The sequence below is a fragment of the Gilliamella sp. genome (assembly GCF_024104075.1).
Classification (GTDB): Bacteria; Pseudomonadota; Gammaproteobacteria; order Enterobacterales; family Orbaceae; genus Gilliamella; species Gilliamella bombi.
Window position 1 is genome coordinate 1 of record NZ_JAGGHR010000007.1, and the last position, 57,671, is coordinate 57,671.

49 protein-coding genes, 1 tRNA gene, 1 other RNA gene, 1 pseudogene and 1 riboswitch (1 of these 53 running past the window's edge) are annotated in these 57,671 nt (G+C 34.1%); of the genes and pseudogenes, 22 read left to right on the top strand and 30 right to left on the bottom strand.

All coding sequences use genetic code 11. The features are described from left to right. Nucleotides 1-75: 75 nt before the first annotated feature. Together J6569_RS03380 and J6569_RS03385 are read left to right on the top strand one after the other, a co-directional pair. Nucleotides 76-1,119, top strand: a pseudogene (locus J6569_RS03380) (alpha-galactosidase); the annotation flags it as partial. 335 nt (nucleotides 1,120-1,454) lie between these two features. Then, complete coding sequence (locus J6569_RS03385; protein ID WP_296302760.1) at nucleotides 1,455-2,462, top strand: substrate-binding domain-containing protein; 1,008 nt, start codon at nucleotides 1,455-1,457, stop codon at nucleotides 2,460-2,462. 101 nt (nucleotides 2,463-2,563) lie between these two features. On the opposite strand, the gene J6569_RS03390 is transcribed toward J6569_RS03385, so the two are convergent. Beyond that, complete coding sequence (locus J6569_RS03390; RefSeq protein ID WP_296317605.1) at nucleotides 2,564-4,282, bottom strand: carbohydrate porin; 1,719 nt, start codon at nucleotides 4,280-4,282, stop codon at nucleotides 2,564-2,566. 196 nt (nucleotides 4,283-4,478) lie between these two features. Between J6569_RS03390 and J6569_RS03395 the strand changes: the two genes are divergently transcribed. Next, nucleotides 4,479-4,952 (top strand): hypothetical protein, encoded by a 474-nt coding sequence (locus J6569_RS03395; RefSeq protein WP_296317607.1) that lies wholly within the window; start codon nucleotides 4,479-4,481, stop codon nucleotides 4,950-4,952. Nucleotides 4,953-5,038: 86 nt separating this feature from the next. Here J6569_RS03395 and recB read toward each other — a convergent pair whose 3' ends face one another. From recB to proQ, 15 genes are all read right to left on the bottom strand, one after another. Next, the gene (gene recB / locus J6569_RS03400; protein WP_296317609.1) at nucleotides 5,039-8,515 is read right to left on the bottom strand and encodes an exodeoxyribonuclease V subunit beta; all 3,477 of its coding nucleotides are present in this window, start codon (nucleotides 8,513-8,515) and stop codon (nucleotides 5,039-5,041) included. Next, the gene (gene sixA / locus J6569_RS03405) at nucleotides 8,494-8,952 is read right to left on the bottom strand and encodes a phosphohistidine phosphatase SixA (protein WP_296317611.1); all 459 of its coding nucleotides are present in this window, start codon (nucleotides 8,950-8,952) and stop codon (nucleotides 8,494-8,496) included. The genes recB and sixA overlap by 22 nt, the downstream gene beginning before the upstream one ends. 10 nt (nucleotides 8,953-8,962) lie before the next feature. After that, a complete protein-coding gene (locus tag J6569_RS03410; RefSeq protein ID WP_065560648.1) occupies nucleotides 8,963-9,259 on the bottom strand; it encodes a YfcZ/YiiS family protein in 297 nt (98 codons plus the stop codon). A 185-nt stretch (nucleotides 9,260-9,444) separates the two neighbouring features. Further along, nucleotides 9,445-11,211 (bottom strand): DEAD/DEAH family ATP-dependent RNA helicase, encoded by a 1,767-nt coding sequence (locus tag J6569_RS03415; RefSeq protein WP_296317614.1) that lies wholly within the window; start codon nucleotides 11,209-11,211, stop codon nucleotides 9,445-9,447. A gap of 345 nt (nucleotides 11,212-11,556) precedes the next feature. Then, nucleotides 11,557-12,417 carry a lipoprotein NlpI gene (nlpI, locus tag J6569_RS03420; protein ID WP_065589550.1) on the bottom strand — a complete coding sequence of 287 codons (861 nt, stop codon included), beginning with the start codon at nucleotides 12,415-12,417 and terminating at the stop codon, nucleotides 11,557-11,559. A 25-nt stretch (nucleotides 12,418-12,442) separates the two neighbouring features. After that, complete coding sequence (gene pnp / locus J6569_RS03425; protein ID WP_296317616.1) at nucleotides 12,443-14,557, bottom strand: polyribonucleotide nucleotidyltransferase; 2,115 nt, start codon at nucleotides 14,555-14,557, stop codon at nucleotides 12,443-12,445. Nucleotides 14,558-14,864: 307 nt separating this feature from the next. Next, nucleotides 14,865-15,134: a 30S ribosomal protein S15 gene (gene rpsO / locus J6569_RS03430; protein WP_085164450.1), complete on the bottom strand. Its 270-nt coding sequence runs from the start codon at nucleotides 15,132-15,134 to the stop codon at nucleotides 14,865-14,867. Between the two features lie 149 nt (nucleotides 15,135-15,283). Then, nucleotides 15,284-16,207 carry a LysR family transcriptional regulator gene (locus tag J6569_RS03435; RefSeq protein ID WP_065589548.1) on the bottom strand — a complete coding sequence of 308 codons (924 nt, stop codon included), beginning with the start codon at nucleotides 16,205-16,207 and terminating at the stop codon, nucleotides 15,284-15,286. A 242-nt stretch (nucleotides 16,208-16,449) separates the two neighbouring features. Then, entirely contained in the window at nucleotides 16,450-17,202 is a 753-nt protein-coding gene (locus tag J6569_RS03440; protein WP_085164448.1) for a TSUP family transporter, read from the bottom strand. Continuing rightward, nucleotides 17,199-18,272, bottom strand: a complete 1,074-nt coding sequence (aroC, locus tag J6569_RS03445) for a chorismate synthase (RefSeq protein ID WP_296317618.1) — start codon at nucleotides 18,270-18,272, stop codon at nucleotides 17,199-17,201. Before aroC ends, J6569_RS03440 begins: the two co-directional genes overlap by 4 nt. A gap of 30 nt (nucleotides 18,273-18,302) precedes the next feature. Beyond that, a complete protein-coding gene (prmB, locus tag J6569_RS03450; RefSeq protein WP_085164446.1) occupies nucleotides 18,303-19,196 on the bottom strand; it encodes a 50S ribosomal protein L3 N(5)-glutamine methyltransferase in 894 nt (297 codons plus the stop codon). Nucleotides 19,197-19,337: 141 nt separating this feature from the next. Next, a tRNA-Ser gene (locus tag J6569_RS03455) sits at nucleotides 19,338-19,425 on the bottom strand. Nucleotides 19,426-19,493: 68 nt separating this feature from the next. After that, nucleotides 19,494-19,583, bottom strand: a complete 90-nt coding sequence (locus tag J6569_RS03460) for a YnhF family membrane protein (protein WP_141672672.1) — start codon at nucleotides 19,581-19,583, stop codon at nucleotides 19,494-19,496. 14 nt (nucleotides 19,584-19,597) lie between these two features. Further along, nucleotides 19,598-21,682, bottom strand: a complete 2,085-nt coding sequence (gene prc / locus J6569_RS03465) for a carboxy terminal-processing peptidase (protein WP_296317620.1) — start codon at nucleotides 21,680-21,682, stop codon at nucleotides 19,598-19,600. 9 nt (nucleotides 21,683-21,691) lie between these two features. Continuing rightward, nucleotides 21,692-22,240, bottom strand: a complete 549-nt coding sequence (gene proQ / locus J6569_RS03470; RefSeq protein WP_296317622.1) for an RNA chaperone ProQ — start codon at nucleotides 22,238-22,240, stop codon at nucleotides 21,692-21,694. A gap of 479 nt (nucleotides 22,241-22,719) precedes the next feature. Here proQ and bamE point away from each other — a divergent pair, with 479 nt between their 5' ends. Both bamE and rnpB read left to right on the top strand, forming a co-directional pair. After that, nucleotides 22,720-23,082, top strand: coding sequence for an outer membrane protein assembly factor BamE (gene bamE, locus J6569_RS03475; protein ID WP_296317624.1), 363 nt, complete (start codon nucleotides 22,720-22,722; stop codon nucleotides 23,080-23,082). A gap of 162 nt (nucleotides 23,083-23,244) precedes the next feature. Continuing rightward, nucleotides 23,245-23,627, top strand: an RNA gene (gene rnpB / locus J6569_RS03480) — RNase P RNA component class A. 1 nt (nucleotide 23,628) lies between these two features. On the opposite strand, the gene J6569_RS03485 is transcribed toward rnpB, so the two are convergent. The 6 genes from J6569_RS03485 to J6569_RS03510 all read right to left on the bottom strand — a co-directional run bounded on the left by J6569_RS03485 (nucleotide 23,629) and on the right by J6569_RS03510 (nucleotide 29,938). Further along, nucleotides 23,629-24,324 (bottom strand): DedA family protein, encoded by a 696-nt coding sequence (locus J6569_RS03485; RefSeq protein WP_034909688.1) that lies wholly within the window; start codon nucleotides 24,322-24,324, stop codon nucleotides 23,629-23,631. Nucleotides 24,325-24,351: 27 nt separating this feature from the next. Then, nucleotides 24,352-25,809: a metalloprotease TldD gene (gene tldD, locus J6569_RS03490; RefSeq protein ID WP_085164440.1), complete on the bottom strand. Its 1,458-nt coding sequence runs from the start codon at nucleotides 25,807-25,809 to the stop codon at nucleotides 24,352-24,354. A 138-nt stretch (nucleotides 25,810-25,947) separates the two neighbouring features. Further along, the gene (gene rng / locus J6569_RS03495; RefSeq protein ID WP_034909694.1) at nucleotides 25,948-27,423 is read right to left on the bottom strand and encodes a ribonuclease G; all 1,476 of its coding nucleotides are present in this window, start codon (nucleotides 27,421-27,423) and stop codon (nucleotides 25,948-25,950) included. A 10-nt stretch (nucleotides 27,424-27,433) separates the two neighbouring features. After that, the gene (gene mreD, locus J6569_RS03500) at nucleotides 27,434-27,919 is read right to left on the bottom strand and encodes a rod shape-determining protein MreD (RefSeq protein WP_034909696.1); all 486 of its coding nucleotides are present in this window, start codon (nucleotides 27,917-27,919) and stop codon (nucleotides 27,434-27,436) included. Beyond that, a complete protein-coding gene (gene mreC / locus J6569_RS03505; protein ID WP_296302718.1) occupies nucleotides 27,906-28,748 on the bottom strand; it encodes a rod shape-determining protein MreC in 843 nt (280 codons plus the stop codon). The genes mreD and mreC overlap by 14 nt, the downstream gene beginning before the upstream one ends. A gap of 143 nt (nucleotides 28,749-28,891) precedes the next feature. Next, entirely contained in the window at nucleotides 28,892-29,938 is a 1,047-nt protein-coding gene (locus J6569_RS03510) for a rod shape-determining protein (RefSeq protein ID WP_034909698.1), read from the bottom strand. A gap of 368 nt (nucleotides 29,939-30,306) precedes the next feature. Between J6569_RS03510 and accB the strand changes: the two genes are divergently transcribed. The 3 genes from accB (at nucleotide 30,307) to J6569_RS03525 (ending at nucleotide 32,852) form a co-directional block, all read left to right on the top strand. Beyond that, entirely contained in the window at nucleotides 30,307-30,762 is a 456-nt protein-coding gene (accB, locus tag J6569_RS03515; protein ID WP_296317627.1) for an acetyl-CoA carboxylase biotin carboxyl carrier protein, read from the top strand. Nucleotides 30,763-30,801: 39 nt separating this feature from the next. Beyond that, nucleotides 30,802-32,148, top strand: coding sequence for an acetyl-CoA carboxylase biotin carboxylase subunit (gene accC / locus J6569_RS03520; RefSeq protein ID WP_174799493.1), 1,347 nt, complete (start codon nucleotides 30,802-30,804; stop codon nucleotides 32,146-32,148). A gap of 65 nt (nucleotides 32,149-32,213) precedes the next feature. Further along, on the top strand, nucleotides 32,214-32,852 hold the full coding sequence (locus tag J6569_RS03525) for a bifunctional 4-hydroxy-2-oxoglutarate aldolase/2-dehydro-3-deoxy-phosphogluconate aldolase (RefSeq protein WP_085164431.1): 639 nt from the start codon (nucleotides 32,214-32,216) through the stop codon (nucleotides 32,850-32,852). A gap of 60 nt (nucleotides 32,853-32,912) precedes the next feature. Here J6569_RS03525 and J6569_RS03530 read toward each other — a convergent pair whose 3' ends face one another. Beyond that, nucleotides 32,913-33,683 carry an ABC transporter permease gene (locus J6569_RS03530; protein ID WP_085164429.1) on the bottom strand — a complete coding sequence of 257 codons (771 nt, stop codon included), beginning with the start codon at nucleotides 33,681-33,683 and terminating at the stop codon, nucleotides 32,913-32,915. After that, the gene (locus J6569_RS03535) at nucleotides 33,676-34,620 is read right to left on the bottom strand and encodes an ABC transporter ATP-binding protein (protein WP_065589535.1); all 945 of its coding nucleotides are present in this window, start codon (nucleotides 34,618-34,620) and stop codon (nucleotides 33,676-33,678) included. Before J6569_RS03535 ends, J6569_RS03530 begins: the two co-directional genes overlap by 8 nt. Nucleotides 34,621-34,840: 220 nt before the next feature. Here J6569_RS03535 and mog point away from each other — a divergent pair, with 220 nt between their 5' ends. From mog to cysS, 5 genes are all read left to right on the top strand, one after another. Further along, a complete protein-coding gene (gene mog / locus J6569_RS03540) occupies nucleotides 34,841-35,419 on the top strand; it encodes a molybdopterin adenylyltransferase (RefSeq protein ID WP_065589534.1) in 579 nt (192 codons plus the stop codon). A gap of 163 nt (nucleotides 35,420-35,582) precedes the next feature. Then, on the top strand, nucleotides 35,583-36,041 hold the full coding sequence (gene argR / locus J6569_RS03545) for a transcriptional regulator ArgR (protein ID WP_065560627.1): 459 nt from the start codon (nucleotides 35,583-35,585) through the stop codon (nucleotides 36,039-36,041). A 108-nt stretch (nucleotides 36,042-36,149) separates the two neighbouring features. Then, nucleotides 36,150-36,323: riboswitch (Lysine riboswitch) on the top strand. Nucleotides 36,324-36,397: 74 nt separating this feature from the next. Further along, entirely contained in the window at nucleotides 36,398-37,762 is a 1,365-nt protein-coding gene (gene lysC, locus J6569_RS03550; RefSeq protein ID WP_296317628.1) for a lysine-sensitive aspartokinase 3, read from the top strand. Between the two features lie 305 nt (nucleotides 37,763-38,067). Then, nucleotides 38,068-38,313 carry a GlsB/YeaQ/YmgE family stress response membrane protein gene (locus J6569_RS03555; protein ID WP_065560625.1) on the top strand — a complete coding sequence of 82 codons (246 nt, stop codon included), beginning with the start codon at nucleotides 38,068-38,070 and terminating at the stop codon, nucleotides 38,311-38,313. Nucleotides 38,314-38,562: 249 nt separating this feature from the next. After that, nucleotides 38,563-39,960 (top strand): cysteine--tRNA ligase, encoded by a 1,398-nt coding sequence (gene cysS / locus J6569_RS03560; RefSeq protein ID WP_296300741.1) that lies wholly within the window; start codon nucleotides 38,563-38,565, stop codon nucleotides 39,958-39,960. 108 nt (nucleotides 39,961-40,068) lie between these two features. On the opposite strand, the gene trmJ is transcribed toward cysS, so the two are convergent. Continuing rightward, nucleotides 40,069-40,815, bottom strand: a complete 747-nt coding sequence (gene trmJ, locus J6569_RS03565; RefSeq protein WP_085164421.1) for a tRNA (cytosine(32)/uridine(32)-2'-O)-methyltransferase TrmJ — start codon at nucleotides 40,813-40,815, stop codon at nucleotides 40,069-40,071. 259 nt (nucleotides 40,816-41,074) lie between these two features. On the opposite strand from trmJ, the gene raiA reads away from it, so the two are divergent. The 3 genes from raiA (at nucleotide 41,075) to mutY (ending at nucleotide 43,705) form a co-directional block, all read left to right on the top strand. Next, nucleotides 41,075-41,407 (top strand): ribosome-associated translation inhibitor RaiA, encoded by a 333-nt coding sequence (gene raiA / locus J6569_RS03570; protein WP_065636277.1) that lies wholly within the window; start codon nucleotides 41,075-41,077, stop codon nucleotides 41,405-41,407. 100 nt (nucleotides 41,408-41,507) lie between these two features. Continuing rightward, nucleotides 41,508-42,659, top strand: a complete 1,152-nt coding sequence (gene pheA / locus J6569_RS03575) for a bifunctional chorismate mutase/prephenate dehydratase (protein ID WP_296317629.1) — start codon at nucleotides 41,508-41,510, stop codon at nucleotides 42,657-42,659. Between the two features lie 5 nt (nucleotides 42,660-42,664). After that, the gene (gene mutY, locus J6569_RS03580; protein ID WP_296317630.1) at nucleotides 42,665-43,705 is read left to right on the top strand and encodes an A/G-specific adenine glycosylase; all 1,041 of its coding nucleotides are present in this window, start codon (nucleotides 42,665-42,667) and stop codon (nucleotides 43,703-43,705) included. Between the two features lie 241 nt (nucleotides 43,706-43,946). Here mutY and J6569_RS03585 read toward each other — a convergent pair whose 3' ends face one another. Together J6569_RS03585 and J6569_RS03590 are read right to left on the bottom strand one after the other, a co-directional pair. Further along, nucleotides 43,947-45,131, bottom strand: a complete 1,185-nt coding sequence (locus J6569_RS03585; protein WP_296317631.1) for an FAD-dependent monooxygenase — start codon at nucleotides 45,129-45,131, stop codon at nucleotides 43,947-43,949. 15 nt (nucleotides 45,132-45,146) lie between these two features. Continuing rightward, entirely contained in the window at nucleotides 45,147-45,326 is a 180-nt protein-coding gene (locus J6569_RS03590) for a Sec-independent protein translocase subunit TatA (protein WP_034909727.1), read from the bottom strand. A gap of 619 nt (nucleotides 45,327-45,945) precedes the next feature. On the opposite strand from J6569_RS03590, the gene J6569_RS03595 reads away from it, so the two are divergent. Further along, nucleotides 45,946-46,635, top strand: a complete 690-nt coding sequence (locus J6569_RS03595) for a S24 family peptidase (RefSeq protein WP_034909729.1) — start codon at nucleotides 45,946-45,948, stop codon at nucleotides 46,633-46,635. Between the two features lie 235 nt (nucleotides 46,636-46,870). Next, nucleotides 46,871-48,706 (top strand): ABC transporter ATP-binding protein, encoded by a 1,836-nt coding sequence (locus J6569_RS03600; protein WP_296317632.1) that lies wholly within the window; start codon nucleotides 46,871-46,873, stop codon nucleotides 48,704-48,706. A gap of 54 nt (nucleotides 48,707-48,760) precedes the next feature. On the opposite strand, the gene dacB is transcribed toward J6569_RS03600, so the two are convergent. Continuing rightward, complete coding sequence (gene dacB / locus J6569_RS03605; RefSeq protein WP_296317634.1) at nucleotides 48,761-50,197, bottom strand: serine-type D-Ala-D-Ala carboxypeptidase; 1,437 nt, start codon at nucleotides 50,195-50,197, stop codon at nucleotides 48,761-48,763. Between the two features lie 178 nt (nucleotides 50,198-50,375). On the opposite strand from dacB, the gene J6569_RS03610 reads away from it, so the two are divergent. Next, the gene (locus J6569_RS03610; protein ID WP_296300735.1) at nucleotides 50,376-51,389 is read left to right on the top strand and encodes a TerC/Alx family metal homeostasis membrane protein; all 1,014 of its coding nucleotides are present in this window, start codon (nucleotides 50,376-50,378) and stop codon (nucleotides 51,387-51,389) included. A gap of 57 nt (nucleotides 51,390-51,446) precedes the next feature. On the opposite strand, the gene cycA is transcribed toward J6569_RS03610, so the two are convergent. Beyond that, complete coding sequence (gene cycA / locus J6569_RS03615; RefSeq protein WP_065589524.1) at nucleotides 51,447-52,820, bottom strand: D-serine/D-alanine/glycine transporter; 1,374 nt, start codon at nucleotides 52,818-52,820, stop codon at nucleotides 51,447-51,449. A 197-nt stretch (nucleotides 52,821-53,017) separates the two neighbouring features. Here cycA and mltA point away from each other — a divergent pair, with 197 nt between their 5' ends. The 3 genes from mltA to asmA all read left to right on the top strand — a co-directional run bounded on the left by mltA (nucleotide 53,018) and on the right by asmA (nucleotide 56,680). Next, nucleotides 53,018-54,109 (top strand): murein transglycosylase A, encoded by a 1,092-nt coding sequence (mltA, locus tag J6569_RS03620; RefSeq protein WP_296317636.1) that lies wholly within the window; start codon nucleotides 53,018-53,020, stop codon nucleotides 54,107-54,109. A 70-nt stretch (nucleotides 54,110-54,179) separates the two neighbouring features. Further along, nucleotides 54,180-54,761 carry a dCTP deaminase gene (gene dcd, locus J6569_RS03625; RefSeq protein WP_296317638.1) on the top strand — a complete coding sequence of 194 codons (582 nt, stop codon included), beginning with the start codon at nucleotides 54,180-54,182 and terminating at the stop codon, nucleotides 54,759-54,761. A 32-nt stretch (nucleotides 54,762-54,793) separates the two neighbouring features. Next, nucleotides 54,794-56,680: an outer membrane assembly protein AsmA gene (asmA, locus tag J6569_RS03630; protein ID WP_296317640.1), complete on the top strand. Its 1,887-nt coding sequence runs from the start codon at nucleotides 54,794-54,796 to the stop codon at nucleotides 56,678-56,680. A gap of 63 nt (nucleotides 56,681-56,743) precedes the next feature. On the opposite strand, the gene hslU is transcribed toward asmA, so the two are convergent. After that, nucleotides 56,744-57,671 carry the 3' portion of an HslU--HslV peptidase ATPase subunit gene (gene hslU / locus J6569_RS03635; protein ID WP_065589521.1) on the bottom strand. It continues 398 nt past the right edge of the window, so only the last 928 of its 1,326 coding nucleotides appear in the window; the start codon falls outside the window, past its right edge; the stop codon is at nucleotides 56,744-56,746.

Here is a 57,671-nt window from a genome sequence, read left to right on the forward strand (position 1 = left end):
TCACTGGCATTTATGTTAATGTGGCTGCCAATGTATTGTTGAGTAATTTATGTACAGCAAAGATCAACAGCCCCTAAACATGTTAAAGATCTTGGTATGGAGTTTGGTATTTGGGTTGAACCAGAAATGATTAATAAAAACTCAGATCTTTATCGTGCCCATCCAGATTGGTTACTTGAACTACCAGGTTATCAACAACCAGAAGGTCGTCATCAGTATTTACTTGATTTACAAAATCCAGCTGTTTTTGAATATCTACTTGAAAGACTAACTTGGTTACTCAGTAGTTATGACGTTGATTATATAAAATGGGATATGAATCGTGAAATTGTTCAACCTGGTCATGAAGGTAATCCTGCTATTGTTGGTCAAACTAAAGCGCTTTACCGATTACTTGATATTTTGCAAGAAAAATTCCCTACCGTTGAAATAGAATCTTGTTCATCAGGTGGAGGGCGAATTGATTATGAGATTTTAAAGCGTACACAACGTTTTTGGACTTCAGATTCTAACGATGCATTAGATAGACAAATAATTCAACGCGGAATGAGTTATTTCTTCCCTCCTGAAGTGATGGGTGCTCATATTGGCGGTGAATTATGTCATACTACATTCCGTGAGCTACATATGAATTTACGCGGTCTAACTGCTTTATTTGGTCATATGGGAGTTGAACTCGATCCAGTAAAAGTATCTGAGCAAGAACAAAAAGGTTTCGCTTATTATATTAATTTACATAAACAGCTGCGTCCTATGTTACATAGCGGTAATTCTGTAAGATTGGATGTTGATGATAACCCTGCTATGCAAAGTTATGGTGTTGTTAGCCAAGACCAAAAAGAAGCTGTGTTTATTATTGCTCAACTAACATTACCAACCTACGCGTTAAGCGGTAATTTACGATTGACAGGTTTGTTGGCCGATAAACAATACCAAATTGAAGTGCTAGATATGCCTGATAATATCGAGCCTAAAATAAATGGTCATGTTATGAAAGCATTACCTCAATGGATGAAGGACACAACAACGTTATCTGGTGATTGGTTAATGAATGTCGGTTTACCTTTACCAGTACTTGATCCAGCAACAGCTATATTAATAAAAGTAACTACTAAATAATGTTATTAATACTTTTAAATTAATTAGTTAGCCACTATCAGGGGATTTGCTAATCGATGTCCCCTTAATATTTAATTTTTAATGAACAATTCTAGTTTTTAATTCGCCAATGATTTCATTGGCAAAGTTTTTATTTTACCTTATTATGATAAGTTAATTCAGTCATATATCAAGAGTATTGCTAAATGAATTAACTTCAAGACAGTAAAAAAGATAACCCTTTCACTTTCAGTACTTTTTGTCTTATATTATTGTTAATCTACAGAACTCTATATTGATAAGCATTAAATATTATAATTATCGATATTTTATGGATAGTAATTAAAAGGTTTTTTATGGCGACAATAAAAGATGTTGCGCGTTTAGCTAAAGTTTCAGTTGCAACTGTATCTCGCGTAATTAATAACGCAAATAACGTTCGAGATAATACAAGAGATACAGTAAAAGAAGCTATGCAAAAATTAAACTACTATCCTGATGCTAATGCACGCGCTTTGTCACAACAAAATTCGAATACTATTGGTATTGTTGTAGCTGATGTATCGGATCCATTTTTTGGTGCCATGGTTAGTACCGTTGAAAAAGTTGCCTCACGAACAGGTCATTTTTTGTTGATCGGTAATGGCTATCATAATGAGCAACAAGAATATAATGCAATTACTCAATTAATTGAACATCGCTGTTCGTCGTTAGTTGTACATGCCAAAATGCTCTCTGATAGCGATCTAGAAAAATTGATGCAACAAGTACCCGGTATGGTTCTAATTAATCGTATCGTAAAAGGATTTGAAAAACGCTGTATTGCTCTTGATGACCGTTACGGCTCTTATCTTGCAGTCAAACATTTAATTCAACATGGGCATACTAGAATTGGTTATTTATGTTCAAATCATAATATTTCTGACTCATCTGATCGTTTACAAGGCTATAAAGACGCATTGTTAGAACATGGTATTGATGTTAATGAGAATCTGATTGCAATTGGTTTACCAAATGAAATAGGTGGCGAACAAGCAATGATGTCATTACTTGAACGTAACTGTCATATCTCTGCAATTGCTTGTTATAACGATTCAATGGCCGCCGGTGCAATGTCTGTGCTTTACGATAATGATATTAAAATTCCAAACGATATTTCGATCATTGGTTTTGATGATCTTATTTTATCACGTTATTTACATCCAAAATTAACTACCATTCGTTATCCTTTACAGACAATGGCTGAACAAGCTGCTGAATTAGCACTAAAACTTGCAAAAGGAGAAAGTATTCCAACAAATTTGATTAACGTCTATATACCAACCTTAACTAAACGTTATTCAGTAGCTTTTATCAATAGTTAAAAATAAAGTAGCTATACATCAAAAAAGTATCCATTTTTCATCTGAACCATATATTTTACATCTATAATATAGTTCAGATGATAAGTCTTATTTTATATCACTTAAAACCAAACTTCTGTTTGTACACCAAAACTAATTTGATGATCTTTACCATTAAAATCAAATTTACTAATATCATTTTGTAGTGCTTCTATATAAGAAACATAAAAACGAATATCAGGTCGTGAAGATAAAATACTTTTTCCGACTTTAAATGAATGGTAAAGTGTTGTTTTATATCCTTCTTCGACATAAGTTTTACTTTTAACTTTGTCTTTCTGACGAAAGTAACCTAGTTCAACACCGCTTTGATTATAAGTATCCCAGATATAAGCTGGTCTTATTGCTGATTTAAAACTTGTAAAATCGGTATGTGGAAGATTAAGATCATAAGAATAAACATCATTTCCTGAAGTTAAAGCCAAAGCATGGGCAACAATGATATTATCGCTTAAATAAGCTTCACCTTCCGATACAAAACGATAAGCTTTACCACCAGTATGTGTACCTATATAGTCATTATCCGAATTACTGGCAAACTCTGGGTTATTAGTATTAATGTTAGCCAGCTGTGATGCAACAGAATTGGTTGCTGTCTGTAATGTAAACTGATTAAATCCGCCAAAAAATTCATTTTGACGCAAAACAAAGCTACCAAGCCAAGCATTTTTAACAGATATACTATTTTGAATTTTAGATTTATTTGGTGCTGAATAACGAACATTCAAACCAAGCGTTGCATTTTGCCATAATGGGATATCACGATAGCGAATTTCTAGTTCGTTTAAATCAACTTCTTCCTTTTTATATTGTTCAATTTTATTTACTTTACTATCATCAGTACTAATTATTTCTTTTTTATTTTTCACATTTACATCTGCTCTAACTAATGATAAATCAAGAGCACCAACACCGACTTTAAGATTTTCAATACCAATACCTCCACCTGCTGGCGTTTTTTGTGTTTTCCAATCAAGCATTTGTATTTCATTATAAGGCAAAGAATGTTTACCCACCCATAATTTCGCATCAGGAAAACGTGGCACAAATCCTTTTGTTTCTAAATATATATCTGAAAATTGCATAATATTGTCATCTTGCGTATTAAATAAACCCGCAGCTTTATTTGTTGCCACGTTTCCATCAATCATAACAATTGCATCAACTCGCCTTCCATCTTGATCATAGACTTTTTGCTTAAAGATAAGATCATACCAACCACCATATTCATTACCAAATCGACCTAATGCACCTTCAGCATAATTTTTAGGTTTACCATTGCTTGAAGTTGACCAACCACCACGGAAGTAACCATTATAAGAAAATCCTATTTCTTCTTTAATATAATCTTTAAATTCAGCTAAAGTAAATGAAGTCTTTTCTGGATGATTGCTGTCTTGCATAGTATCGGTTTTTGGTGTACTAACTAGTAAAATTTGATTATTATTTGCTTGTACAGGATTAACTGGAGGCTGTTGCTTTGTAATTGCTACATTTTGACTATTTTTAAGCGCTTTTTTCTGATTATTTATAATAATTTGTTGTTTTTGAAGATTATTATTTAATTTAGCAAGTTGCTTATTAGAATCAATCACTTGCTTTTTCAAATCATTAGACTCTTGACTAAGAACTAATAACTTTTGCTCTAATAACGCAATTCTTGCTTCTAGCTCATCTTGAGTTGCTGCCATCGCATTGGGTAAATAACACAAACCTAGCATAGTCATTAAAACAACTCGTTTTGGTTTGATTTTATATACTATTTTTTTTGAAAATTTCATTTCTCCCCTCCCCTAAACTTATTATTAAAAAATATTTAAAAATCTTTTAAATTTGAGACAAAAAAAAACCTAAAAAATAGTCATAACTATTCTTTAGGTTTTGCCCGCTATAAATCGGTAACAATCCAATACCTTTTATTAGGTAGTTTAAATATAACCAATAAGAGCGACTATTCAAAAACTAAACACTAATATTGTGATAGATATCACATTAAAAATTATCATTTTATATACAGTATTAATCGGTTTATGTTATCAAATGAAACAGATTCCTAAAAAAGTAAAATGGCTTGGCTTAGGACCTCATGAAAATTATCCTGATCGAAAAACATCAGCTATTTTTGGTGATTGGTCGTTACCTTTTGCAGAACTTTATACACCTTATATTTATCCATGTGAAAATGGATTGCGTTGCGAGGTTAAAAGATTGCAACTTAATGAGATGATCATAACTGGACATCAGTTTAAATTTAACGTTAATCAATATGGGACAGAGCAATTAATAGAAAAAACTCATCGTCATTTATTGGAACCTAGGTCATGCGCTTATATAAGTATTGATGCTTATCATATGGGAATTGGTGGAGATGATTCTTGGACACCAAATGTACATCATAAATTTTTACTGACAGATAAACACTATAGCTATCAGCTTATGTTTAAATGTTAAATAAGCCATCTAAAAATAAGGCACCGTTTTGGGTGCCTTATTTTTATTCAATTGTATTTTTCGATATGGTTATTTCTTAATAATTGTTATATTCCATTTAACATTTCACCATCAAACAGCTTATCAAGTTCTTCGATAAATTCTTGCTGAGGTAGGTGATAAAAGATGCCTTGCTCGGGCATTCCTCGTAAAAAGAGATAGTATACCCCTCCAAAATGCGTTTGGTATTGGTAATTAGACAAACGTCCTTTTAAAAAACGATGCAATGCTAAACAGTAAAGTTGATATTGTAGGTCATAGCGATGATCGCACATCACTTTTTCAAGTGCTTCTTGGCTATAAGCATCAACACATTCACCTAACCAATTAGATTTATAATCAACCACATAATATTTCCCTTCAAATTTGAAGACTAAATCGATAAAGCCTCTTAGCATACCTTGTACCGACTCAAAATCTAATTCGGGACATAATCTTGATAAATGATCATATTGTTTACACAAACTATCTAATTGCTGACTAGTGACTGTTTTGCGTATAGGGAGATAGAATTGCAATTCGTTAATATGTTGCCCCATTAACGCTTGCGATAATATTAAATTTGGATCATGCAGTTTTGTAGTCAATATCTGTTGCATCCAATTTGTTACTACGCTATTCCACTCTGTTTCTAAATTGAGCTTTTTTACCATCTGATTACATAATTCAACAAGATTATCTGATGTGATATCTTCCATAATGCTGTGCATTAATGTACCGACATATGCTCCTTTAGGAAAATGGTGGATATCATATAGTGTGTCGTTTGATTGTACTCTATCGGATTCGTATGGGGATTCGTCCCAGTCATTAATAAGATCAGGCTTATAAGCCAATACATTATGATTATGCCTTTGTAATTCAGTATAACTTGTAACCCGCCAACTGTTTGAAATATTACGCGAAAATACGTTAGCCGATAATGATTGGTCTGGCAAAATTGCCGGAATATACTGTTCGCTCTCTATTGGTAATTGGACATCAATTAAATTAGCTATATTGGCAATTGATCTTAATTCACTTTTTAATAAATGATTAATAGCCGATTGGCTTTTTTTCAATGAAGCAAGTCCAATACTACAATGATAAACCGAGCGAGTCATTGCAACATATAATAGCCGCAAATCTTCAGCAAGTCGCTCTTTTTCTATCTGCTCTTTAATCTCATCAGACAGTAACCATGCATAAGTTGGCTGATACTCATTATCTTTATCATGATAAAATTGGCTATCGGATGCACGATATATTGAAATAAATGGTAACCAAACAATTGGAAACTCTAATCCCTTTGATTTATGAATAGTAATAATCTTGACAAGGTTTTCATCACTTTCAAGGCGTTGCTGATGATTTTCTAAATTTGGATCTGGGTTAACAATTTGTTTTGTCAACCACCGAATTAAGGCGTGTGGACCATCTAACTCATTTGATGTTTCTTGAAGTAATTCACCTAAATGCATTAAGTTAGTTAATGTTCGTTCGCCATCTTGGCGAGCTAAGATGTTTTCAGCTAGATGCCGTTTTTTCATCATTCGGCGTAACATAACCAATACACCATAATATTGCCAAATTGCTTGATATTGTTTGAATTCTTCGACCAAACTTTCCCATTTATCTTGATCGTCAGTGATTTGTTCAAGGTCTGTCATGGTTTGACCTAATAGCGATGTCATTAATGCTAGCTTGAGCATTGTTTCGTTTTCTGGCATTAAAACAGCTTGCAATAGGCTCAATACATCTTTTGCTTCATTTGAAGAAAACACACTACTATTGTTTGACAAGTAGACACTCTTAACACCGCAATGAGTCAATTTTTGTTGGATAACTTTTGCCTCACGTCCATTACGCACTAAGATTGCAATGTCAGCTGTAGTCACTGGACGTTGTTCGTTTTCGCTATCAATTAACATTGACGAATTAGACAGTAAAGTCACTATTTGGGTAGCACAACAACTAGCCATGTGTTCTTGATAATCTGAATTGGTTGCAATATCATCAGGCAGTAAGTAAGCAGCTAATGCCGATACTTCTTGGTTGTTAACTTGCAAAGACTTTTGCTGATTCCGTTTTGCCGCTTCCATGGGTAAAAAAGGAATATCATTAAATATAAATGGATTATCGCAATTAGAAAATAATTGGTTAACAGCTTTGACCATCGAAGCAGATGAACGATGGTTTACATCCATGGTAAAAGAATTTTCCCCTGTCGATTGTTTAGCTTTTAAGTAAGTGAATATATCTGCACCTCGAAAGCTGTAAATTGCTTGTTTTGGATCACCAATAAATAATAGACCTCGATCTAACTTGTTCCTGTCATAAATACGATCAAAAATTTGATACTGAGCAGGATCGGTATCCTGGAACTCATCAATTAAAGCAACACAATATTTTGAGGCTATACTTTGCGCCAATCGATCACCTGCTTTTGCTTTTAATGCACGATTTAGTTGCCAAATAAGATCGTCAAAGCTCATCTCGCCATTTTTGAGTTTCTCGTTATAGATCCCTTTCTGAATTACACTGACAATATCCATTAAGATTTGGCTTCGTAGATCAAAAGGTTGTTTATATAGATCGTCAATTTGTTCAAAAAACGAATGACATGGAACACTTTTTCCTTCTTTCGTCTTTTCGATTAAAACTGATTGCTTAAATTTTTCAAGTTCGTTGGGTAATTCAAATGTTCGAGTTTTGCTGTTAGCCCATGCCGATACTTTAATTACCCAATTGGGTAGATTTCGACTACTATATGATTGTTTGCTGACACCTGATTGTATAATGATTTCAACTAATTTTTCAGACAAAGCTAACCAAGATTTTTTAATATTTTCAATTTTTTCATAACTTTGTTGGTGAAACAACTTTATTGTTGTACTTATATCTAGGTTTACCTTGCCAGCATTGTTGAAATCTAACCCTAAATAAGGGGTGATGTCTTTTAGCAATGCCGTTGGATCTTGCCATGTAGCAAGCACTAAATAAGCAAGTGGTTTATCAAGCGGTGTAAAATAGTGACGCCAAAAATCTTGAGTTACTCTTAATTTTAACTCATATTCATCAGAGATTAGCTTTTGCTCAAATAAAACACCCGATTCAAATGCATGGCTAGTTAGTATTCGTTGGCAAAAACTATGTATAGTATAAATAGCCGCATCATCCATTGACTGTTGAGCAATAGTAAGTTGCTGTACTGCAAATTTTCTATCATCAATTAATTCAATGAGTTGTTGATAAATAGGATCTTTATGATGTCCTTGTAATAGCCCTATTCGCAGTTCTTGAATATTTTGCCTTATCCGCGATCGAAGTTCTTGAGTTGCCGCTTTGGTAAAAGTCACAACCAGAATTTCGTTAACATTTAAAGGCCTTGGGTAACTATTTTGACCAATGCCCAATAACAATCTTAAGTAAATAAAGGCAAGAGAATAAGTTTTACCCGTTCCAGCCGATGCTTCAATTAAAGTTCGACCAGTTAGAGGTAAATCAAAAAGATTAAGTTTTTTTACTCCGCTTGATGAAACCATTCAAGATTTCCTGCAGAGTTTGGTAATAAACTAATACAAGCAATTGCGGCAGTAGAAAACATAGGAGGAGCAACTTGCGGACATAGTTCATTAACTAAATATCCCACCAATGGCAAATGAGATACAATAATCACATTTTCAACCCCATCATTTAACAATATTGCTAATATGTCAGCAATATGAGATGGGCTACCACCAGGCACTAAAAATTGATTAGTTTCAACTTTTGCAACACTAACGTGTGATGATAATTCTGTTAGTGTTTGTTGAGCTCGCAAATAAGGGCTAACCAAACCAATTTCAAATTGAAAATTTTGCTGTTCAAGCCATTTACCAGCTTGATTTGACTGATTAATGCCATAATTTGTTAATGTTCTACTGGAATCCGATGAAGCAGAAAACCCTGCTTCACCATGTCTCATAATACAAACTTTCATCAATATTCAATTAACGTAATTTTAATTGGAAAATCATGCATTCTGCACCACAACAAAAGGTGAATTTTGTTGATAGTTTAAAGCCATTACTTATTTTATCAATATTGCTATTAATTTCACACGGCTCTGTTGCGACATCATTTGCAGCTTGAGTTAAAGATGCTAACTTAGCTTGAGCTTCTGATTCTGTCGCAAAGATGTGTTCATACTCAGCGCTACAGTCTTCGTTATCAATTATTGTACCAACATCCACACAACAACATGCTGGAGTTTCGTTTGCTTTGCATTTGTTTAAAGAATCTGCCATGCTTACCTCTAATTAACTGTTAATATTTTTAATAGTATACTCTCAATCATAACTTAGGGCAAAGCGCTAACTCTGTTTTGTTTTTTATCTGAATATAATGCAGTATTATGTGGCTACTAAACTATGTTGTTAGTTGAGATAAAAAGAATTAAAGATACCTCTGCCAAATGGCAGAGGTCAATACATTAGAATTTAGGTGCTGTTGGGCGACCACGCTTTTTTGCAAACGGTTTATCAGATGTATCTGATTTACTGTTTTTACGAGCTCGTTTAGTATCAGACGTTGCTCCACTGATTAAGTTCATTTTCATTGGTTGATTAAGTACTCTTACTTTTTCAAAATGTTTTAGTATGTCTTTTGGCATACCTTTTGGTAATTCAACTGTCGAATAAGTGTCATGAAGCTTGATATTACCAATGTAACGACTGCTAATATCAGCTTCGTTAGCAATTGCCCCCACAATATGACGAACTTCAATACCGTTCTCTTTACCAACTTCAATACGATACATATCCATATCACCAACATCGCGTCGTTCTCGACGTTTTGGGGATTCACGATTATCACCACGTAAACGGCGTTCACCGCCACGATTATCCCGATCTCGCATTTCACGCGATGGTTTAAACACTGGGTCTGGTGGTAAAATTAAAGGGCGTTCCCCTTGTGCTAATTTTAATAAAGCGGTTGCAATCGTTTCAAGATCGGCTCCACTATCCGCTTGTATTTTTGCTAATAACTTTTGGTACTCATCTAAATCACTACTCTCAAGTTGTTTCTGAACTTGCGCAGTAAATTTAGCTAAACGGCGCTGTTCAAGTAGCTCTTTTGATGGCAACCCAACTTCTGGAATTGTTTTTTTGATAGTTTGCTCGATATTCTTAAGTAAACGACGTTCACGGCTATCAACAAATAAAATAGCACGGCCAGCACGACCAGCGCGACCTGTTCGTCCAATACGATGAACATAAGATTCAGAATCTAGCGTTATATCATAATTGATAACTAAGCTAATACGCTCAACATCTAAACCACGAGCAGCAACATCGGTTGCAATTAATATATCTAAACGACCATTACGTAAACGATCTAATGTTTGTTCACGCAATTGTTGTGTCATATCACCATTTAATGCAGCACAACTATAACCGTGCTTTTCAAGCACTTCCGCCACATCTAAAGTAGCTGATTTTGTTCGAACAAAAATAATAGCCGCATCAAAATCTTCTGCTTCTAGAAAGCGAACGATAGCTTCGTTTTTACGCATACCTCTAACAAGCCAATAACTTTGGTCAATATCAGGGGCAGTTTGATTGGTACCTTTGATCTGAACTTCTTTAGGATTTTGCATAAATCGTTTAGTAATACGACGAATTGGTGCTGGCATTGTTGCCGAAAATAAAGCTGTTTGATGATCATCTGGAATCGTTGTCATAATGCTTTCAACATCATCAATAAAGCCCATTCTTAACATTTCATCTGCTTCATCAAGTACTAATCCCTTAAGATTAGAGAGATCTAAGGTTTTACGATTTAAGTGATCAAGCAAACGTCCTGGTGTACCAACTACAATTTGAGGACCTTGTTTTAAGGCTCGTAATTGAACGTCATAACGCTGTCCACCATATAAAGCGAGTACTTTTACCCCTTTCATATATTTTGAATATTCAGAGCAAGCATCAGCAACTTGTATAGCCAATTCCCGTGTAGGAGCTAATACTAAAAGTTGTGGTGCTTTTAAGTTTGCGTCAATATTCATTAAGAAAGGAATTGAAAATGCAGCGGTTTTGCCACTACCTGTCTGTGCCATACCCAATACATCATTACCCTCTAATAATAGAGGAATACATTCAGATTGGATTGGTGATGGTTTGCTAAAACCAAGATCATTTAATGCGTTAAGAATATCCTCGGATAAACCAAGATCAATAAAAGAAACTTCTTTTGTCATGTAAACTCGCTTATAAATTTTGAATATATAAACTTACTTATTTAGTAAAATCCTGATAATTATTAACTAATATCATATAAGTTTTATCTTATTTTTTTAAACCAAATAAAGAAAGCAGATATAAATTTATGCCAGCTCACTAAATTGAAAATTTACAACTCACCCCAATAACTAACTGCCTATGTTAACTCAACAAATCGAATCTAAAAAATAAACTAAGGTTGATTGATATTGATATATCTAAGATAAAGCTAACCGCATTATCTAATGTTAAGAACATATTATTTGGCAAATCAGAACTACGCTATAACAATATTTTCACTTTTAAAACTGGCATGACCCTTGTTACTCTTCTTTTTCTTCAAGTAACTTCATTTCATAAAGTGCCTGTTGATGTTCAACATAGTTATAAATATTATTGGCTAAAGCATATTTAAATAACATTTTGGCACGTTCGTTGTCACCTTTACTTTGATAATATTTACCTAAGTAAAAGTAGGCTTCACAAAGGCGTTCGGCTAATTGTCGATTATTCTCTACACCTTGTTGAAGGTTCTGCATTAATTTAGTTTCGCTAATTTTACCTAAATAAAATGCAATAATATTGCCACTATAACTCGTTTTATCATTAATCAGATCATAACGTTTTTGTAGCTCAATTTTGGCGGCTTTATTATCATTTTCCTTTTCAATCAAATAAAGCCATAGAATCCTAATAGGTTCATTCATATCATATTGATAAAACCTTAATGCATCACGCTCTGCGGCTTGATAATGGCCTGTACGATACAACGTAATAGCACGATTTAAATACGCATAAGTATAAGCGGGATCAAGCTCTAATGTAGTATTAAACGACATTAAAGCTGTATCAAAATCGCCATCTCTTAATGCATAGGTTCCTAGAAAGTTGTAAATGTCAGGAACTTCAGGATTTAAGCTCAACAAATAGGAAAAATCGCTTTGAGCAAAGGCTTTAAAACCCAATGAATCATAGGCAATACCTCGCTCAAATATGAGTTGCATTCGCGTTCCAGTATCAAGGCCTTTTTGAGACAGCTGTTGGCTGAGCTGAGCAATTTTTAACTCATCATCATATGAAACTTGCTCAGGAACAGCTAACAAAGGTTGAGAATTAGAACAACCTGACAAAAGAATAACAGCTAGCAAAATGCAGCATACAGTTCTCAGGTTGAATAATCCCATTTTTATCCCCTAATGAATAATAATTTTATTCTGCTGTTGAAACAACGTCTGCTGTCGGTTCGACAGCATCTTTCATACTCAAACGGATTCTGCCTTGGCGGTCAATTTCTAGCACTTTAACATTCACTTCTTGACCAACTTTTAGATAATCAGCCACTTTTTCTACTCGATGATCGGCAATTTGAGATACATGAACAAGTCCCTCTTTACCACCAATAACCGATACAAAAGCACCAAAATCAACGATTCTTGTTACTTTACCTGTATAAATTTTACCAATTTCGACATCAGCAACTAAGTTAGTAATACGTGCCATGGCATCTTTGGCTTTATTACCATCTGAAGCGGCAATCTTAACGGTACCATCATCAGTGATTTCAATAGTTGTTCCTGTTTCTTCAGTTAAAGCCCGAATTGTTGCGCCACCTTTACCGATAATATCGCGAATTTTGTCAGGATTTACATTCATTGTATAAATACGTGGTGCAAACTCTGAAATTTCTTGGCGAGGCTTATTAATTGCTTGTTCCATTACACTTAAAATGTGTAAACGAGCACCTTTAGCTTGATTAAGTGCTACTTGCATAATTTCTTTGGTAATACCTTCAATTTTGATATCCATTTGCAATGCACTTACACCTTCGCGTGTACCTGCTACTTTAAAGTCCATATCACCAAGGTGGTCTTCGTCACCAAGAATATCTGATAATACGACAAACTGATCACCTTCTTTTACTAATCCCATTGCAATACCAGCAACAGATGATTTGATTGGTACCCCTGCATCCATAAGAGCAAGTGAAGCACCACAAACAGAAGCCATTGAAGATGAACCATTTGACTCAGTAATTTCAGACACTACTCGAACAGTATATGGAAATTCTTCACGGCTTGGCATTACAGCCGCAACACCTCGTTTAGCTAGGCGACCATGACCAATTTCTCGGCGTTTTGGTGAGCCAACCATGCCTGTTTCGCCAACAGAGTATGGAGGAAAATTGTAATGAAGTAAGAACCGTTCGGTATATTCACCAGTTAACTCATCAATGATTTGTGCGTCACGCTCAGTACCTAATGTTGCAGTAACTAGTGCCTGAGTTTCACCACGTGTAAACAGTGCACTACCATGAGTTCTTGGTAAGACATTAGTACGGATATCAAGTGCACGAATCATATCTTTTTCACGACCATCAATACGCGGTTCACCAGCAATAACACGCTTACGAACAATTTGACTTTCCAACTCAACAATAATATTAATCACTTCGTTTTCATCAAGCTCGTCATTTTGTTCTTTTAGTACAGCTAAAACTTCTTCTTTAATTAAATCGATTTGTGCATAACGTGCTTGTTTTTCAGTAATACGATAAGCTTCGCCCAAACGATCTTTAGCTAGTTCAACAATGGCGTTATATAGCTCTTCATTTTTAGCCGGTGCTACCCAATCCCATTTTTCACAATTGGCTTTTTCTACAAATTCGTTAATATTATCAATAACAACTTGTTGTTGTTCATGACCAAATACTACCGCTGCTAACATTTGATCTTCAGTGAGTAAGTCAGCTTCAGATTCAACCATTAATACTGCACTTTTTGTGCCCGCAACAACTAAATCTAGACGACTGGCTGCAAGCTCTTTTACTGATGGATTTAATACAAATTCATCATTAATAAAGCCAACACGTGCAGCACCAATAGGGCCGTGGAATGGAACACCAGATAAGCAAAGTGCAGCAGAAGCACCAATCATTGCAACTAGGTCAGGGCTCACCTCGGGATTAACCGAAACAACTGTTGCAATAATTTGGATTTCATTAACAAATCCTTCAGGAAATAATGGACGAAGCGGGCGGTCGATTAAACGTGCAATTAGAGTTTCACCTTCACTTGGACGACCTTCACGTTTAAAAAATCCACCAGGAATACGCCCTGCAGCATAGGTACGTTCTTGGTAATTAACTGTTAATGGGAAGAAGTCTTGACCTTCTTTTACTTTTTTATTTGCAACAACCGTGACAAATACAGCAGTATCATCCATATTAACCATAACAGCTGCGGTTGCTTGACGAGCCATAATACCAGTTTCTAAAGTCACGGTATGACGACCATATTGAAATTTTTGACATGTCGGATTAAACAAAATAGTGTCCTCTTGTTATTTGTTATGTTGAAGTTTGATATTTCGACAGGACGCAACATTACGCTACGCTTATTGATACTCTCTTCAACAATGTGGGGATATATACAACAAAAAGATTATTTCACTGTCACGACTAATGACAAATCTATAAATTATAGAGCTCTCATTAGTCGCGCGAAACATGAGATATAACCTTTACTTTGTTGGCTTACATAAAATAATAATTTTTAACGCCCGATATTATATCAGAGCATCGATTTTTCACAACGAAAAAGAGGCCTAAGCCTCTTTTCAAGTAGATTGTCAATTAGCGACGTAAACCTAATTTTTTAATCAATTGGTTATAACGTTCAATATCTTTACGACGTAAATAATCTAATAATTTACGACGGCTAGACACCATACGTAATAGACCGCGACGACTGTGGTGATCTTTTTTATGCTCAGAAAAATGACCTTGTAAATCATTAATACGTGCAGTTAAAAGAGCAACTTGAACCTCTGTTGAACCAGTGTCATTAGTGCCACGACCATATTCGGCAACGATTTTCGCTTTAGTTTCTACAGTTAGAGACATAATAAACCTCTTAAAATAAACATAAAAAATGGAATGACCGATCTCTAATTCAGACATTCCTCGGTATCCATATAGTGAATATATGAGTTACGTAATTATACTGAAATCTATAAAAATAGCAATTTGATTTATTTAGTTAACAGCAGTATTTACTTAAGTTCAAAACCATACTCTTCTTGAATTAGTTTTTTTAGCGCCTCAATATAATTTTGAGCTGATAAGCTTAGTTGAGCCTTTTGTGATGTGATCCAGCCAATTAGGATTTTTTCTTCTACATCTAACGGTATTGATAAAATATCAGATCCGTTTAAGTCAGCACTTAAAACCCCTGTGCTAATGGTATAACCATTGAGTCCATGCAATAAGTTAAATAAGGTTGCTCTATCACTGACGTGTATACTCTTTTTATGATAAACCGTACTTAAAATTTCTTCGGAAAAATAAAATGAGTTATATTCGCCCTGCTCAAAAGAGAGATAAGGGTAATCCTCTAAATCATCTAAAGTTAATAACTTCATGGATGATAATGGATGATGAGTACTAATAAATACATGAGGATTAGCTTCAAAAAGTGGATTAAAGGTTAATCTATGTTCTTTCAGTAACCGTAAAATCACTTTTTGATTAAAATCATTCAAATACAAAATACCAACTTCACTACGTAAATTAGCTACATCGGTGATAATATCATATGTTTTTGTTTCCCTAAGCGTAAACTCATACTCATCTGTTTGATTTTTTTTAATTAAGTTAACAAAGGCATTAACCGCAAAAGCATAATGCTGAGTAGATATGCTGCATAACTGCTTAGAGGGTTCTTTTTTGGAGTAGTGCTGTTCCAATAGTTCAGCTTGATCTAAAACTTGTTTGGCATAACCTAAAAACTCAACACCATCAGGTGAAAGTGAAACTCCTTTAGAACTGCGAACAAAAATCTCAATACCAAATTCAGCTTCTAGATCTTTCACCGCTGTTGATAAGCTTGGCTGAGTAATATATAAATTCTTAGCGGCTTCATTTATTGAGCCAGAACGTGCTATTTCTAAAATATAGCGTAATTGTTGAAGTTTCATAATATTGGGACATGTTAACACAAACTATCTTATATAACACAAATATATACTAAATAATATTTAAGTGAAATAAATACTTGTTGCTATTTTATACTCAAACACATACTTTCCTGAAAGTTTTTGACAAAAATTTTAATATAAATGAATTATGAAAGGTAAAAATGAGAAGCAGTAAAATTGATAATAAAATTACTTTAGATATTTTAGGTAGAGAAAATGTAAATTACTTAACTTATAAGTAATTAAAAAAAGTTTTCGTAAATTAATTTTATACTCATAAGGGTCGAAACTGTAATTAACATTGGTCGAATTAATTTACGACCTTTGGCAATGACCATTTTAGCACCAAGCCTTGCTCCTATAAATTGACCAACTAACATAACCAATCCAATTGACCATATTACTTCTCCCCCTATAATAAAAAACAACAAGCCGGCCAAATTTGAGGTGAAGTTTAGTACTTTGGTATGTGCAGTCGCTTTGGTTAAATTAAAACCAGCTAACGTGATATAAGCTAACGCATAAAATGAACCAGCACCAGGGCCAAAAAATCCATCATAAAAACCTATACCAAAGGCAGGAATTAATGCGAATTGAATAAGTGAAAGGCGACTGTTACGGTCGTTTTCTCCAATAGTTGGAGAAAGTAAAAAATAGAGCCCAACGCTAATAGTTAAAATTGGTAATAATAATTTTAAAAAATCAGCTTGGATACGCATCACAGATAATGTTCCAATTGCTGAACCAACAAAAGCAAAAACGATTGCCCATTTTTGTTGTTTCAAATCCACCATATGCTGCCGGATAAAATATAGGCTAGCAGAAAACGAACCACCGCAACTTTGCAATTTATTGGTTGCCAATGCACTAGCTGGTGGCAGTCCAACAGCAAGTAATGCAGGGACAGTTAATAAACCACCTCCGCCAGCAATAGAATCAATAAAACCGGCCAAAGCAGCAATCAGAAAAAGTAAAATAAGCAGATCATAACTCATAATTTATTTACATCACCACATTGAGCCCGATAACGAAGGTAGTGATCCATTAGCACAATAGCAACCATTGCTTCAGCAATTGGTACAGCTCGAATGCCAACACATGGATCATGTCGACCATGTGTAGATACTTCAACGCTTTCACCCAAAATATTAACTGATTTACCTGGAATTTCTATACTAGGCGTGGGTTTAAGTGCTATGCTGGCTGATATGGTTTGTCCTGAACTAATACCACCTAAAATCCCACCGGCATGATTAGATAAAAAGCCTTTAGGTGTTATTTCATCACGATTTTCGCTACCACGTTTATTCACAACAGCAAAACCATCGCCAATTTCTACACCTTTCACGGCATTAATACTCATTAGTGCATGCGCAAGATCAGCATCTAGTTTATCAAATACAGGTTCGCCAAGTCCTACTGGAATATTTTCAGCAACAATGCAAACTTTCGCACCTATTGAGTCACCCTCTTTTTTTAATGACCGAAGCAGCTGTTCAAGTGCATCTAATTTACTCTCATCTGCGCAAAAAAATGGATTGAGTTCAACTTGTTGCCAGTCTTTCAATTCACATTTTACATCACCCATCTGAGCCAAATAACCACGAATAGTAATGCCAAGCTTTTCTTGTAGATATTTTTTTGCAATAGCGCCGGCAGCAACTCTCATAGCCGTTTCACGAGCAGAGGAGCGACCGCCACCACGATAATCTCGTATGCCATATTTATTTTGATAAGTGTAATCTGCATGGCTTGGTCTGAAGATATCTTTAATTTTACTATAATCTTGAGAACGTTGATCGGTATTTTCAATAAGTAAACCAATACTCGTTCCAGTTGTAACACCTTCAAATACGCCTGACAAAATTTTGACTTGATCTGCTTCTCGGCGTTGAGTTGTATAACGAGATGAGCCAGGTCTACGACGATCAAGATCATTTTGCATGTCTGATTCTGTTAACGCAAGTCCAGGAGGAACACCATCGACAACACACCCTAATGCAACACCGTGCGATTCACCAAATGTGGTTACTTTGAATAATTTTCCGATTGAGTTTCCAGCCATAATAAATTTATTCCAATGATTAATAACAGTTTATTTAAAACAGTAATGATATTGAATCAGTTCTTCACGTGTGATAGAAAATACACCCAACCCACCACGTTCAAATTCTATCCAATTAAAAGGGACATCGGGATATTGTTGTTGTAAGCTAACCCAACTATTGCCGACTTCACAAACTAATACACCTGCTGGTGTTAAATAATTTATCGCATCTCGTAAAATTTTTTTTACCAGATCTAAACCATCAAAGCCCGCTTCTAATGCTAATTTAGGTTCATATAAAAACTCATCTGGCAAATCACTCATATCTTCACTATCAACATAAGGCGGATTAGTGACAATCAGATCGTATTGTTTTTCTGGCACATCATCAAATAGATCTGACAAAATAGGAGTAACTTGAAAATCCATTTCGTGCATCTCAATATTTGTTTGGGCGATATCTAATGCTTCTAATGAAATATCAGTTATATCAACTTGAGCATCAGCAAACTCATAAGCGCAAGCAATCCCTATACAGCCACTACCAGTACATAGATCTAAAATATTTTTAGGTTCAGTTAATATTATTTGCTCAAAATGGTTATCAATTAGTTCACCAATAGGAGAACGAGGAATTAATACACGCTCATCCACATAAAAAGCATGTCCACAAAACCAAGCTTGGTTAGTTAAATAAGGGGTTGGTACACGATCTTTTATTCGCTTTTGAATAATGTCAATAATTTGATTTTTTTCATCATTAGTTAGATTAGCGGAATAAAATTCTTCAGGAATAAACAACGATAATCCTAACGTTGCTAAAATTAATTGTTTAGACTCATCAATAGGATTATCTGTACCATGACCTAAAAAGACATCTGATAGACTAAGTTGTGATGCTGTCCAACGTATAAAGTCTTGAACTGTGCGTAAGTTTTCCATAATAACTCCAAATGATTTAGGAGAGGAAGGTATTGTTTGTCATTTTAAATAACAACTATAAACTACGAACTATTAAAATAATCTAGATAGCTAGTTTTATAGCGTTATGAACTAATGGTTCCATCTTTTAATGACTCAATATGGCGGTGAGGAAGGGATTCGAACCCTTGATACGTTGCCGTATACACACTTTCCAGGCGTGCTCCTTCAACCACTCGGACACCTCACCTCATTAGAACCCGCTTTTCAAAAGCAGGTTGCATACTATAATGATCACCAACTAATTAATCAAGCTTTTTAATTCATACAAACAATAAAACCAAATGTTGCCAAAACAGCTAACACAGCAATAGTTGTGATTAAAGCATATTTTAAATTTGAATCCATTATGTTATCTCCAATTATTTATTAGCTTTCTCGATTGGTAAATCAAACGTAATAACCTCTTTAATAGGGTTATTGCCTTTGATTTTGGGATACTTAGGTGCAAAATCAAGAAGTATCTCGATAGATTCATCTAAGTAAGGATCAGGTTTTTTATAATTTTTTGGTAAATCATCTAATTTAGTAATTGATGGTAAACCTACCTTATTTAAACGTGCATTAGTTCTTTTTAAATCACGTTCCTCATTATTTTTTTGTTCTACTTCTCGTTTTTTCTTATTAAGTGAAACAATATATTGACGATCTTTTTTATCATTAAATCGTTTGATATCTTCATCAATATACATAAATTCAGGATTATGTGAAATTCTGGCTAAATGTTGTGATTCTAAATCAGGCAACAATGGCTTAATATTGGCAAGAGTCAAATAATCAGCTGATGGTATTTTATCCCACGGTAGTGCGTTATCTAAAAAACGTTCTCCCGTTTCATCAACATACTTAACTTTATTCATTTCAATATCTGGCTCAACGCCTTTTAATTGTGTGCTACCACCATTGATACGATAAAACTTCTGAATAGTATATTGAGCCCCTCCAAGTTCAGGCCAACTTGGATGTAGTCTTGCATCAACTGGATAAGAGATGTTACGAGAAGTTTGGACGGTTCCCTTACCATAAGTGGTTTCACCAACTATTAATGCTCGCCCATAATCTTGCATAGCCGCAGAAAATATTTCTGATGCTGATGCACTATAACGATTAATCATAACAACAAGTGGCCCGGTGTATTCGATACCTTTATTCTTATCATTGTACGTGATAATTTTTTGTAAATTATCACGTACTTGAACAACTGGTCCAGTATCAATGAATAAGCCAGTTAAATTGATAACTTCGGTTAACGAACCACCGCCATTATCACGTAAATCAATAACTAAACCTTGCAAATTTTCTTTATTTGCTTTTGATAAGAGTCCTTCAACTTTTTCCGTTAATCCCATATAGAAACTTGGTATTTCAATAACGCCAACTTTACCACGTGGATTATCGATAATATTTAATTTCGCTTCTCTATCTTCAAAATGAATCTTATCACGAGTGAGCTCAATTACTTTTGCCTTACTATTATTACCAGCAGGTAAAATTTCCAATCTTACAACAGTACCTTTAGGTCCACGAATTTTATCGACAATATCATCCAAGCGCCACCCAATAACATCTTCAATTCCAGAATTACTTTGGCCTACTCCAATAATCCTATCCCCGATGGTAAGTAACTTACTCTTTTCAGCAGGTCCGCCTGTTACAAAAGACATAATCACCGTATAGTCATCTTGCTGGCTCAATGTTGCACCGATACCTTCAAATGATAAACTCATTTCGGAATCAAAATCTCGTTTTTTACGTGGTGCCAAATAGCTAGTGTGAGGATCAATTTCTCTGGCAAATGCATTCATAAATACTTGAAAGGCATCTTCATTATTTGATTGCATTATCGTTTTTAAAACGCGATTGTAACGTTTACTTAAAACTTTACGGATCTCTTTTTCATTTTTTCCCGATAAGGATAAACTCAATTCATCATATTTAACACGCTTATCCCAATAAACATTAAGTTCGTTTTCTGAAGTCGGCCAAGCAATTTCTTCACGATTAAAATCAATTTCATCATTGGCAGAAAAATCCATAGGCCGTTGTAAAACTTCAAGAGCATATTGATAACGGTCATAACGTTTTTTCAAAAAAAGATTGTAAATATCATAAGCCGTCTTTAAATTACCATCGATTAATTCTTGACCTAAAGACTCTTGTCTATTTCGAAAACCATCAACATCACTTTGAATAAAAATGGATTTACTACCATCCAATAATTTGAAATAGCGATCAAAAATCTGAGCTGAAAAAGCACCATCCAAGGAAAAATTACGATAATGTGATTGAGTAAAAAAATTCGTTACACGCTTAGCAACAACTTGGTGGATATCATCTTGCTTTAGAACTGGTATTTGTTCATTAGCTTGCGGTTTTGCCTGAACATTTTGGCTAAAAATCCCCAAAATAAGGCTAAGTGTAATAATACCATTGAGTAATTTATTCATTCAAACTCTCTACTTATTGATAATATGTTCAGGTTTGACCGTTAACTCCATACCTGCACCAACCTTTACCTTAATATGCTCTTTTTCAATATTAATGACTTGTACTTTTATAGGTTTATTACCTACTATAACTTTAACAAAATCACCAATTTTTAAAGCTTTAGCTTTTTTAGGAAGCATACGAGTAGCTTTACGTTTTTCTTTTTCACGTTCTTTAAAACGCTCTTTAGCTTTTTCTTTGCTCTCTTTCAACTGTTGTAGCGCATGATCTATCTGTTCTTGGCTAATAAGCTCAGTAGGATTACCATCTAAATCAACACGATTGGCTCCTTCTTTTATACTATATAAGTAACGCCAACTCATTGTGTATGAGCGCAGTGCGGCACGGAGTTTAGTTTTACTAAGTTCGTCATTACCATCTAAACGAGAAATAATATCTTGAAAAATTCCAATCTTTAATGGCTTTGCCTCACCTTCAAGGGTAAAACAATTTGGGAATTGTTGAGCTAAATAAGCAATAATCTCTTTACTATTTGTTAATTGAAACTGTTTTTCCATTGGTTATTCCATAGCAACTAAATTTTACTAGCGTTAAAGTATATCGCAGCTTATATAATAACACTAACTATCTTTTTCGGTTTATTAATAAATTGTTATAAAATCTTTAATATCTGTATGTATTTGGCATAAAAGCCAAACAGCTTATTCATTAGTTGATAGCTAATTAAATGCTACCACTCAAAATCGATTAAAATAAATACTAAAACAAATTAAACTATCAAATTTTCTCTTGTATTGGGTAGAAAAGAATAACATAGATACTTATGGTTATAAACTAAGATAAATTAAAAAATGGAAATAAAATTTAGTGAATGGTATAGAAAAGAAAATCTGATTACATTAAAAAAGTACAGCACTAACGAATTAAATTTTTTAATTATACCTTCAGTTGCCCTATCTTGAACGTTATAAAACATATGCTATTATCAATTCACATTTCATATCAACTACAAATTAACACAATAGGCAACTATATCATGAAAAATATTAAAAAATTTCTGCTCATCCTTTGTTCTATACTTGCTTTATCAGCATGTTCACAAAAAAATTTTGTTGAGCAAGGCACACCGCTTAATAACGCAAAAGTAAGCAAAATTGTTGAAGGGTCATCAACTGAAGTTCAGATTCTGTCCCTATTTGGTGAGCCAACAACAAAAACCGCTATCAATAGCAACGAAACACAGTGGACATATCAATACACTAAAAAGAGCTCAACAAGTCATATGTTAATTGGCGAAACGCAATACAATATTATTGAAGGAAAGCTTGATATTATTATGTCTAAAGGGGTAGTAACATGGTTCAATTATGATGAAAACCAACGACAGAAAAAATGGTAATAAATTATCTTGTTTTATAGCACATCAACAAGATGTGCTAAGAATTTGTTATTTCAATCCTATGGAATTACATTACTTTACTCATGTTTAAATTTCAGTCATCTATTTCCTAAAGAAAAGACATCTCTGGACAATATTGCGCTTTAGGTTATACTCATTAACGAAATTAACCAGACAATCGCTGCTTTGTTGTTTTTATAAAGAAATAAACAAAGGGGAGGAAAGTCCGGGCTCCATAGGGCAGAGTGCCAGGTAACGCCTGGGGGATTTTTGCGAGAGTGAAAATTCACGACAAGTGCAACAGAGAGAAAACCGCCGATGGCTTATTTTATAAGATCAGGTAAGGGTGAAAGGGTGTGGTAAGAGCACACCGCGCAACTGGTAACAGTTGTGGCACGGTAAACTCCACTCGGAGCAAGGTCAAATAGGGATTCATTGGCGTGGCCCGCGTTGAATCCGGGTAGACTGCTTGAGCTAATGCGTGAGTATTAGCCTAGAGGAATGATTGTCCACGACAGAACCCGGCTTATCGGTTAATTTCACTTTCTACTTCTTGTTATCGTTTAATCCAATTTTAGATTGCTTTTTATTGCTTAAAGAGCGCTTAACAGCAAGAAAAATTGAAAAAATTAACCCTAACACCAACAACAAAACAGGTATTAGCATTAATAAAGACATGATCTGCTTTTCATACTCTTTGAAAACTGGTGATAATCCAAATAGGTAACCTAATGTCACAATCAAGAAAATCCATAATGTAGCACTGATTATATTATAAATATGGAATTTTCGACTGTGTAGTCCTGATAATCCAGCCATCATCGGTAATAATGTACGTACAAAAGCAATAAATCTCCCAATAAATAGCGCTTGTAATCCGTACTTATGGAATAATACTTCAGATTTATGATGATATTTTTCAGGTATATGTGCCATCCAACCTTGGACAAGCTTAGTATTACCAAGCCAAAGTCCTTGAGCATAACCTAACCAAGTACCTAAAGCAGCGCCAGCAATTAAAATAAAATTAATTAAACCAAAATGGAATACATTTTGGCTAATTAACACACCAGTTAAGAATAATAGACTGTCTCCAGGTAAAAAAGCCGCTGGTAAAACGCCATTTTCTAAAAGAATAATGACAAACAACATCCCATATAGTGTCCATAGCACATTAGGGTTTGAAAGCGTTGCAATGTCCAAATTAACAAACGCATGATAAAGTGTAATTATTGTTTCCATCTATTTTTAAATCCCATTGATGTATTATTAGTGGTTAATGGTACCACCAACGGTTAAATTATCCACTTTTAAAGTGGGTTGCCCAACCCCAACAGGTACGCTCTGCCCTGCTTTACCACAAACACCTACACCAGAATCTAATGCTAAATCATTACCTACCATAGATATTTGCTGCATAGTTTCTATACCTGAACCGATTAATGTGGCACCTTTAACTGGAGTTGTTATTTTTCCCTTTTCAATTAAGTAAGCTTCTGAAGTTGAAAACACAAACTTACCAGAGGTGATATCTACTTGTCCACCAGCAAAATTAGGTGCATAAAGACCATAATCGACGCTACTAATGATATCGTCAAAAGAAGAATTTCCTGCCAACATATAGGTATTGGTCATTCTTGGCATAGGTAAGTATGCATATCCTTCACGACGACCATTACCAGTTGAACATGTATTCATCAATTTTGCGTTAATCTTATCAAACATATAGCCTTTTAAAATACCATTTTCAATAAGCACTGTTTTTTGACTTGGAGTACCTTCGTCATCAATAGATAGTGAGCCACGGCGATTTTCAATCGTGCCATCATCAACAATAGTACAAACTTCTGAAGTAACTTGTTCACCAATTTTTCCAGAAAAAACTGAACTGTTTTTACGATTAAAATCGCCTTCTAAGCCATGACCTACAGCCTCATGTAACAAAACGCCAGGCCAACCAGCACCTAAAACAACAGGCATTGTTCCTGCTGGTGCGGCTTTAGCAGAAAGAGAAACAAGTGCTTGACGCACGGCTTCTCGGGCATAGCTGTCAGCATAACTTTCTGATGTTTTTGGGTTGATTGTTAAAAAATATTCATACCCAAATCGACCACCGCCACCACTACTTCCTCGCTCACGTCTACCCTCTTTTTCAACCAAAACTGAAACGGATAAACGCACCAAAGGACGAATGTCAGCTTTTAATGTACCATCAGTTGCTGCTATTAAAATATCTTCATAACTTCCAGTCAAACTGGCTGAAACTTCAATAACTCTAGGATCGATTGAGCGTGCTAAGTGGTCAATTTGTTGCAACAATTCAATTTTCTGTTCTTTAGAAAAAGAATTGATCGGGTTGATTGACGAGTATATAGATACTGTTTGAGCAGATTTAAATGGCGTCACTTTGATAGGTGTTTGTATTTTAGTGATTGAATTTGCTGCGAATATACTTTGTTCTAACCGCGCTAATGAAAGCTGATCAGTATAAGCAAACCCTGTTTTTTCGCCAACAACGGCTCTAACACCAACTCCTTGGTCACGATGAAATGAGGCATTTTTTATAATACCATCTTCAAGTAACCAGTTTTCATAATAACCAGATAGAAAATACAAATCACCAAAATCAATTTTCCTTGAGCTCAACATATCAAGCAAATGCGAAAGATCTTGTTGGTTTAGATTATTTGGGTTGAGCAGTCGTTCACTCACTTGAGTTACTATCATAAATTCCTTAAATTCTAATTGTTAACAGAAGTTTTTTGATAATCGATTATAACTAGTTGATCATAATAATTATTTAACTTTCATCATTTTTATACTGAAACGTATAGTTACCTGAAACTTTTTTACAAGATATTGCTTCTACATTAATACAACATCATATTGTTCTTGAATATAAAGTGGTTCAACTTTTACTTCAACACGTTTACCCACAAACACCTCAACTTCAGCTAAAGCATGGGACTCATCATTAGTTAAAGCATTAGCCACAGCAGCCGAGGCATAAACCAAAAAGTATTCTGAATGATGCGCTTTATAAACACGAACTATATCACGTAATATTTCGTTGCAAACTGTTTCTACCGATTTGACCATACCACGACCTTTACATGCTGGACATTCTTCACACAGAATATGCCCTATACTTTCACGTGTTCGCTTGCGAGTCATTTCGACTAATCCTAAACTCGAAAATAAATTAACAGTTGTTCTAGCTCTATCTTTAGATAAAGAATCATGCAGCGATTGTAACACCCGTTCACGATGCAAATCTTCTTGCATATCAATAAAATCAATAATAATAATGCCCCCCAAATTACGCAAACGTAATTGACGGGCAATTGCTATTGTTGCCTCAATATTAGTATTAAAAATCGTTTCTTCTAAATTTCGATGACCTACAAATGCACCAGTATTGATATCAATAGTAGTCATGGCTTCGGTTTGATCAATAATTAAATACCCACCAGACTTTAATTTCACTTTACGATCTAATGCTCTTTGAATCTCATTTTCGGTATCATAAAGATCGAAAATAGGAATATTACCACGATAAAGAGATAGTTTATTGGTTACTTCAGGCATAAATTCTTTTGTAAATTCAACCAATAAATCATAAGTTAATTTTGAATCTACTAAAATTCGTTCAATTGGATCACCAACAAAATCGCGCAATACTCGTTGGGATAATGCCAATTCCCCATAAACTAGATTCTTACTTACTGGGCGAGCCATGCGTTCTTGAATTTTAGTCCAAAGTCGTTTTAAAAAATTGGCATCTTGTTCTAACTCATGCGCACTTGCCCCTTCTGCGGCTGTTCTAACAATAAAGCCAGCTTCTGTTGTCACATATTGCTCAACAATATTTTTTAACCTTTCACGTTCTTGTTCACTTTCTATGCGTTGTGATGTGGCAACATGCGCAGAATTTGATCCAGGCATTAATACCAAATAACGTGATGGCAAAGTAATATCGGTTGTAAGCCTAGCTCCTTTAGTTCCCAATGGATCTTTAACCACTTGTACCATTAAGTCCTGTCCTTGGCGAACAAGTTCAGAGATATCTTTTACTTGAAATTGTTCTTGCTCTGTATCTGATACGCACTCAGTATGAGGCATAATATCTGATGCATGCAAAAAGGCAGCTTTATCAAGACCAATATCTACAAAAGCGGCTTGCATGCCAGGCAAAATACGAATGATCTTACCTTTATAAATATTTCCAACAATACCGCGTCTAGACTCACGATCAACATGGATTTCTTGCAATACACCATCTTCGATATAAGCAACTCGAGTTTCAGATGGCGTTACATTCATTAATAATTCAACAGACATAGATTTCCTTTTAATTGATAGCAAAGCTTCGTCTTATTAGTCGTAAAAATAAATAGATACCAATCCATAATAGACTATCTATACAGCTTGATATAAAAATCAATGGCGATATTGTTATAGTATGATAAATACAGACTTGAAATAAAAATACCAGTAAATTATAACATATCGATATCCCAAAGATGATAAACGACTGTTGCCATAACGCTAAATTACGTATCAATTGGAATTTAAAAACAAATAAATAAGCAATAAATGAATAAATAAAAGCATGGATTCCTAAAATAGAACCAGTACATAGATCCATTATAGTTCCAAAAACAAATGCAGTACCAATCCCAACTCGATGAGGAAGCGCTATCAACCAATAAGCAAAAATTAAGATCAGTATATGTGGTTTAAATATACTATATGATGGAGACCACGGAATGATTTGTAAACATAAGCCTATTAATAGCGTTATCCAAATAATTATTATTCGATTACGACCCCTCATGTTTTACTCCTTGATTTCCCCACAATAACAATAAATAACGTAAACGCTTCAAATCCGCTGTTGGTGTTGCTGAAATAATTGGGGTTGAATCTGTAATATCAAGTTTTACTGAACTAACTACGGCTACCGGATATCCTTCAGGAAAACGGCCATCAAGCCCTGAAGTAACTAAAATATCGCCGACTTTTACATCAACGTTATTAGGCATAAATTCTAATGTTAAGTCATTACTACACCCGTTTCCCACAGCAACCATACCAATGTCGTTTCTTAATACTTGTACGGGTATCGCATGTTGATAATCGCACAATAAAATTGCACGACTAGTAGATTGGGCTGTTTCATAAATTTGCCCTACAATCCCTTTTTCATCAACAACAGGTTGCCCAACATAAACACCATCTTGTTTACCTTTATTTACAACAAATTGATAGATATAAGGATCAGTGTCTATAAGCAATACTTGTGCAGCCATCTTTTGTTCATCATGCCTTAAAGGTGAACCTAACAATTCGCGAAGTCTATCATTTTCATGTTTTAAATGCTCAAGTAACAATAGATCGTTTTTTTGTTGTAATAAATCTGCATGCAAATTTGTATTTTCATTTATTAATGTTTCTCGTGTTTTGGACATCTCGTAGAGAGAATCAAACGACGACTTTGGTGCATTTGAAACATAATATAGAGGAGAAATAAGGGTATCTAAATAATAACGAATTTCTTTAAATGGACGATAATTGATATCTAATACAATTAGAACCAAGGCTAACGCCAGAGAAGTAAATAATTGTACACTAAGAGGGGAGCGTTTAGAAAAAAGTAATTTCATTGCCGGTACTTACCTGTTTAAAGCTCAAGATCTAATTATTTCAAAATATGACTCCGCCGACACGATTGTCGGCGGGGAAAATGTGAGATTCATGCTTAGTTATTGTTTTATCAACATAAAAATAATTAATAATAACTTATTAATTACTCTTCACTAAATAGATCACCACCATGCATATCAACCATATCTAGCGCCTTGCCGCCACCTCTGGCAACGCACGTTAATGGATCTTCAGCCACTACTACATGAATACCTGTTTCAGCCGATAATAACTTATCAATATTACGTAATAGAGCACCACCACCGGTTAAAACCATACCATGTTCTGAAATATCAGAAGCAAGCTCAGGAGGGCACTGCTCTAATGCAACTTTTACCGCACTAACAATACCGCTTAATGGCTCTTGTAATGCTTCTAAAATTTCATTAGAGTTTAAGGTAAAGCTACGCGGCACACCTTCAGCAAGATTGCGCCCACGCACTTCAATTTCAAGAACTTCATCGCCAGGATAAGCACTGCCAATAAAATGTTTGATTTTTTCGGCAGTTGCCTCGCCAATTAAAGCACCATAATTGCGACGAACGTAGTTAATAATCGCTTCATCAAATCGGTCACCACCAATACGAGCAGATGCAGAATAAACAACACCATTTAGCGAAATGACAGCCACTTCGGTAGTTCCGCCACCAATATCAACAACCATTGAACCAGTAGGCGCAGATACAGGTAAATCAGCACCAATAGCAGCTGCCATTGGTTCTTCAATTAAATACACTTCACGAGCCCCTGCGCCTAAGGCTGACTCTCGGATAGCTCTGCGTTCAACTTGCGTAGCACCTACAGGAACACAAACAAGTACGCGAGGACTTGGTCTTAAAAAACTATGGCTATGAACTTGACGGATAAAGTGCTGTAACATTTTTTCAGTAACAGAAAAATCAGCAATAACGCCATCTTTCATCGGTCTAATGGCTGCTATATTACCTGGTGTTCGCCCTAACATTAGTTTCGCAGCATGCCCAACAGCAGCAACACTTTTTGGAGTACCTGTGCGGTGATCTTGGCGAATCGCTACAACAGAAGGTTCGTTTAATACTATACCTTGCCCTTTTACATAAATAAGTGTATTCGCTGTACCTAAATCGATTGATAAATCATTTGAAAACAAGCCACGAACTTTTTTGAACATAATAAAAACTCTTCCTAGAATTAATCTTGTTTAAGTATATTTCAGTATTAAAAACCACCATGGAATCAAAAAATAAATATTTCAAATTTATCAAGGCTAAATGGAGTATTATTTAATCCTTTCAAACCATAGCAAATCTCAATAGTAATTAACGGTCGATATTGTATCGCAATTATAAAATAATACCTAGAAAATAGTATAACAAGTGATTGTAAAGGAGATATATAATGACAAAATCTGTTTTACAGTGTATTCTTCCGCGTTAATGTTGAGTTACAACTTTATTACCGACTAAAAAACAGCTTTAGTCGATAATAAGGATGCATTTAAATAATTGTTACTTATATCAAATAAACACGGTGTAATTCATGGATATACGCAAAATTAAAAAGTTAATTGAATTAGTTGAAGAGTCAGGTATTTCAGAGCTTGAAATTTCTGAAGGTGAGGAATCAGTTCGAATTAGTCGAGCAGCTCCTACTACAAACTATTCTGCGCCAGTACAAAATATTCAAATTCCTCAATCAGCTCCTGTTGTAGTTGCTCCAACCGTTCAAACAGAAGTTGTAACTGATAATGTGGTAACTGATGGTACAACAATTAAATCCCCAATGGTTGGAACTTTTTATCGTACACCTAGCCCAGAATCAAAAGCTTTTGTTGAAATTGGCCAAACAGTAAATGTTGGCGATGTGCTTTGCATCGTTGAAGCGATGAAAATGATGAACCAAATTGAGTCAGAAAAAGCTGGTACAATAAAAGCCATATTGGTTGAAAATGGTCAACCAGTTGAATTTGATCAGCCACTATTCATTATTGAATAATCTGAATTTATTATTGACAATACGATTAAGAGATTGAATATGCTTGATAAAATTCTTATTGCGAATCGTGGAGAAATAGCTCTACGTATCTTACGAGCATGTAAAGAACTTGGAATAAAAACTGTCGCCGTTCATTCTACGGCAGATAAAGATTTAAAACATGTATTACTTGCAGACGAAACCGTCTGTATTGGCTCAGCAGCTTCGGTAAAAAGTTACCTTAACGTTCCTGCATTAATTTCAGCTGCGGAAGTAACTGGAGCAGCTGCTATTCATCCAGGTTATGGTTTCTTATCTGAAAATGCAGATTTTGCTGAACAAGTTGAGCGATCTGGATTTATTTTTGTTGGTCCTAAACCGGATACTATTCGCCTTATGGGTGATAAAGTATCAGCAATTCACGCCATGAAAAAAGCAGGTGTTCCTTGTGTACCTGGTTCAGATGGCCCTCTAAGTAGTGATATTGAAATTAATAAACAAATTGCCAAGCAAATTGGCTATCCTGTTATTATTAAAGCTTCTGGTGGCGGTGGCGGACGAGGCATGCGTATTGTTCGTGAAGAAAATGATCTTGAACAATCTATCAAAATGACCAAGTTAGAGGCCAAAACTGCTTTCAATAATGATATGGTTTACATGGAAAAATTCCTTGAAAATCCACGTCATATTGAAATTCAGGTACTTTCTGATGGTCAAGGAAATGCTGTGTATTTGGGTGAACGAGACTGCTCAATGCAAAGACGACATCAGAAAGTTGTTGAAGAGGCACCAGCTATTGGTATTACGCCAAAAATGCGCAAATTCATCGGTGAACGTTGCGTTAATGCATGTATCGAGATTGGCTACCGAGGAGCTGGCACATTCGAATTTTTATTTGAAAATGGCGAGTTTTATTTCATTGAAATGAATACCCGTATTCAAGTAGAACATCCTGTTACTGAAATGATAACCGGTGTTGATCTAATTAGGGAACAAATTTTAATTGCAGCCGGCAAACCACTTTCAATTAAACAAAGTGATATTGAAATTAAAGGTCATGCGATTGAATGTAGAATTAATGCTGAAGATCCCAAATCGTTTATGCCATCACCAGGGAAAATCACTCGCTTCCATGCACCAGGTGGCTTTGGCATTCGTTGGGAATCACATATTTATGCTGGTTATAGTGTCCCACCTTACTATGACTCAATGATTGGTAAATTAATTGCTTATGGTGAAACACGTGAGGTTGCTATAGCACGTATGAAAAATGCGTTAGCCGAACTGGTTATTGATGGGATCAAAACCAATATTGATCTTCATATTGATATTATGAACGATAAGGGCTTCCAAAAAGGTGGCACAAATATCCATTATTTAGAAAAGAAATTAGGTATTTATGAATAACAAAATAATCCCTATTTATTAGGGATTATTGCTTTATAGTATCAATAAGGTATGGGTAGAAACAAATGAAAAAATGGAAACGAAGTGCTGAAGAAATTTTAACTATGGGACCAGTGGTTCCGGTTATCGTTATTGAACGAATTGAGGATGCTGTACCACTAGCTAAAGCTCTTATTGCTGGTGGAGTGAAGGTACTAGAAGTAACGTTAAGAACAGCTTGTGCGATTGAAGCAATTAAGAAAATCAGCAAAGAAGTTCCTGAAGCAATTGTAGGAGCAGGAACAGTAACTAGTGTTGAACAACTAAAACAAGTTACTGAAGCTGGTGTAGAGTTTGTTATTACACCAGGAATTACCGATGCTATTTTAGAAGCTGCAGTTGCAGGCCCTATTCCTGTTATTCCTGGTATTGCAACTATTTCTGAATTATTAAAAGCCCAAGAATATGGTTTAACGGCATTAAAATTCTTCCCAGCTGAAATCAATGGCGGAGTTGCTGCATTAAAGGCATTTTCTGGTCCTTGCGGATACATGAAGTTTTGCCCTACAGGCGGTGTGAATCCTAAAAACTACCGTGATTATTTGGCACTTAATAATGTACTATGTGTTGGTGGAACTTGGTTTATTCCAACGGATGCCATAGCAAAAGGTGATTTTACTAAAATCACTGAGATGGCTAAGGAAGCTGTTGCTGGTGCACAGTAGCTAATTATTATTCCGCCGATACAATACGGCGGAATAATAATTACTATTTCCTAGCTTTAATTAACTTCTCAATCCTAGTCCACTATCAATCAGTCGCCATGCAATTACATAAAGTACAGTTACAAATAAAATAAGCATTGAAAATGTGATCCATAATGGCACATCTGACACTCCCAAAAATCCATAACGAAAACCATTAATCATATAAACAATGGGATTAATTTTCGATACCCATTGCCAAAATGTTGGTAGCATTGTAATTGAATAAAAAACACCGCCTAGATAAGTTAATGGTGTTAACACAAATGTTGGAATAATGCTTATATCATCAAACGTCTTGGCAAATACTGCATTGAGTAGACCAGCTAATGAAAATAAAATTGAGGTCAATAGCAATGTAAAAATAACAAACAACCAAGAATGTACATCGAAGCGAACAAAGAATAGCGATACAACAGTAACCAAAATACCCGTTAAAATACCGCGCATCACACCACCACCGACATATCCTAGAATAAGAATATTTGTTGGTACTGGTGCCACCAATATTTCTTCAATGTTACGTTGAAATTTAGCACTAAAAAAGGATGAACAAACATTGGTATAGGAATTAGTAATTACTGACATCATTATTAAGCCTGGAACAATAAATTCCATATAGCTAAAACCGCCCATGTCGCCAACACGAGAGCCAATTAAATTACCAAAGATAATAAAATAAAGAGACATGGTAATAACAGGTGGAATTAAGGTTTGAATCCAAATTCTTAAAAATCGGGTCACTTCTTTACGCCAAATACTTTTTAAGGCAATCCAATATAAATTATTCATTAATGCCACCTTTTTGTTTAGTATCACTATGCAACAGCTCAACAAATAACTCTTCTAATCGATTCGCTTTATTTCGTACGCTGATAACTTTAATATTTTGTTTATTTAATTGTTCAAATAATTGATTTAATCCATTTTGTTTATCTACTTTCACTTCCAACATCCCAGGCTCAACATCGAAATAATTATAGCCATTTAACTCAATCGGCTTAGGCGTTGCCACATAATCAATAACAATTGTTTCAGATTGGCTTTTCGCCAATAGCTCACGCATTGATGAGTTTGCTATCAATTTGCCGCTCTGAATAATACCAATATTTCTACAGAGCATTTCTGCCTCTTCTAAATAATGTGTAGTTAAAATAATTGTGATACCTTGACGATTGATTTCACGTAAAAAATCCCACATAGAACGGCGTAATTCAATATCAACGCCTGCAGTCGGCTCATCAAGAATTAATAATTTAGGTTCATGCACGAGAGCTCTGGCTATCATTAATCGCCTTTTCATTCCACCTGATAGCATGTTAGCTCGACTATGACGTTTATCCCACAAATCTAAAACTCGCAAATATTTTTCGGCTCGCTCTAATGCGATTTTTCGGGGCAATCCATAATAACCACCTTGATTAGTGACTATTTGTAACACTTCTTCAAATTGGTTAAAATTGAATTCTTGCGGTACAATCCCTAATTGTCTTTTAGCATTTACAATATCGGTATCTAAGTCGTAACCAAAGATTTTTACTTGCCCGCAAGTTTTAGTCACTAATGAACTAATAATACCTATTGTTGTTGATTTACCAGCGCCATTTGGTCCCAGCAAAGCATAAAAATCGCCTGCTTGTACAGTTAAATCGATACCTTTTAATGCTTCTACACCGTTTTTATAGATTTTCTTGAGTGAGATTAACTCAAGTGCAGGAATTGATAGCATGAATATATCCTAAGTGAATCAATTATTATTTTAATAATATGATATCATGTTTAATGAATCGACAATATAATCAATCATTGTAAAGAGCTTTTTAGTTTTATTTATATCAATATAAATAAATTATAATTTCTAAAATAAAACACATATTATTAATTAAATACTAATAACGTATCTTTAATTATCATTCTGCGTCTAAGTTATTGCTTAAGGAATAAGTATCATGTTTAAGATTGGATTAGTTTCAGTGTCAGATAGAGCATCAAGTGGCATTTATCAAGATGAAGGCATACCATCATTAATATCATGGTTGCAAACAGCACTGAAAACACCATTTACAACCGAAAACCATATTATTCCAGATGAACAAGTTGTTATTGAACAAACATTATGTGAACTTGTTGATAGTCAACATTGCCATTTAATTTTAACTACTGGTGGCACAGGCCCTGCGACTAGAGACGTAACGCCTGATGCAACATTAGCAATCGCTGATCGTGTAATGCCAGGTTATGGCGAACAGATGCGTCAGATCAGTTTACATTTTGTACCAACTGCTATTTTATCTAGGCAAGTTGGTGTTATTCGCAAAAAATGTCTAATCATCAACCTACCTGGTAGACCAAAATCAATTAAAGAAACACTTGAGGGTGTTAAAGATGATCAAGGTAATGTTATTGTGAGTGGCATATTTGCTAGTATCCCTTATTGTATACAACTACTAGAAGGACCTTATATTGAAACCTATGACCAAATAGTGAAATCTTATAGACCGAAGGATGCTATTAAATCAACACTTTAATTTTATGCATATTTAACGCATAATTATGTATATAATAATTGCTACTGATACATTAAAATTGGTCGTAGTTATTTTGATTTAATTATCAATTAGACTTTATTATGAGTCTTATAACGACATTTATTAGTAGTAAAGAGTAACAAATTAGAAGCCAAGGAACATTATGAAACAAGCTAATCTCACAAAAACATTTAAAGAGATGCTTCGTCAAGAGAAGTTTAGTTCACAAGTAGAAATCGTACAAGCGTTACAAGAACAAGGATTTGATAACATTAATCAATCAAAAGTTTCACGTATGCTAACCAAATTTGGTGCGGTAAGAACCAGAAATGCAAAATCCGAAATGGTCTATTGTTTACCTGCAGAAATAAGCGTACCAACAACTAGTAGCCCATTAAAAAACTTAGTGATTGATATTGATTTCAATAGCTCAATGGTGGTGATACGTACTAGCCCAGGCGCAGCTCAACTCATTGCTCGATTACTAGACTCAATTGGTAAATCGGAAGGTATTTTAGGTTCAATTGCTGGTGATGATACAATCTTTAGTACACCAACTAAAGAATGTACTGTAAAAAAATTATATCAAACTATTATTGAATTGTTTGAACGAGAGCTATAGATCTTTCCATTTTGCCATATTACAACTAAATAATTTTTAACTTTTAACCTATTGACACAATTAATAAAATCGTTAATCCTATATAGTGCTGATTTCGTAACAGAAGTTGCAAAACGAAGAGGCGCATTACTCAGGTAAGTCATTTTAGGGACTGGAACCACTAATAAATGATCGAGGGGACGTAATGCCGAGGTTTGATTACTCATCCAGAAGTAATTAAATCGACTGCAAGGGCTGAATCCCTTGGGTTGTCACCTTAACAGGTGGAGCGCTTCATGGTTTGTACTTTTTAATTGTAAATAGAACATGCCCGCTCTAACTCTGTTAAAAATAAAAATTTTTAATATGAGGAATCCATGGAAACATCATTTATAATAGCTAAATTTGGTGGTACTAGTGTTGCCGATTATCCAGCAATGGTTAATAGTGCCAATATTGTAATAGCTAACCCTAACATAAAGGTTGTTGTATTATCAGCCTCCGCTGGCGTAACAAATTTGTTAGTTGCATTAGCAGAAGGACGTGACGCTGAAGTAAGATCTCAACATATTGCGAAAATTCAATCTATCCAATACAACATTCTAGAACAATTACCTGAAAATCCAAAACTACGTGCTGAAATTGACCAAATCATTGCCAATATAGCCTCATTGTCAGAAGCGGCAAGCTTAGCAACATCACCTGCGTTAACCGATGAGCTTGTTAGCCACGGTGAAATTATGTCTTCAAAACTGTTTGTCGAAATATTAAAAGAAAAACAGAAAAAAGCCATGTGGTTTGACGTACGAAAAGTTATGCGCACCAATAATAACTTTGGTAAAGCAACACCTAAAATTGAAGATATTAAACAGCTTTGTTGTGCCCATTTAAAGTCACTAGACAATAGTTGTGTCATTGTAACACAAGGGTTTATTGGCAGTGAAAGTTCTGGAAAAACCACTACTTTAGGACGAGGTGGAAGTGACTATACAGCAGCTTTACTAGGTGAAGCATTGGGTGCAACTCAAATTGATATTTGGACTGATGTTGCTGGAATTTATACTAACGACCCTCGCATTACTCCAGCAGCTAAACGCATTGATGAAATATCTTTTGCGGAGGCGACCGAAATGGCAACGTTTGGAGCAAAAGTACTACACCCAGCAACGCTAGTCCCAGCTGTACGTAGCAATATACCAGTCTTTGTTGGTTCAAGTAAAGCGCCACAAGATGGAGGAACTATTGTTTATAGCACTAATAGCATCACATCTAAATTACCTGTTTTCAGAGCATTGGCGTTACGTCGTAAACAAACCTTACTAACACTAACCAGTTTAAATATGCTACATGCACAAGGCTTTCTTGCAAATGTGTTTACGATATTAGCTAAGCATAACATTTCGGTTGATTTAGTAACTACATCAGAAGTAAGTATTGCACTAACCATCGACACTACAGGTACCAATACCAACGGAAACAGTTTATTAACAAAAGAATTATTTGATGAATTATCAACCGTTTGTCATGTCGATATTGAGGAAGATTTAGCTCTCATTGCTATTATTGGTAATAACCTAACCTCAACCAGAGGCATTGCAAAAGAAGTGTTTGGTGTATTAGATGAATTTATTATTAGGCTTTGCTGTTATGGGGCAAGTACTCACAATCTTTGTTTATTAGCAAAAAGCAATGATGCCGAGTCAATTATTAAAATTCTACATAAAACAATTTTCGAACAATAATATATAAAGGGAGATTAAACCTCCCTTTTAATTACGTTTAGTTATCTTCCTATATTCATCAAGTATATGTCCAGAGTTGGAAACATGGTCAAATACTTTAATTTTAATTAAAAAAATCATAAGATAACAAATTACCAACAGCATTTACCTACCAAATCCTTATTCATTGATTATTAAAAAATTTACCGTCATTTATTATTTTTAATCAATTGATTAAAACTATTACATTGAGCATCAACATCTGTTAGATTTTTTTATTTATTTGAGTAAACTAAAATTAATTTCAATAAAAGAAGGAAATTATCATGGGTATTATAAGTTGGGTTATTCTAGGATTAATTGCCGGCTGGATTGCAAAGTTTTTTATGCCACTAGGACGTGTAGGGGTTTTTAAAACTATTTTATTAGGCATAGCAGGAGCCTTAGTGGGTGGGTATATTAGCACCTTCTTTGGTTGGGGTAGTGTAACTGGATTTAATTTCCCTAGTTTGTTAATTTCAGTACTTGGATCGATTATACTCATTTATATCTATCGCCATTTAAAACAATAAGTTATTTTAATTTAAATTGGCGGGTAAACCGCCAATTTAAATAAGATTAAGGTTTGTATTTATAGTACATCATATTTCTTATCATCAACCTTAAAAACATCTATACAAACTCAACAAATTTAATTCAGTTATATTGTTATACGCATTTTCTCAATTTTGCTTACAAAGTTCTTAATAAGTAATTTCGTCATATCCAGAATTTTGTTATATTATCTAACAAAATCCATCAATTTTACCCTGTAGATTATAATGTTAAAAATATTCAATACATTAACACGAGAAAAAGAAATATTTCAACCAATTACCCCTAATAAAGTTGGACTCTATGTTTGTGGAGTGACAATTTACGATCTTTGTCATATTGGTCACGGACGTACTTTCGTTGCTTTCGATGTTGTCGCACGTTATTTACGTTTTTTAGGTTACGATTTAACTTATGTTCGTAATATTACTGATGTTGATGACAAAATAATTAGACGTGCGTTCGAAAATGGTGAAACCTGTGATCAACTTACAGATAGAATGCTACAAGAAATGTATACCGATTTTGATGCACTAAATATTCGTCGGCCTGATATAGAGCCTCGTGCAACTCATCATATGTCACAAATCATCAAATTAGTTGAAGAGCTTCTCGAAAAAAAACATGCATATATTGCCAATAATGGTGATGTCATGTTTTCGGTAGACAGCGATCCGAATTACGGTATTTTATCTCACCAAAATTTAGAACAATTACAAGCTGGTGCTCGAGTTGAAGTTGTTGATGTTAAACAAAATCCAATGGATTTTGTATTATGGAAAATGTCAAAACCTAACGAACCAAGTTGGGATTCACCATGGGGTAAAGGTCGCCCTGGTTGGCACATTGAATGTTCAGCAATGAACAGCTATCAATTAGGCAATCACTTTGATATTCACGGTGGTGGTTCAGATTTAATGTTTCCGCATCATGAAAACGAAATTGCCCAATCAACTTGTGCGCATAACGGTCAATATGTAAATTACTGGATGCACTCTGGTATGGTAATGATCGACCAAGAAAAAATGTCAAAATCACTCAATAATTTTTTCACTATTCGCGATGTATTAAAGCATTATGATGCTGAAACAGTACGTTATTTCTTACTATCTGGTCATTATCGTAGTCAGTTAAATTATAGTGAAGATAATTTAAAACAAGCAAGAATGGCACTTGAGCGACTATATACAGCCTTGCGTGATACTGATGCGAATCATCCATATACGACACCTGACAGTAATTATTATCGCCAGTTTTGTAACGCCATGGATGATGACTTTAATACACCAGAAGCTTATTCAACGCTTTTTGACTTGGCTCGTGAAATAAACAAAGCCAAAGCCGATAATAATATGCAACTTGCTAATGAATTAGCAGCTGAGTTACGTTATTTATCAGCAGTACTTGGATTATTAGAGCAAGATCCTGTTAAATTTTTACAAGGTGATAAGCAAGATGATGTTGATGTAGCATTAGTCGAAGCATTAATAAAACAACGTAACGAAGCAAGAGCAAGCAAAAATTGGTCTCAGGCCGATGAAGCTCGTGACAAACTAAATGCAATGAATATTGTTCTTGAAGATAGTGCAAACGGCACAACATGGCGCAAAAAAGCTAAAAGCTAAAAGCTAACATACTTAGAATTGATATTTTGATTAATAGATAAGATACTACATTAAACAGTATCAACCTTAAAATAGCACCCACAAATCTGTGGGTGTTTCTATTTGACATCAATGTAAAATTTTATTAATCGAAGTTAAAATGCCACGCAAAATATTTAGTTCCTGTTGTTCAATACGTGCACGTGTAAATAATCGACGCAAACGCCCCATAATTTGTCCTGGATGATTGGCATTAATAAACCCTGTCTGTAACAAAGTTTGTTCTAAATGCTGGTAAAATCGCTCTATATCAGCATCTATAGGAAACTCAGTTTCAGCCATATTCTCATTTTCCTTTTCAGATTGCTGATCTTCAAGATTGAGCATTGACATGCGAATTTCATAACACAAAACCTGTACCGACATGGCAAGATTTAAAGAACTATAACTAGGGTTAGCTGGAATTCCAACATGATAATGGCACTTTTGCAATTCTTCATTAGTTAAACCAACACGCTCACGCCCAAATACCAAAGCGACTTGAGTATGGAGATTTGAGGCTTCTTGAATAATCTTATCACCACACTTTTTGGGAGTTAAATATGGCCACTGTAAACTACGAGAACGCGCACTAGTACCAATCACTAAAGTACAATCAGCAATGGCTTGTTCAAGTGAAGAAAAGATTTGTGCATTTTTTATAATATCACTGGCACCTGCAGCTAACGAAATCGATTGAGAATCAGGCTTGATGATCGGATTAACTAAACAAAGGTTAGTTAATCCCATGGTTTTCATTGCTCTCGCAGCAGAGCCCATATTGCCTGTATGAGATGTTTCAACCAAAACAATCTTCACATTATCTAAATAACTCACATTGTCCTCATTATTGAAAATTACCTATAACATAGGATAAACTAAATAATTATTAATACAGTATATATTAAATTCATGGTAAAATCAGTGTCAGCCCCTCCACCATGTTATGCAATATTCAGTCAATGGAATTTATTTCAAAATTAAATTAATAAAAATTAGACAAAAGCAAAGATCTTATTGACGAGACTAAAATAATTTGCCAATGTAATAACAACATTAAAATTAACTTTGTTGATAAAAAATGAGGAGGTCAATTATGACTTTAAGTATTACCAGTAAACAAATGGATGTTACTCCTGCTATTCGTAGCTATCTAGAAGATAAATTTTCGAAGTTAGATAAATGGAGAGCACTGTTAATCAACCCTCATTTTATTTTATCGAAAGAACCAGATGGATTTATTGTTGATGCAACAATTGCCACCAAAGGAACTTCATTAGTTGCCTCTGCCAAACATATTGATATGTATGCTGCAATAAATGACCTTATTGATAAGCTTGAAAAACAACTTAATAAACTACAACACAAGAATGAATCTCGGCGTGCGGTTAACAGCATAAAAGACGCAGTATTAGAAGAAGAAATTTAATTCGTCAATTTTCTTGATTGAATAAAAAGGCACTTTGATGGTGCCTTTATTTTTTTGCTTGTTATAATACAAGCTATCTTTTTTAAATAACTAATAAAAAATGGCTACAAATCCTTTATTATCTTTGCGAAATAAAATTAATAAATTAGATAAAAAATTGTTAGAGCTTATTGCCCAGAGGCGCCAACTTTCAACACAAGTAATTCATACGAAAATTGAAGCAAACATTCCTGTGCGCGACATTAATCGTGAGCGTTCACTTATCAGAACCTTAATCAATGAAGGCAAAGACTATCATCTCGATGATATTTTCATTAAACGCTTATATCAATTAATTATTGAAGATTCTGTACTATTACAACAAAAAATCTTGCAAGAAAAGCTTAATCTCAGCACAATCACCACAGCCAAAGTTGCCTTTTTAGGCCCCAAAGGATCTTATTCGCATTCTGCTGCTCGCCGCTATGCTAGCACTCACTTAGATGAAATGATTGAATTAAGCTGTTCAACCTTTAAAGAGATTTTTGAACAAGTCGAAAATGGTGCCGTAGATTATGGAATTTTACCAATAGAAAATTCAAGTTCTGGCTCAATTAATGAAGTTTATGATTTATTGCAAAAAACTAATCTACATATTATTGGTGAGCTCTCTTTACCTATTGATCATTGTGTTCTTGCTATACAAAATTCACAGCTAGAGCAAATCGATACTATTTATAGCCATCCACAACCATTCCAGCAATGTAGTAATTTCTTAGAGAACTATCCTCATTGGAAAATCATATACTGCGATAGTACTTCATCAGCAATGGAAACTGTAGCTAAATTGAATCAACCTAATGTTGCAGCTATGGGTAATAAAGATGGTGGTGAATTATATGGGCTACAAGTCCTTGAACATAATTTTGCTAATCAAAAAGAAAACATTACTCGTTTTATTGTGTTAGCTCGTCAGCCAATAGAAGTATCTGCTCAAATCCCAGCTAAAACCACAATTCTCATGAAAACAGGTCAGCAAGCAGGTGCTTTAGTTGATGCGCTATCGGTATTACGTAACCATAACATTGTTATGACTAAACTTGAATCACGACCAATTCATGGTACGCCTTGGGAAGAGATGTTTTATATCGATTTGCAAGGTAACATTCATTCTTATGAAATGCAAACAGCTCTCAAAGAATTGGCATCAATGACTTTATATACTAAGGTACTAGGGTGCTATCCTAGTGATTCTATTGTTGCTGCAATGTAATGGCTATGACAATACAATACTTTTCGCAAGCTGTCCTGACGTGGTATGAACAATATGGCAGAAAATCGCTACCATGGCAGGTCGAAAAAAGCTCTTATCATGTTTGGTTGTCTGAAGTGATGCTACAGCAAACCCAAGTTGCAACGGTTATTCCTTACTTTAACCGTTTTATTGAGCACTTCCCACAAATAACAGATTTAGCAAAAGCGCCAATTGATGATGTATTGCATCTTTGGACAGGACTTGGTTATTATGCAAGAGCACGTAATTTACATAAAGCAGCACAATTAATTGTGGATAAATTTAATGGCATGTTCCCTACAAAGTTCGATGATGTCGTCGCACTTCCAGGCATAGGACGCTCAACAGCTGGTGCAATTTTATCTCTTGCACAAAATCAACATTATCCAATTTTAGATGGCAACGTAAAACGTGTTTTAACCCGATATTTTGCTGTTGAAGGTTGGCCTGGTATTAAAACTGTCGAAAATAAACTTTGGCAATTAAGTGCACAAGTCACACCGAAACATAAGGTAGCAAAATTTAATCAAGCTATGATGGATATTGGGGCTATGGTTTGCACACGCACTAAACCTAAATGCTCCTTATGCCCATTGCAAACCCATTGTCTAGCATATAAAACCGAAAGCTGGCAACTCTATCCCACAAAAAAAACTAAAAAAGCCATTCCCAAAAAAACAGCCTATTTTTTAATGCTGGAATATGATCATACAATTTGGCTTGAAAAAAGGCCTCCGTCTGGTATTTGGGGAGGATTGTATTGTTTTCCTCAATTTTCAAGTAAACAAGCAATAACTGACTGGTTAAAAAAACAAGGTATCGAAACAACAGCACCAAAGCAACTTGTTGCATTTCGCCACACATTTAGTCATTTTCACTTAGATATCTTTCCTATTTATTGTGTCATTACCAAGTATACAAAAGGTTTTAATGAACATAGTGGCTATTGGTATAAACTAAAATCTAACAACGCAAAAATAGGTCTTGCTACCCCTGTTTATAACTTATTAAAACAAACAATTTAATCACGATTTATTATCAATATTGGTGCACTTTTTAGTGCATCATTATTATTCTTGTTTAACTATAATTTGCTAAGCACATTAGATCATACGGCTTTAGTTCAGTTTACTTATTTTATGGTTGGATTGTTATTTCTGAAATAGATTCTTAATCTATTAAGTATCATAATTTATTTTTATACTGAAACACATACTTACCTGAAAGTTTTTGACAGCCACAATAATAACTAGATATAAGTTTAAATTAAATATGCATAGCATATTTGATCAGTTGCTTTTTTAATAGCTGACTATTATCAATAACATTCATACCAATTGTTCTTAACGTCTTTTTCAACAAATTATCACCATTAAACATATCTTGAATAGTTTGCATGGCCGTGAGCATAACTAACGCATCTTTGCGACGATTAAACTCAAATGATTTTAAATTTTTTACAAGCCCAATATCTTTATTAGTTTCAGTTAATTGTTTAATGGTTGAAACTAATAAAGCGGAATCTTGAAAACCTAAATTTACCCCTTGCCCCGCTAAAGGGTGAATAGTATGAGCTGCATCGCCAATAAGCACTAACCGATGCTTAATAAATTGTTTAGCAAACCGCGCTTTTAATGGGAATACCATTCTAGAGTTAATTAACTGACATTTACCGACTTTATCACCAGTCAACCGAAATAATTCGTTCGAAAATTCTGATTCAGAAAGTGAAGTTAAAGTTGACGCATTATCTGGTTTTGTCGACCAAACTAAACAACTTTTATTTACATTCCAAAGAGGAAGAAAAGCAATAATTCCATTGGGATAAAACACTTGCCTAGCACAGGATTGATGAGGATATTCAGTTTGAACAGTTGTAATCACAGCATGATGAAGATAATCACGCTCAAGAACAGAAATATTTTCACTCCTACGCACCCAAGAATGAGCACCATCAGCCCCTATCATTAATTTAGCTTGTAAAACAGCTTTATTTGCAAGTGTCAAAAAGACAAAATCATCATTAAATGTACAATCAACTGCTTCATGGCTATAAATTTTAATATTCGAACAGTTTAAGGCAAACTGGTAAAGGTAATGAGAAATGACATTATTTTCAATTATGTATCCAAGATTAGAATAACCGTAATCTTTGGCTTGGGCAGACAAATGGGCTTGACCATTTTTTTCCCATACACCTATCTCAGTAAATTCCTGTACACGGTTGCTATTGCATAAATCATCCCATATACCAATTTTTGAAAAGTAGCGCTGGCTAGCGCCATTAATAGCAGAAGCTCTAATACTTATTTCAGCATGAGGCAAGAATTCATGCTGACAAAGTTTAGTATCTATAATCGCAATGTTTAAATCACATTGGCTAAGTGCACAAGCAGTGGCTAAACCAACTAATCCACCACCAACAATTACTACGTCAAATTGTAAATTCATACTAAATAAATGCAACTATTTATTATCATCTAACTTATTATCACTTTTTGATTCAACTTCGTCATCATTCATCGCTTTTTTAAAGCCTTTCAACGCTAAACCAAGATCCGAACCTAAATTACGTAACTTCTTAGTGCCAAATAATAAAATCACTACGGCAAGAAACACTAAAAGATGTGGAATGCTAAAAGACATAATCAAATCCTCTCAATAAATACAACGCTCTGTTAGGATAAGCTTTAAAACAGATTCTATAGGAAACTGATTATACTCTTTTTGTGAAGGGATTTCATGAATAGTTCAAAAATAAAAAAAGACCTGTATAAAACTATACAGGCCAACATGAAATATAAGGAATATAAGGAAAGAAAACAATGAAAAATCCTTACCCTGCTTATTATCCATTTTTTTTCGCTTTCGTCAACGTTTTTATTTATTTTTTCAATTTAAATTATTTCCACATAAAAATATAAATCAAATAAAATCATAATGATATAAAAAAGCCACCATTAAGATACCTTTGATAAATATCAAATAAACAATAAAAAACTTTTAATTAACACAGTAATAAATTTTTTAGCGCAAAAATACGCATTCTCAAGCAGAAAAAAATAATGAATAGTTTTTTTCCAAAAAAAAATCAACAACTATAAAAAAATGAAAAAACAAGATAAAAAAACAAGATATAAAATAAAAAAACAAATTAGCATAGGAATAAAACCAAACTAATAGATTTTCAATGTTATTAACGTATACAAAAACAAAAAAAATACATTATAATTAATAAACTTATGCAAGAAATAATGGTTCAAAGATGAATACAATTAAAAATAATAATATTAAAACTTTTAAAGATAGACTATATAGCTCAATGCAAGGTTTATCTGTATCGGCCTTCGCTAAAAAATGTGATATGTCAGAAACAGTAATCCGAGATTATTTATCTGGTAAAACATATCCATCACTTACACGTTTAGAAGTTATTGCTGAAAAATGTAATGTTTCCTTTAATTGGCTTGCTACTGGACATAAATTAGAAGTATTAGATCCTAAAGACAGTGAAGAAGTCTATAACGAAAATATTTATCGTATCCCTGTATATAAAAAACAGTTACCAACAAAAGAAGAAGCACAAAAAGAGCGTTTTGTTAGAGAAACGCCTCCAGTAATGAATTATCCTATTGTTGAAGGTTGGGTTAAGCATCGAGGTTTGGATGCTAAAAAATTAATTATATACTGGGCTAAAGGCGATTTAATGTCGCCAGAAATCAAAAATAATAACGGATTAATTCTTAATACAGAAATAAATGAGATTATTGATGGTGCAATCTATTTAATTGAATATGAAGATATTACCTTTTTGAGAAAGATTCGTTTAACTCTCAATGGATGGTTGTTAATCTGCAATAATAGCCAATATCCGACTATTGAAGTACCTAAAGTAGACTTTCATAAATATCATATTGTTGGACGCGTTGTACTTATTATAAAAGATATATTTTAAGACCATTAGTGGCTATATATTGACGTTCAAGATATAATCATAATATGAGGAAATATAAAACATCATATTTCCTCATCAGCTTTTTAATATTTATAATATTATAAATCGCAGATATATCTAAAATTTCATGTAACAATTTAATGCATAGATAATTTACATATATTTGCGCTATCCTCGTTTTTTATATCATTGATTGTATTATCAATGAAAAACTCTATTATTTGTCAGGCCGAATATGTATCGATTTTTTGAAAAATTAGTATCACCTTATCCAAAAGTTGAATATCAATGTATGCCTAAAAATTTTTTTAATTTCATATGGCAATCAACTAAAGGAACTCGCTTATTTCTACTATTATTAATTATTCTTAGTGCATTCGCTGGCGCTTTTGAAGCCTTTTTATATGCAGCTCTTGGTAGGGTTATTGATTGGCTTGCAGCTGTTGAACCTAGCAAATTTTGGCAACAAGAAAAAACAACATTAGTAATATTAGCCTTAATCATCATAGCAAGTACAATTATTATTGGATTACAAACTATTATAAAACATCAATGCCTGGCTGGTAATTTTCCAATGAGAATGCGTTGGAACCTTCATCGGTTGGTACTCAATCAAAGTATGCGTTTTTTCCAAGATGAATTTGCCGGTAGAATATCAGCCAAAGTCATGCAAACAGCGCTTGCAGTTCGTGATACTTGCTTTTTAGTGACGGAGATTTTTATCTATGTCTTTATTTCGTTTATTACTATGGCAACAATCATCGGGCAATTAGATCTTTGGCTATTAATTCCATTTATAGGCTGGTGTCTAATTTATGGTATTGCTATGTATTATTTTATTCCTCGTCTAAGTAAAGTTGCTAGCATGCAAGCAGATGCTCGTTCTACGATGACAGGACGAGTAACCGATGCCTATACCAACATCATGACAGTAAAACTTTTTTCTCATGCTGGCAATGAGGCAAAATACGCTAAAGAATCAATGGATGATTTTTTAGTCACTGTCAATAAACAAATGCGCTTAGTCAGTAGCTTTGAAATTGTTAATCATTTAATGTCTATTTTGTTGATACTAAGCACTACAGGTATTGCCTTATGGCTATGGAGTAATCAATTAATTGGTGTTGGTGCAATTGCAACAACAACCGCTGTAGCGCTTCGATTAAACGGTTTTTCACATTGGATTATGTGGGAATTGGCAGCTTTATTTGAGAATATTGGCATAGTTAAAGATGGGATTAATACTTTTTCAGCCACTAAAACAGTTATTGATCAACCTAATGCAACATCACTTCATGTTACCCAAGGGAAAATCGAATTTAAGCACATCCATTTTGCTTATGATAAAAAACAACACAATTCAATTATTGAAGATTTAAATTTAACAATCAAACCTGGTGAAAAGATTGGTTTGGTCGGTCGTTCTGGAGCTGGAAAATCAACGCTTATTAATTTATTACTTCGTTTTTACGATTTACAAAGTGGTAATATTTTTATTGATGGTCAAGATATTACTGCCGTTAGTCAAGAAAGCTTACGTTCTAAAATCGGTATGGTGACACAAGATACTTCGTTATTGCATCGCTCAGTACGAGAAAACTTACTTTACGGTAACAAAAATGCTTCTGAAAAGGAGATGAGAGAAGCAGCCAAAAAGGCTCATGCAGATAAATTTATTCAAACACTCGTTGATACAAGAGGTAAAACAGGATACGACGCTTTTGTTGGTGAACGAGGTATAAAATTATCCGGAGGGCAAAGGCAACGTATTGCCATTGCTCGCGTCATTTTAAAAAATGCCCCTATTTTATTATTAGATGAAGCAACAAGTGCATTAGACTCTGAAATTGAGCAAGCAATTCAAGAAAGTCTATATACTTTAATGGAAGGAAAAACCGTTATTGCTATTGCCCATCGATTATCTACAATTGCGGCAATGGATAGACTAATCGTACTTGATCAAGGTAAAATAATCGAACAAGGAACCCATCAAGAATTATTAAACAAGAATGGTTTATACGCACAGCTTTGGAAACATCAGAGCTGTGGTTTTTTAGCCGATAACTTTTAATTTACAAAGAAGGTCAGGACTTATACTAAATATATGTATCCTGACCACACTTTATTAATTAATAAAATTTTTATAGAATTCCGATTCAAATCGCATAACTGCACTATTTTTGGGCTCTCCTTTATTATCAGCTTGGTATCCTGATAATAGCTGCACAAATGCAACATATTCCCCTTCAGACTTTTGGATAAATCCAGCTAAGTTATAGCAACCTTGAATATAACCTGTTTTGGCTCGTATTGTTTCTTTAAAAGGTGCTTGATTAAGACTTTTTCGATTCTGCAAAGTACCATCAACTCCAGCAATTGGTAACATTTCAATAATTCTTAATTTTGTATTATTAGCTGCAATATATTGTAGAATTTCCATTAACTTATCGGCGCTAACCAAGTTTAATCTAGATAATCCAGAACCATCAGCAATAACTAAATTTTCTAAATTTATACCCGCTTTTTTACGTAAAATTTGCTTAACAGCATCACCGCCATTACGCCATGTACCTTGAACATTATAATAATGGGCCCCTAAAGTCCTAAATATAGCATCTGCATACAAATTATTTGATTTTTTAAGCATAACTGTCAACAGTTCAGAAAGTTGAGCTGATTGGCTAGAGGCTAATAATGACAACTGAGCATTAGTCCTTTGATTACGTTCAATAATAGTTCCTGTATACGTTATTTTTTTTTGTTTAAGCTCATTTTTTAAAATTTTCGAAAAATATTCAATACTATCAATTACTGCAAATTTTAACGGTATTTTATCTGAACTTACAGCAATGCATCCTGATAAATAGTAATGGTTTTTATCTGAGTAGTTTACATCTAATTCACAATATTTATCATTTAAATCCTTACTATTAGCAGCAATAGTTCTGACATCACCAGTAAGAATAATAGGAGTATTGGAAGATACCGTAACAGAGGCTTTGGAACCGACCTTACCCGGAATAATGGTTGCATTAAAACAGTTATTATCAATAATAGCTGCAGATGGCGGAGCACTATAACATGCAGTTAAGTTATTCCAGGACCAGCCCGATGCTTTATCATGACTTGTAAAAATTGAAGTATCCAAAATCACATTTCCTGAAATTTTCTCAATACCTTTTTGGCTCAGTGTTGCAATCATGCTTTTTAATCGATCACGAGTAAAAGTTGGATCTCCACTTAATTGAATAATAAGATCACCATTTAACTGTTTATTACTTATTGAGCCATTGGTTTGTATACGAGTTATAAAACGGAAATCATTACCCAGTTCGAGCTGAGCAGCTAACGCAGTTATCACTTTTTGAGTGCTTGCTGGTTGTTTGAATTGATTACTTTTATATTTTGCTAATGTTTTAGGATTACGCCCAACAGATTGAACCAAAATGGATAAATCACTTCCTTTAGGTAAAGAAGATATATAAGGCTCTACTGGTTGTGCATATAATAATCCCGAAATAAAAGGAAGAAGAGTGAGAATAATTATCCTAAATTTTATCATAAATACTGGCTCAAAATATTATTAAATTAAAACAGTTAAATAAGACTTGCAAATATAACTTTTTTTGATTTAGCTAGCAATATATACTCTATCACTTTTATAATTATATATTACGGTTAAATTGGATAAACCAACTATTCAAATTATCTAAAATCAATTAAAACTAGGTAATATAAATATGATGCAAAGTTCATTAGGATTTCCAATAGATACCATGTTGGTATTTGTTATGCTAGCCTTGGCTGCAATTATTGTTGATTTATATGCTCACCATAACGATAAACCTATCAGTTTAAAAAATGCCATTATATGGTCACTTTTTTGGATAATTGTTGCACTGGGGTTTGCACTATTTTTATACATTCATCATGGGAGTACTACTGCTAGCTTATTTGTTGCTGGTTACGTCCTTGAAAAAGCACTATCTGTCGATAATTTGTTTGTCATTATGGCTATTTTTTCTTGGTTTTCAGTACCTAATAATTATCGACATCGCTTACTTTATTGGGGAGTTATTGGCGCTATTATATTCCGCGCCATATTTGTTGTAATTGGAACAGGTTTGTTATATTTAGGTCCTTGGATGGAATTAGCTTTTTCAATATTAGTAGCTTGCACTGGAATAATAATGCTAAAAAATCAAGATAATGATCAAGACATAAAGGATTATTCAAATCACTTAACTTTTCGCATCGCCAAACGTATTTTTCCATCTTACCCCAAAATTGTCGGCCATCACATTTTATTAACCAAAAAACAACTTGATAGAGAACTTGCAAAACCTGAGAATAGCAATTTAGTTGGTAAAATACCTAAAAGTATTTTTTATGCTACACCGCTGTTTTCATGTATTGTTGTAATTGAGTTAAGTGACGTTATCTTTGCGTTTGATTCTGTTCCTGCCGTGATTGCTGTAAGCCAAGAACCGTTAATTGTCTATAGCTCAATGATTTTTGCTATTTTGGGTCTTAGAACTATGTATTTTATTTTACAAGCCATGAAACAGTATTTAGCTCATCTTGATAAGGCAATTATCTGTTTACTCTTTTTTATTGCCGGAAAATTGGCTTTAAATGCAAGTAACCATCTATTTGGATACGGTATTGATATAGATCCAATTACCAGTCTTTATATCGTTTTAGGCACACTAGCTTTAGGAATTATTGCTAGCATCATCTGTCCGAAAAAATAAAGTGCGATAATTAGAATAAAAATATTGGCAGGTTTTCCTGCCATTTTTAGTATAAATTTATTGACGTTTTAAAGATCGAATAAAATAACTTACACCTAAAATAACAAACCAAATAGGTGTTGCCACTAATGCCTGGCGAGTATCGATCTCAAAAGTAAGTAATACAATCACGAAGGCAAAAAAAGCCAAACAGACGCAGCACATAAAAATACCACCTGGCATTTTAAATTGAGATTGTTCATGTAAGTTTATTTTTTTGCGACGATAAGCAATATAAGAAATAAGAATCATCGACCAAATAAACATAAATAAAATAGCCGAAATTGTAGTTACTATAGTAAAAGCTTCCATGACATTAGGCACTAAATAAATCAAAACAACTCCACCAAACAAACATGTGCACGAGAATAATAGCCCATTAGCCGGTACAGAGCGACTTGATAATTTACCAAACGGTTCTGGAGCATCTTGTTTTTTAGCAAGCCCAAACAGCATTCTGCTTGTTGAGTAAATACCACTATTAGCAGATGATGCTGCTGAAGTTAATACTACAAAATTAATAATACTTGCAGCAGCGGGCAAGCCAATTAGAGTGAATAATTCTACAAAAGGACTTTTGTTTGGAGAAATAAACATCCATGGCGTTACACTCATAATAATGATTAAAGCAAAAACATAGAAAAAGATGATACGCGCAGGCACTGAATTAATTGCACGAGGCAAATTTTTGCACGGATCAACGGTTTCTGCTGCAGTTGTGCCAACTAACTCAATCCCAACAAAAGCAAAAATAGCAATTTGAAATCCAGCAAAAAAACCCATACTACCATGAGGGAAAAAGCCCCCGTATTCCCACAAATTCGAAAATGCAGCTGTGGTACCCGTTTGTTCGGAATGAAAAGCAGTCAAAATGAGTACGAGTCCAATTCCTATCAATGCTAAAATTGCAATAATCTTAATCATTGAAAACCAAAATTCTGTTTCACCAAACATTTTTACCGTTAATAAGTTTAGTGTTAAAAGTAAGGCAACTGTTAATAACATTGGTATCCATGACTGCAGTTCAGGAAACCAATGTTGCGCATATCCAGCAATTGCAATAACGTCGGCAATCCCTGTAATTACCCAACAAAACCAATATGTCCAACCAGTAAAAAATCCAGCCCAAGGCCCCAAAAGGTCATTGGCAAAATCACTAAAAGATTTGTACTTTAAATTAGAAAGAAGGATTTCCCCCATCGCACGCATAACAAAAAAAAGGATAAAACCAATAATCATATAAACAAAAATAATAGAAGGACCAGCAAGACTAATTGTCTTTCCTGAACCCATAAATAAACCAGTCCCAATTGCCCCACTGATTGCAATTAATTGAATATGACGGTTAGAAAGATTTCGCTTCAGATCATTTTTTGAGGATGTAATGCTCATCGCTATTATTTCCTTTTATTTTCTATATTTCTCGACTTACTAAGAGTCTAGGACTATAAAGTCTATAGAATAAAATCGCAAGTTGAATTGTTATGAAAACTTTTTATGGATTCATAATAATTATCTGTAGTTTCTTATAATAGAATTGTGTAGCATAACCAGCCATATTGCTTAACTTATTATAATTATTTTCCAAGATGAAAAAAAAAGATCGTTATTATTATTTTTATTTTTTTAGTATTTTACTTGTTTTATCTATTTTTATTGGTAGCCAATACTATTCAAATAAACCAACTAATCAAGGCCAACAATATAAAGATGGGAAATTATCTTTACCACTTAACATTAATCAGCCTCAATTAAATATTCCTGTCAACATATCAGACTACATTATTCAAATAGCTAAAATTAAATCGTCATCGCCTTCTTTATATAAAAAAAATGAACATATTTATAAAGCAATAAATGAGTGGATTAGCCGTTCTTTAATGGTTGATGAATTTTACAAGGTAGGACTTAACAGTTACGAAATGGTTGGACAAGATGGGTATGGCAATGTACATTTAACAGGCTACTACACTCCGATAATCAAAGCAAGGCATCAACCAACAGCAGAATTTAAATACCCTATTTATAAGATGCCGGTTGTTAGTGATGAAGAACAACTACCAAATCGTGAACAAATTTATAATGGAGCTCTTTCTGATAGAGATCTTGAAATTGCATACAGTAATTCCTTAATGGATAACTTTATTATGGAAGTACAAGGTAGTGCCTATATTGATTTTGAAGATGGTTCACCTTTAGTCTTCTTCAGCTATGGAGGTAAAAATAATTATGGCTATTCTAGTATAGGAAGATTATTAGTAGAACAAGGCGAAATAGAAAAAGAAAAAATTTCTATACAATCAATTAAAGATTGGGCAAAAAACAAACCAGAAAATCAAATTAAAGCTTTACTAATTCAAAACCGTTCATTTGTTTTTTTTAATCCACAATATAATGCTGAAGTTACGGGTGCGGCTGAAATACCTTTGGTTGCAAATGCATCAGTCGCATCGGATAAATCAGTCATTCCTTTAGGATCTGTAGTATTAGTTGATGTGCCGCTTCTTGAAGACGATGGGCAATATCGAGGCAGACGAGAAACTCGACTTATGATTGCACTTGATGTAGGTGGTGCTATAAAAGGTCAACATTTTGACCTTTATCTAGGAATAGGAGATAAAGCAGGAAAATTAGCCGGATACTATAACCATTATGGACGCGCATGGGTACTACAGCCTTAAACTACTAACGTCGACGCCATCAAAAGAACCTGTTAGAATAAAGTAATACAAGCTGAATTAAGGATAACTCATGAGATTATGTGACAGAGATATCGAAGCATATTTAAAAAATGGTAAATTAAAAATAACACCACAGCCTGCAGCAGGCTGTATTAATGGTGCGACTGTTGATGTTAGATTAGGTAATCAATTTCGTACTTTTCGAGAACATACTACACCTTATATAGATTTAAGTGGTCCAAAAGAAGAAGTATCTGCAGTCTTGGAACGAGTGATGAGTGAAGAAATAGTATTACCTGAAGGTGACGCCTTTTACTTACATCCTGGTGAGTTAGCATTAGCTGTAACTTTAGAATCAGTCACTATTCCTGACGATTTAGTTGGCTGGTTAGATGGCCGTTCATCACTTGCTAGATTAGGTCTAATGGTTCACGTTACAGCTCATCGTATCGACCCTGGCTGGCAAGGACAAATTGTATTAGAATTTTATAATTCAGGAAAAATTCCATTAGCACTTAGGCCTGGAATGACAATCGGCGCGCTCAGTTTTGAAACGCTAACTGGTCCTGCTACAAGACCATACAATCGGAGGTTAGATGCAAAATATAAAGACCAGTATGGTGCTGTTGCCAGTCGTATTGATAAAGACTGAATAATCGATAACCATAACGAAGGAACATTAATATGATCAAAAAAATATTGGTTATTCTATTTGCTTTAATTTTAGTCATAACAATTAGTGTTGTTTCATTGATTGTTTTTGTTGATCCCAACAACTTTCGTGGGTTTATTTCTGATACAGTTAAAGATAAAACAGGATATGAATTATCCATCGATGGAAATTTACGTTGGCATATATGGCCGCAAGTGAGTATTTTAACTGATTCAATTAAGCTAACTGATGCAGGAGCTTCAAAACCCCTTCTAACTGCAGATAATATGAGATTAGACGTTGAGTTACTACCTCTATTCTCCAAAAAATTATCTGTCAAAAATGTTTTTATAAAATCAGCAGTTATCAGTATCACCAATGAAAGTAAAGGTAATATTGCAAAAAATGGTACAAAAACATCATCTAATACAACCACGAATAAACCAACTGATTCTAAAGATCAAAAAATTTCATCTAATTGGAAATTTAGCTTAAATAAATTTGAAGTTAGTGATAGTACTGTGACATTACAACATAATAATGATTTAATTAACTTTAGAAATATTAATCTAGTGTTAGAACAAAATAGTGAAAAAAATATTTCCATCGATTTAAAAGGTAATATAGATAAAAATCAACAAGATTTATCTTATTTGATACATGCATATGTCGATTTAAATCAATTTCCAGAACAAGCGTTAATCGATTTAAAGAAATTAGATTTCATTTATAAAGGTGTAGACAATTCAACAAAAGAGCTAAAAGGTAACATTAGCGGTGTATTTAACTACCAACATCCACAAATGTTACTTAAAAGCCAAAATTTAACTTTTTCAATTAATGAAAATCATTTTACTGCCACAATAAATGCTGATTTAGCAAATAAACCATATATAAATTTGCAGTTAAATTCAGATAAAATCGATCTCACTTCGTTCTTGAAAACAAGTCAAAATTCAAATAAAGAAGCAAATCCTCAACAAACTTCACCAGTGGTGTCGAATGTCACAAAAATCAATAATGAATTAAACTTTCTGAATAATTTTAATGCTAAAGCTAAATTAAATATTAAACAGATTAATGCTAACAAAGTAACATTAAATAATATTGACATTGATATGACCAATGAGGAAGGTATTGCAATATTTAAAAAGATTAACTTTGATATTGCTAATGGCCATATAGCTGCAACTGGTTTAGCAAATGGTAAACAAAAAAGTACACTAATGAAGCTTAATACCAAAATATCCAATGTTGATTTAAATACATTTTTTAATCAATTAAATATAGCACATGATCTAGAGGGTTTATTTAACGCTACTGGAGATTTAGAAAGCAACAGCTTATCTGGTTCAAAAATCTTAGCCAACTTGCAAGGAAATTTGAATATAGTAGTAACTAATGCAAGGCTAAATAATTTAAATATTCAAAGAATCATCCAAAATACGGCAACTCAATATTCAAAGGACATCATGACTCCTGAAAATCAAAAAAAATATACTGAATTCCATAAAATTTCAGCTATTGGTAATTTGAGGCAAGGTAATTTGCAATTGTCGACATTAAATGCCAATTCTGAAACTCTTGATGTCATTGATGGATCAGGGCGAGTTGGTTTTTTAAAACAAGATTTGGATGTTAATTTGAATTTAAAAATATTAGGTGGCTGGAACGGTAAAAGTGAAACAATTAGTAAACTGCAAAAGTTAACAATACCACTACGTATTTATGGGCAATTTGCTAATCTTCATTATCAAATAGATATGAGTAAATTAATTACCGATGCACTAAGCGATAAATTACAAGACCGTTTAGACAAACTCCGCGAAAAATTAAAAACTCATGACTCTAAAGATAATTCAAAATCTAAATCTAAATCAAAAGCTGCAGATATCTTAGGCGAGCTAATAAGAAAGTAACAAGAAAAAAGGTGAAGTTGAGCAAATTCATCTTCACCTTTTTATGTTTAGAAGTTAAACTTTTTATAAAATAAACTTACTTAGATCTTCATCTGCAACAAGCTTATCTAAATGATCGCTTACATATTTAGCATCAATAGTTACAGTTTCTCCACCGAGTTCACTAGCTTCGAATGAAACATCTTCCATCAAGCGTTCCAAAACAGTATGCAACCTGCGGGCACCAATATTTTCATTTTGCTCATTTACTTGCCATGCTGATTCCGCAATTTTACGAATACCATCCGAGGTAAAATCGATGTTAACTCCTTCAGTTGCCATTAGAGCTTTATACTGAACAGTAAGTGAAGCATTTGGTTCGGTTAAAATACGTTCAAAATCTTCACTTGTTAGAGCTTGTAATTCAACCCTAATTGGTAATCTGCCTTGTAATTCAGGAATTAAATCAGATGGATTTGCTGTTTGGAAAGCACCTGATGCAATGAACAAAATATGATCCGTTTTAACAGATCCATGTTTAGTCGACACTGTACAACCTTCAACCAATGGTAAAAGATCTCGTTGTACTCCCTCACGTGAAACATCTGGGCCTGAAGAATTACCACGTTTACAAACTTTATCTATTTCATCAATAAAAACAATTCCATTTTGTTCTACTGCTTCAATCGCCTCATGTTTAAGATCATCAGGATTAACCAATTTAGCAGCTTCTTCTTCAATGAGTTGTTTGAGCGCATCTTTAATCTTCATTTTACGTGATTTTGTTTTTTGTCCACCTAAATTTTGAAACATTGACTGTAATTGATTGGTCATCTCTTCCATACCTGGAGGAGCCATAATTTCAACACCAATATTAACACCAGCTAATTCGATTTCTATCTCTTTGTCATCAAGTGAACCTTCACGTAATTTTTTGCGGAAAGCTTGTCTTGCTGTTGTATTATTATCTTCAACTTGTCCCCACCCATCTTTAGCTGGTGGTACAAGTACA

Coding starts and splice junctions, on each gene's coding strand:
- J6569_RS03435 (WP_065589548.1), bottom strand. CDS start 16,207: ATGAAACTTCAACAATTACGCTATATTTTAGAAATAGCACGTTCTGGC.
- lysC (WP_296317628.1), top strand. CDS start 36,398: ATGGAAACATCATTTATAATAGCTAAATTTGGTGGTACTAGTGTTGCC.
- pheA (WP_296317629.1), top strand. CDS start 41,508: ATGGCTACAAATCCTTTATTATCTTTGCGAAATAAAATTAATAAATTA.
- J6569_RS03460 (WP_141672672.1), bottom strand. CDS start 19,583: ATGGATTCAAATTTAAAATATGCTTTAATCACAACTATTGCTGTGTTA.
- accB (WP_296317627.1), top strand. CDS start 30,307: ATGGATATACGCAAAATTAAAAAGTTAATTGAATTAGTTGAAGAGTCA.
- J6569_RS03525 (WP_085164431.1), top strand. CDS start 32,214: ATGAAAAAATGGAAACGAAGTGCTGAAGAAATTTTAACTATGGGACCA.
- J6569_RS03555 (WP_065560625.1), top strand. CDS start 38,068: ATGGGTATTATAAGTTGGGTTATTCTAGGATTAATTGCCGGCTGGATT.
- argR (WP_065560627.1), top strand. CDS start 35,583: ATGAAACAAGCTAATCTCACAAAAACATTTAAAGAGATGCTTCGTCAA.
- rng (WP_034909694.1), bottom strand. CDS start 27,423: ATGTCTGTTGAATTATTAATGAATGTAACGCCATCTGAAACTCGAGTT.
- J6569_RS03440 (WP_085164448.1), bottom strand. CDS start 17,202: ATGAGTTATGATCTGCTTATTTTACTTTTTCTGATTGCTGCTTTGGCC.
- mreD (WP_034909696.1), bottom strand. CDS start 27,919: ATGAGGGGTCGTAATCGAATAATAATTATTTGGATAACGCTATTAATA.
- accC (WP_174799493.1), top strand. CDS start 30,802: ATGCTTGATAAAATTCTTATTGCGAATCGTGGAGAAATAGCTCTACGT.
- cysS (WP_296300741.1), top strand. CDS start 38,563: ATGTTAAAAATATTCAATACATTAACACGAGAAAAAGAAATATTTCAA.
- J6569_RS03510 (WP_034909698.1), bottom strand. CDS start 29,938: ATGTTCAAAAAAGTTCGTGGCTTGTTTTCAAATGATTTATCAATCGAT.
- rpsO (WP_085164450.1), bottom strand. CDS start 15,134: ATGTCTCTAACTGTAGAAACTAAAGCGAAAATCGTTGCCGAATATGGT.
- sixA (WP_296317611.1), bottom strand. CDS start 8,952: ATGAAAGTTTGTATTATGAGACATGGTGAAGCAGGGTTTTCTGCTTCA.
- J6569_RS03485 (WP_034909688.1), bottom strand. CDS start 24,324: ATGGAAACAATAATTACACTTTATCATGCGTTTGTTAATTTGGACATT.
- prc (WP_296317620.1), bottom strand. CDS start 21,682: ATGAATAAATTACTCAATGGTATTATTACACTTAGCCTTATTTTGGGG.
- prmB (WP_085164446.1), bottom strand. CDS start 19,196: ATGGAAAACTTACGCACAGTTCAAGACTTTATACGTTGGACAGCATCA.
- J6569_RS03610 (WP_296300735.1), top strand. CDS start 50,376: ATGATGCAAAGTTCATTAGGATTTCCAATAGATACCATGTTGGTATTT.
- asmA (WP_296317640.1), top strand. CDS start 54,794: ATGATCAAAAAAATATTGGTTATTCTATTTGCTTTAATTTTAGTCATA.
- dacB (WP_296317634.1), bottom strand. CDS start 50,197: ATGATAAAATTTAGGATAATTATTCTCACTCTTCTTCCTTTTATTTCG.
- J6569_RS03535 (WP_065589535.1), bottom strand. CDS start 34,620: ATGCTATCAATTCCTGCACTTGAGTTAATCTCACTCAAGAAAATCTAT.
- nlpI (WP_065589550.1), bottom strand. CDS start 12,417: ATGGGATTATTCAACCTGAGAACTGTATGCTGCATTTTGCTAGCTGTT.
- J6569_RS03600 (WP_296317632.1), top strand. CDS start 46,871: ATGTATCGATTTTTTGAAAAATTAGTATCACCTTATCCAAAAGTTGAA.
- raiA (WP_065636277.1), top strand. CDS start 41,075: ATGACTTTAAGTATTACCAGTAAACAAATGGATGTTACTCCTGCTATT.
- J6569_RS03585 (WP_296317631.1), bottom strand. CDS start 45,131: ATGAATTTACAATTTGACGTAGTAATTGTTGGTGGTGGATTAGTTGGT.
- cycA (WP_065589524.1), bottom strand. CDS start 52,820: ATGAGCATTACATCCTCAAAAAATGATCTGAAGCGAAATCTTTCTAAC.
- bamE (WP_296317624.1), top strand. CDS start 22,720: ATGAAAAATATTAAAAAATTTCTGCTCATCCTTTGTTCTATACTTGCT.
- J6569_RS03530 (WP_085164429.1), bottom strand. CDS start 33,683: ATGAATAATTTATATTGGATTGCCTTAAAAAGTATTTGGCGTAAAGAA.
- J6569_RS03410 (WP_065560648.1), bottom strand. CDS start 9,259: ATGGCAGATTCTTTAAACAAATGCAAAGCAAACGAAACTCCAGCATGT.
- dcd (WP_296317638.1), top strand. CDS start 54,180: ATGAGATTATGTGACAGAGATATCGAAGCATATTTAAAAAATGGTAAA.
- J6569_RS03415 (WP_296317614.1), bottom strand. CDS start 11,211: ATGACAAAAGAAGTTTCTTTTATTGATCTTGGTTTATCCGAGGATATT.
- J6569_RS03595 (WP_034909729.1), top strand. CDS start 45,946: ATGAATACAATTAAAAATAATAATATTAAAACTTTTAAAGATAGACTA.
- mltA (WP_296317636.1), top strand. CDS start 53,018: ATGAAAAAAAAAGATCGTTATTATTATTTTTATTTTTTTAGTATTTTA.
- aroC (WP_296317618.1), bottom strand. CDS start 18,272: ATGGCTGGAAACTCAATCGGAAAATTATTCAAAGTAACCACATTTGGT.
- mog (WP_065589534.1), top strand. CDS start 34,841: ATGTTTAAGATTGGATTAGTTTCAGTGTCAGATAGAGCATCAAGTGGC.
- mutY (WP_296317630.1), top strand. CDS start 42,665: ATGACAATACAATACTTTTCGCAAGCTGTCCTGACGTGGTATGAACAA.
- J6569_RS03385 (WP_296302760.1), top strand. CDS start 1,455: ATGGCGACAATAAAAGATGTTGCGCGTTTAGCTAAAGTTTCAGTTGCA.
- J6569_RS03590 (WP_034909727.1), bottom strand. CDS start 45,326: ATGTCTTTTAGCATTCCACATCTTTTAGTGTTTCTTGCCGTAGTGATT.
- mreC (WP_296302718.1), bottom strand. CDS start 28,748: ATGAAATTACTTTTTTCTAAACGCTCCCCTCTTAGTGTACAATTATTT.
- recB (WP_296317609.1), bottom strand. CDS start 8,515: ATGGTTTCATCAAGCGGAGTAAAAAAACTTAATCTTTTTGATTTACCT.
- tldD (WP_085164440.1), bottom strand. CDS start 25,809: ATGATAGTAACTCAAGTGAGTGAACGACTGCTCAACCCAAATAATCTA.
- proQ (WP_296317622.1), bottom strand. CDS start 22,240: ATGGAAAAACAGTTTCAATTAACAAATAGTAAAGAGATTATTGCTTAT.
- J6569_RS03390 (WP_296317605.1), bottom strand. CDS start 4,282: ATGAAATTTTCAAAAAAAATAGTATATAAAATCAAACCAAAACGAGTT.